Annotated in this window: 27 protein-coding genes and 1 pseudogene; 10 read left to right on the forward strand and 18 right to left on the reverse strand. The window is 72.8% G+C overall.

The genetic code is table 11. The annotated features are described in order from the left end of the window. Window positions 1-171: 171 nt before the first annotated feature. Entirely contained in the window at window positions 172-1,707 is a 1,536-nt protein-coding gene (locus tag ACZ6KY_RS35485) for an ISL3 family transposase (protein WP_469314370.1), read from the reverse strand. A gap of 613 nt (window positions 1,708-2,320) precedes the next feature. Next, window positions 2,321-2,926: a DUF5994 family protein gene (locus ACZ6KY_RS35490; protein ID WP_469314371.1), complete on the reverse strand. Its 606-nt coding sequence runs from the start codon at window positions 2,924-2,926 to the stop codon at window positions 2,321-2,323. A gap of 288 nt (window positions 2,927-3,214) precedes the next feature. On the opposite strand from ACZ6KY_RS35490, the gene ACZ6KY_RS35495 reads away from it, so the two are divergent. From ACZ6KY_RS35495 to ACZ6KY_RS35510, 4 genes are all read left to right on the forward strand, one after another. Continuing rightward, entirely contained in the window at window positions 3,215-4,216 is a 1,002-nt protein-coding gene (locus ACZ6KY_RS35495) for an acyl-CoA desaturase (protein ID WP_469314372.1), read from the forward strand. A gap of 33 nt (window positions 4,217-4,249) precedes the next feature. Then, complete coding sequence (locus tag ACZ6KY_RS35500; protein WP_469314373.1) at window positions 4,250-4,702, forward strand: DUF5994 family protein; 453 nt, start codon at window positions 4,250-4,252, stop codon at window positions 4,700-4,702. A gap of 464 nt (window positions 4,703-5,166) precedes the next feature. Continuing rightward, window positions 5,167-5,361 carry a hypothetical protein gene (locus ACZ6KY_RS35505; protein ID WP_469314374.1) on the forward strand — a complete coding sequence of 65 codons (195 nt, stop codon included), beginning with the start codon at window positions 5,167-5,169 and terminating at the stop codon, window positions 5,359-5,361. A 536-nt stretch (window positions 5,362-5,897) separates the two neighbouring features. Continuing rightward, complete coding sequence (locus ACZ6KY_RS35510) at window positions 5,898-6,977, forward strand: slipin family protein (protein ID WP_469314375.1); 1,080 nt, start codon at window positions 5,898-5,900, stop codon at window positions 6,975-6,977. Window positions 6,978-7,052: 75 nt separating this feature from the next. Here the strand turns inward: ACZ6KY_RS35510 and mgtA are convergent, their stop codons facing one another. From mgtA to ACZ6KY_RS35565, 11 genes and pseudogenes are all read right to left on the reverse strand, one after another. Next, on the reverse strand, window positions 7,053-9,680 hold the full coding sequence (mgtA, locus tag ACZ6KY_RS35515; RefSeq protein WP_469314376.1) for a magnesium-translocating P-type ATPase: 2,628 nt from the start codon (window positions 9,678-9,680) through the stop codon (window positions 7,053-7,055). Beyond that, entirely contained in the window at window positions 9,662-12,073 is a 2,412-nt protein-coding gene (locus ACZ6KY_RS35520) for a phosphoketolase family protein (protein ID WP_469314377.1), read from the reverse strand. Before ACZ6KY_RS35520 ends, mgtA begins: the two co-directional genes overlap by 19 nt. A 457-nt stretch (window positions 12,074-12,530) precedes the next feature. Next, window positions 12,531-12,803, reverse strand: a complete 273-nt coding sequence (locus ACZ6KY_RS35525) for an isochorismatase family protein (protein WP_469314419.1) — start codon at window positions 12,801-12,803, stop codon at window positions 12,531-12,533. A 60-nt stretch (window positions 12,804-12,863) separates the two neighbouring features. Beyond that, window positions 12,864-13,145 carry a hypothetical protein gene (locus ACZ6KY_RS35530; RefSeq protein ID WP_469314378.1) on the reverse strand — a complete coding sequence of 94 codons (282 nt, stop codon included), beginning with the start codon at window positions 13,143-13,145 and terminating at the stop codon, window positions 12,864-12,866. A gap of 442 nt (window positions 13,146-13,587) precedes the next feature. Then, the gene (locus tag ACZ6KY_RS35535; protein WP_469314379.1) at window positions 13,588-14,337 is read right to left on the reverse strand and encodes an SDR family NAD(P)-dependent oxidoreductase; all 750 of its coding nucleotides are present in this window, start codon (window positions 14,335-14,337) and stop codon (window positions 13,588-13,590) included. A gap of 133 nt (window positions 14,338-14,470) precedes the next feature. Continuing rightward, complete coding sequence (locus ACZ6KY_RS35540) at window positions 14,471-16,195, reverse strand: GAF domain-containing protein (RefSeq protein ID WP_469314380.1); 1,725 nt, start codon at window positions 16,193-16,195, stop codon at window positions 14,471-14,473. Window positions 16,196-16,225: 30 nt separating this feature from the next. Beyond that, window positions 16,226-17,263, reverse strand: coding sequence for a rod shape-determining protein (locus ACZ6KY_RS35545; RefSeq protein WP_469314381.1), 1,038 nt, complete (start codon window positions 17,261-17,263; stop codon window positions 16,226-16,228). 199 nt (window positions 17,264-17,462) lie between these two features. Continuing rightward, window positions 17,463-21,644 carry an SAV_2336 N-terminal domain-related protein gene (locus tag ACZ6KY_RS35550; protein ID WP_469314382.1) on the reverse strand — a complete coding sequence of 1,394 codons (4,182 nt, stop codon included), beginning with the start codon at window positions 21,642-21,644 and terminating at the stop codon, window positions 17,463-17,465. Then, entirely contained in the window at window positions 21,634-22,647 is a 1,014-nt protein-coding gene (locus tag ACZ6KY_RS35555; RefSeq protein ID WP_469314383.1) for an AAA family ATPase, read from the reverse strand. Before ACZ6KY_RS35555 ends, ACZ6KY_RS35550 begins: the two co-directional genes overlap by 11 nt. A gap of 61 nt (window positions 22,648-22,708) precedes the next feature. Then, window positions 22,709-24,469, reverse strand: a complete 1,761-nt coding sequence (locus ACZ6KY_RS35560) for a VMAP-C domain-containing protein (protein ID WP_469314384.1) — start codon at window positions 24,467-24,469, stop codon at window positions 22,709-22,711. 302 nt (window positions 24,470-24,771) lie between these two features. After that, window positions 24,772-25,113, reverse strand: a pseudogene (locus tag ACZ6KY_RS35565) (CU044_2847 family protein); the annotation flags it as partial. Window positions 25,114-25,343: 230 nt separating this feature from the next. Here ACZ6KY_RS35565 and ACZ6KY_RS35570 point away from each other — a divergent pair. Continuing rightward, window positions 25,344-28,985: a S8 family serine peptidase gene (locus tag ACZ6KY_RS35570; protein WP_469314385.1), complete on the forward strand. Its 3,642-nt coding sequence runs from the start codon at window positions 25,344-25,346 to the stop codon at window positions 28,983-28,985. Window positions 28,986-29,076: 91 nt separating this feature from the next. Here the strand turns inward: ACZ6KY_RS35570 and ACZ6KY_RS35575 are convergent, their stop codons facing one another. Both ACZ6KY_RS35575 and ACZ6KY_RS35580 read right to left on the reverse strand, forming a co-directional pair. After that, window positions 29,077-30,603, reverse strand: coding sequence for a carboxyl transferase domain-containing protein (locus ACZ6KY_RS35575; protein WP_469314386.1), 1,527 nt, complete (start codon window positions 30,601-30,603; stop codon window positions 29,077-29,079). Next, on the reverse strand, window positions 30,596-32,134 hold the full coding sequence (locus ACZ6KY_RS35580; protein ID WP_469314387.1) for an acyl-CoA synthetase: 1,539 nt from the start codon (window positions 32,132-32,134) through the stop codon (window positions 30,596-30,598). Before ACZ6KY_RS35580 ends, ACZ6KY_RS35575 begins: the two co-directional genes overlap by 8 nt. Before the next feature lie 340 nt (window positions 32,135-32,474). Here ACZ6KY_RS35580 and ACZ6KY_RS35585 point away from each other — a divergent pair, with 340 nt between their 5' ends. Further along, window positions 32,475-33,113 (forward strand): toxin-antitoxin system, toxin component, encoded by a 639-nt coding sequence (locus ACZ6KY_RS35585; protein WP_469314388.1) that lies wholly within the window; start codon window positions 32,475-32,477, stop codon window positions 33,111-33,113. On the opposite strand, the gene ACZ6KY_RS35590 is transcribed toward ACZ6KY_RS35585, so the two are convergent. After that, window positions 33,110-34,213 carry a MerR family transcriptional regulator gene (locus tag ACZ6KY_RS35590; RefSeq protein WP_469314389.1) on the reverse strand — a complete coding sequence of 368 codons (1,104 nt, stop codon included), beginning with the start codon at window positions 34,211-34,213 and terminating at the stop codon, window positions 33,110-33,112. The two genes, ACZ6KY_RS35585 and ACZ6KY_RS35590, sit on opposite strands and share 4 nt — an antisense overlap. Window positions 34,214-34,466: 253 nt before the next feature. Between ACZ6KY_RS35590 and ACZ6KY_RS35595 the strand changes: the two genes are divergently transcribed. Beyond that, window positions 34,467-35,354: an ATP-grasp domain-containing protein gene (locus tag ACZ6KY_RS35595; RefSeq protein WP_469314390.1), complete on the forward strand. Its 888-nt coding sequence runs from the start codon at window positions 34,467-34,469 to the stop codon at window positions 35,352-35,354. A gap of 52 nt (window positions 35,355-35,406) precedes the next feature. On the opposite strand, the gene ACZ6KY_RS35600 is transcribed toward ACZ6KY_RS35595, so the two are convergent. Then, complete coding sequence (locus tag ACZ6KY_RS35600; RefSeq protein WP_469314420.1) at window positions 35,407-36,024, reverse strand: hypothetical protein; 618 nt, start codon at window positions 36,022-36,024, stop codon at window positions 35,407-35,409. Window positions 36,025-36,289: 265 nt separating this feature from the next. Here ACZ6KY_RS35600 and ACZ6KY_RS35605 point away from each other — a divergent pair, with 265 nt between their 5' ends. The 3 genes from ACZ6KY_RS35605 to arfA all read left to right on the forward strand — a co-directional run bounded on the left by ACZ6KY_RS35605 (window position 36,290) and on the right by arfA (window position 39,821). After that, window positions 36,290-37,063, forward strand: coding sequence for an IclR family transcriptional regulator (locus ACZ6KY_RS35605; protein WP_469314391.1), 774 nt, complete (start codon window positions 36,290-36,292; stop codon window positions 37,061-37,063). Next, the gene (locus ACZ6KY_RS35610) at window positions 37,060-38,016 is read left to right on the forward strand and encodes an SMP-30/gluconolactonase/LRE family protein (RefSeq protein WP_469314392.1); all 957 of its coding nucleotides are present in this window, start codon (window positions 37,060-37,062) and stop codon (window positions 38,014-38,016) included. Before ACZ6KY_RS35605 ends, ACZ6KY_RS35610 begins: the two co-directional genes overlap by 4 nt. A 302-nt stretch (window positions 38,017-38,318) precedes the next feature. Further along, window positions 38,319-39,821, forward strand: coding sequence for an arabinosylfuranosidase ArfA (arfA, locus tag ACZ6KY_RS35615; protein ID WP_469314393.1), 1,503 nt, complete (start codon window positions 38,319-38,321; stop codon window positions 39,819-39,821). Here arfA and ACZ6KY_RS35620 read toward each other — a convergent pair. Continuing rightward, window positions 39,818-42,811, reverse strand: coding sequence for a beta-galactosidase (locus ACZ6KY_RS35620; protein WP_469314394.1), 2,994 nt, complete (start codon window positions 42,809-42,811; stop codon window positions 39,818-39,820). The two genes, arfA and ACZ6KY_RS35620, sit on opposite strands and share 4 nt — an antisense overlap. Window positions 42,812-43,105: the final 294 nt, after the last annotated feature.

The following is a 43,105-nucleotide window of genomic DNA, read 5'->3' on the forward strand; positions in this document are numbered from 1 at the left end:
CTGCACCACCTGCCACCAACCCCTGCCCAGCGGGTCACGCTCAAGGCCAAGACCGAGCCAGACCTAACGGAGTCCTACTAAGGGCTGTCCCGTAAATGATCTCCGCGCGGTCGGGCGGGTCTGTCAAACGAGTGGCTCTGTTCCGTAGTCGGTGGTGACGATGCGTTCTCCTTATTGCAGGAGGATGCGGTGACGGAGGAGGTCGAATCCTGCTCGGCCGTGCATCTGCCGCATGATCTTCTTGGTTCGGGTGTTGACGCCCTCTGTCCGACCGTTGTGGTGGGGCAGGGTGAGGCCGGCTTTCACGGCTGCGCGGTCGAGTTCGAGGCCGTTGCAGAAGCTGTGCAGGTGGGGCAGGCCGACGGTGCGGACTGTGGCGATCCACTGGGTGAGCTTGTCGTCGTTGGCCTGGGCCGGGGTCAGGAGCGTGGCGAACTCGCCGGTGAGTCGGGCGACTGCGGTCATCTCCGGGCAGGCCGCGGTGAGGAGGCCGAGCAGGTCGGTGTCCTTGGTCCACAGGTGCTCGGGGTGGGTGAGCAGGAGCCGGGCGACGCGGCGGGGGGTTGTCACGGGGCGGTCGCCTTCGGCGCGGCCTTGATTGAGGTAGCGGACCAGCAGGTTGGCACTGCCGGTATAGCCCAGTTCCCTGATCTCGTGCAGGAGGTGCGTGACGGGAACGGCCGGGTTGTCGGACCGGCGTTGGCGCAGATGGTCGCGGTAGGGGTCGACCAGGGTGGGCCGGTAGCGAGGGGTGATGCGATCTGCGGGCGGTTCGGGGATGCGGGCGTAGCGCTTGACGGTGTTCAGGGCGAGGTTCAGTCTGCGGGAGCAGTCGAGCAGGCCGACGCCGGAGTCGAGGAGGGCGTGGATTTTGTGCCAGCGCTCGCGGGTGGTCTGCTCGCGCACCCCGCCGGGCCGGGGCGGGTTGACGCTGGCCCAGCAGGGGGCGTGGGCGCGGACCTCGGCCAGGACTTTGTCGCACAGGTTCCGCCACAGATGCCAGCGGTCACTGACCTGCACCGCGTCGGGCAGGGCCCGGCGGATCGCCTCGGCGTAGGTGGCCGAGCCGTCCCGGCACACGACTTCGATCCCTTTCTTCCCGCGTAGCCATGTCTCCAATGTGGCGGCTTCGCGGTCGGGCAGGACATCGACGCGTTCCCCGGTCTCGGCGTCGATGATGATCGTGGCGTAGCGGTGACGGCGGCGCAGGGCGAAGTCGTCGACCCCGATCACCCTCGGGATCCGCACCGCTGGCGGGGGGATTCCCCGCAGCACCCGCAGGGCGGTGGCGAACGATACGGGCACGGCCAGTAACCGGGTGAGCCGGGCGGCCGCCCGGCCGCATAACTCCTTGACCACCCCTGAGACCTGGCCGGTCAGACGCGTGGTGCGGCGCTGAAGGCGCTCGATCAGCCCAGGGACTTGCTCGCGGAAGGTCTGCCTCCGGCAGCCCAGGACCGGGCAGACCAGACGTCGTGCCCGGACGCTGACCACGACCCGGCGGCCATCGACCGGCACATCCTCAACTGTCCGGACGTGGTATCCGTGCACTTTCCCCGTCGGGACCCCGCACATCGGACAGGGAAAGGGAACATCCCGGGTCCGGGCCAAGACCCGGATCACCTCGGCGTCGTCCGCCACATCCTCGATGACCAGCGCCGAGAGCCCTGAAAACACCGTAGCTACAAGGGAGTTGACATCTCGCATACAACGTCAACGACGCCCGTCACCTGCCGTCACCACCGACTACGGAACAGAGCCGTGAAATGCGTGCGACGCGGCGGGCGGCAGTTGGGCGGTGCCCGCCTGGGGCGCATCGAGGCCGCCGCCAGGATCGCCTGGCGACGGCGAGTGCGGGAGCGGCCCGTTGACGGCGGGGCAGGTTCCGGCACCGATGCGCAAGGCGCGCCCCCGGAGGAGCGCGAGAGGTGATCGACACTGCCGGGGGCCTGGGCCGTACGGTGCACGCTAGCCCTCGCCGCACTCCCTGAACAGACGTCAAGTGGCCATCCGGCCGTGGTGACGGTTCCGGTCCGGGGGAGTACCGGGGCTACGAGAACCGGGGATCGTCCGGACCGGCTGGGCCGTCGCTACAGCCGTCATCGCCACAGCCGTCAGTGACGTGGCCGCGGCCCCGGTCGCCACGACGCGGGGCTAGCCGCTCCCCGAGCAGTTACAGGGAGAGCCGCTCGGGGCGTTGCCGCGCCCGCGCGCGACGGAGCGGCGGTGACGGCTCGCGTGTTCTGACGTCTGCGTACGACGGAACGCCGGTGACGGGCTCGCGTGTTCACGGGAGCGGCCCCTGGCGCCGCCGCGTACCTCACATACCGATGATCAGTCGGCTGGCCTGGTTCGGGACAGCGGCAGTGAGCTGCGAGGCGCCGCCCTCGGACTCCCCTGCCGTCTCCGCGTCCCGCACCTGGTTGGGCACGGATACGTCGTGCAGGGCCCGGTCGGCGGTGATGAGCGCGCTCGCGGTCAGCGGCGGGCCGCCGTATTCGGATGCCGACGCCATCAGACGTGCCGCTGCCTCCGGGCCGGTCTCGGGCGGGATCACCAGCAGGTCCCAGCGGCCGGTGCCGTAGGACAGCAGAAGAAGCTTGTGCGGGTCGAGTTCCGGGGTGAACCAGCCGACCTTCACGACATGGCCGCTGACGGGCACCTCGTGCGGGATGACCGGCCAGTGCTCCGGGTTGACGGCGACACGGGTGATGCGCCCCCACAGGGGGTCCAACACATCGGTCAGCGCGGGCAGTTCGCGCAGCAGATCGTGGGAGCGCGGCCACCAGGCGCCGTCCAGGAGTCCACGGGAGGGGCCGTCGGCCTTCAGTGCGAGACGAGCGGGAGGGGCTGCCGGTACGAGACGGGCTGGAGGCGCCGCGACGGGTGCGAGCCGCGGCAGGGTTGCTTCGAAGGTCGCGGTCATGATGAGGACCCGTCTCCGGGCCGCCCCTGGAGTCGCGGCCCGGGTCTCACTTTCGCCGGGAACGACCCGGCGTGGAAGCCGGTGTGCGAAATGCCCTCGGTACGTCCAACGTACTCCTTCTCGTACTCCTGCCGCTGCCGCCGTACCGGCAGGAGTACGGTGAGGACGTCGAGGACACGTCGTACGCCGGTGATCGCACCGGCCTCGTCCTCGTCGCAAGGCCCGCCGTCGAAGAGACGCAGCCCAAGACCCCGGCCGCACTGTCGTCACCGAGGTCAAGGACCGCCCATGTCTTCACCGTCTCCCCCTCCCCTGTCCGCCGCTCAGCCGGAAACCGCCCAACCGCTCCTGGAGTACGACGGGAGGGCAGCCTTCCCGCGCGGCGCGACGACTCGCGAGCGCACCGGCAACGACCGGCTGTCCCTGACGATCACGGCGTTGATCGTCCTCCTGCCGTTCCTGGCACTCGGCCTGGCCGGCTGGTTGCTGTGGGGGCGCCTGATCCATCCTGCCGATGTCCTGCTCGCCGCGGTGCTCTACACCGTCACGGGCCTCGGCGTCACCGTCGGCTTCCACCGGGGCCTGACCCACGGCGGCTACCGGGCCGTACGGCCACTGCGCATCGCGCTCGCGACGGCCGGGTCGATGAGCTTCCAGGGCGACGTGATCGGCTGGGTCGCCATCCACCGCCGCCATCACGCCTTCACCGACCGGCCGGGCGATCCGCACTCTCCGTACCGCTACGGCACGTCCGCGCGCGGCCAGTTGCGGGGTCTGGCGGACGCCCATGTCGGCTGGCTGTTCCGCAACGACCCCACGTCCGCGGCGCGTTACGCTCCCGATCTCGTCGCCGACCGCGACATCCGGGCCGTGTCCCGGGCCTTCCCGGCCCTGTGTGTGCTCACCCTCGCCCTCCCCTTCGCCGCCGGTCTGCTGATCGGCGGCACCTGGGTGTCCGCTCTGACCGCCCTGCTGTGGGCGGGACTTGTGCGCATCGCCCTGCTCCACCACGTCACCTGGAGCGTGAACTCCCTCTGCCATGTGATCGGCGAGCGTCCGTTCCGCACCCGACTCCACGACCGCGCGACCAACTTGTGGCCTCTGGCCCTGCTCTCCTTCGGGGAGAGCTGGCACAACCTCCACCACGCCGACCCCACCAGCGCCCGGCACGGTGTCGACCGCGGCCAGCTCGATCCCTCCGCCGCCGTCATCCGCCTTTTCGAACGCCTCGGTTGGGTCAGCGACGTGCGCTGGCCCACCCCGGACCGTATCGCCGCCCGCCGCGTGTGAACCCGATCGACCGCGCCCCCTTCAGGAGTTCTCGTGACAATCGCGCCCCCGCCCCCGCTCTCCCCGTCCCCGCTCTCCTCGTCGTCCGCCGTCCGTCTGCGCCTGTCGGCCCAACCGGTACTGGGCCACATGCCCCGGCGTATCGACGGTGCCTGGTGGCCCCGTTCGACCGATCTGACGTCCGAACTGCCCCAGCTTCTGGGCGGGTTGCCGCCCTCCTGGGGGCATGTCAGCAGCGTCCTGGTGGACGAGGCCGTATGGGCACCGTTCCCCGGACGGCTGCTCGTCGCCGACCAGGTGGTACGCCTGCGCCGGACGACCGGCGAGCACGCCCCGTCCACCGTCTGCCTACTGGCGCCCGGCCGCGGCCGGTGGGACCTGCTGGTCGTACCGCCCGCGGCCACGGAGGCGGAGGCCGGGCGGCTCATGGACAGCGTGGAGCCCGTCGTGAAGGACAGCCTGGGGTGGGGAACCGCTGTCCGTTGAGGCCGAGGCCGATGCCCATGACGATGACGGTGTCTGTCGGACCGGTAGGGCGTGGCGGGGTTCTCGTTCCCGGTCCTGCGGCAGCCGTGGTGTCCGCAGGCGGAGTCCGTCCGGACCGTCTGCGGAGTACGCTCGGTGCTACCGAGGGTATTTCGCGCACCGGCTCCCATGTCCGTGTCGCTTTCGGCGATTTGATCACCTCGGGCCGGTCGCGGTCGGTCCGGAGCCGGGTTCGTGTCATGAATGCGACCGCTACCCCCACGCCGATCCCCGAAAGCACGCCCTCCTCTCCGTCCTGCCGAAGGCCCTTCGCTTCCGTCGGCTCCTCGCCGACGGCCGCGCTCGATCCGCCGTGGGGCCGGGCCACCGGCGGCCTCTCGGACCACCCGTACCGGCCGGCTGTCCCTGGCGCGGTGCCCGTCGGTGGGCAGGTACAGCCGACTCCCGCCTCGGCTCTTTGGCTGATGGCCGCCGGGAGAGACTGCCTGCGCACCTCGCACGCGGACCGGCTGATGGCGGAGGCGGCGAGCCTGCGCACGGTCTCGGAGACCGACCCGGCCGTTCAGGCGGCCTGGGACTCCGAAGGGGACGATGCGGCGGGCGAGCCGGCGGCACGCCCGCAGATCCCGGTCGTTTCCGCTCCGCCGACGACGAGATGAGGGCCGTGGAGGCGCTGTGACGACCACGGCCGCAGCCCGACGCGCCCTGCCGATCCTCACCCGCGGGTGAGGACCGGCAGGGCGGGCGCACCCGCGGGTGAGGGACGAGAGCCGCCGTGAGTGCCGTCGGGGTCCTGGCGGACGGCGTCCGCCAGGACCCCGGTCCTTCCCTGCACCGCGGTCCTGCCGATGGAGCCGACAGACGGGCGCGCGGGACCTTGGACCGCGCGTGGTGACCGCTGGAACGACCGCGCGTGGTGACCGCCGGCACGCGAGCTCAAGACTCGGCGACCCGTGACCTCAAGAGCCGGTCGGCACGCGGTCAAGAGTCGGCGGCACGCGGCCTCAGGTATCAGCGGTACGCCACCCGGAGCCGGTGGTGGCCGCGGACACGCGGCGTCAAGAGCCGGCAACGACTCGGCAGCAGCCCGGGACCCCGGCCGCACCACGTACGACAGGCCGGGATCCTCCCGTGCCGTGTGCTTCCCCGACCGTTCGGGTCCGGGGCCGTTATCGACGTAAGGAATGTGGGAACCATGGGTGTTCTGATCACCGTGCTGGCGGTGTTGGCCGTGGCCGGGCTCGTTCTGCTCGCCCTCAGCGTGCGCAACGTCCAGCAGTACGAGAAGGGCGTGGTGTTCCGCTTCGGGCGGCTGCTGCCGGACATCCGCGGGCCGGGCCTGCGGATCATCCGGCCGATCGGGGACCGGATGCGGAAGGTGTCCGTACAGACCGAGGTCCTCGGTATTCCGCCGCAGGGGTCCATCACAGCCGACAACGTGACACTCACCGTGGACGCGGTCGTCTACTTCAAGGTCATCGACCCCGTCAAAGCCCTGGTGAACGTGCGCAATTACCCCGCCGCCGTCTCCCAGATCGCCCAGACATCGCTCCGCTCGGTCATCGGCAGGGCCGACCTGGACACGCTGCTCTCGGACCGCGACCACATCAACGCGGAACTCAAGAAGGTGATGGACGCCCCCACCGAGGAGCCCTGGGGGCTGCGTATCGAACGCGTGGAGATCAAGGACATCGCCCTTCCGGAGTCGATGATGCGCTCGATGTCCAAGCAGGCCGAGGCGGAGCGGGAACGCCGTGCCCGGGTCATCGCCGCCGACGGCGAGTTCGAGGCCTCGCAGCGGCTGACCGACGCCGCCGCGACCATGGCCGACACTCCCGGAGCCCTCCAACTGCGCCTGCTTCAGACCGTGGTGGACGTCTCCGCCGAGAAGAACAGCACCCTCGTGATGCCGTTCCCCGTGGAGATGCTCCGCTTCTTCGAGCACCAGAGCAGGGACACCGGCGGCACGTCCGAGGGACGGGTCACGCACCGGATCAGCCGGAGCACTCGGCGCACCCCGAGCCCCGCGGTGCCCGAGGGCGTCGTGATCCCCGAACCCGCCATCCCGTCATCCGCCATTCCGGCACCTGCCATCCCGGCACCGGCCACCCCGGCACCTGCCACCCCGTCACCCGCCATCGCGCCCACCTTCTCGCTGAGCGGGGAACGGGTCGGATCCGGCGGCAAGCGGATCGGCAGCCGTGCGGAGGTGGCCCGGGAGCGACGGGACAACTGGCCGACACGGAAGGACGCCGAGGAGTCGCTGAGCGGCTGACCGGTCCGCCGCCGGGTGACGCGGACCGGCCGGCTGATGCCGCGCGGTGCCTCTGATGACCCCGGTGACAGCGCGTCACCGGGGTCGCAGCGGTCCGGGGTGGCTGAAGCGGCCGGCCCGGCGCTGGATGCGGTGCCGACGCGTTCGGTGGCGTACCGGTGGTTGCGCCGCTCGCGCGTCGGCACGGGCGTAGAAGACGTGCTTGGCGCCCTCGATCAGCACCAGGTAGAGCACGACCATCAGGGCCAGGGCGAGGAGGAGTCCGGGCGGCAGGGCCTGGAAACCGAGCGGCCCCGCGAGCGGTGACATCGGCAGCGCGACACCGACGGCGACCACGGCGACGGCGCTGACCATCAGGGGGCGGCTGGGCCGGCTGCGGTAGAACGGCACCCGGCGGGTGCGGATCGCGAAGACGACCAGCGCCTGCGTGGCGAGGGACTCCACGAACCAGCCGGAGCGGAACAGTTCGGCTCCCGTATGGAAGATCTCGATCATGACCGCGAAGGTGAGGAAGTCGAAGACGGAGCTGACGGGCCCGAAGAAGAGCATGAAACGGCGGATGAAGGCGATGTCCCAGTGCGAGGGCGCCCGCAGTTGCTCCGGGTCGACGTTGTCGGTGGGGATGGTCAACTGCCCGGCGTCGTAGAGGAGGTTGTTGAGCAGGATCTGCGAGGGCAGCATCGGCAGGAAGGACAGCACCAGGGAGGCTCCGGCCGCGCTGAACATGTTGCCGAAGTTGCTGGAGGTGCCCATCAGCACGTACTTGATGGTGTTGGCGAAGATCCGGCGGCCCTCGGAGACCCCGTCGGCGAGGACGCCGAGGTCCTTCTCCAGGAGCAGGACGTCGGCCGCGTCCTTGGCCACGTCGGTCGCGGTGTCCACGGACAGCCCCACGTCGGCTGCGTGCAGGGCCAGCGCGTCGTTCACCCCGTCGCCCAGGAACCCGATGGCCCGGCCCCGGCGCCGCAGCGCCCGTACGACCCGGGCCTTGTCCTGGGGCGAGACGCGGGCGAAGACGGTGGTGGTCCCGGCCGCCCTGGTGAGCTGGTCGTCGTCCAGTTCCCCGATGTCCCGGCCGGTCAGGGCCCGGCCGGGCGCAAGGCCGAGGTCGGCGCAGACCTTCTGCGCCACGAGCGCGTTGTCGCCCGTACAGATCTTGACGGTGATGCCGAGGTCGGCCAGGCGTTTCAGGGAGGCGGCGGCACCGGTCTTGGGCGGGTCGAGGAAGACCAGGAAGCCGGCCAGGCGCAGCCGGCACTCGTCGGCGGTGGTGAGGGACGTCTGCCCGTCGGCGTCCCTGGTGGCCACGGCGACGACCCGGCTGCCCGCCGCGAAGTGTTCCTGGAGCACCGCCGCGGCCTGGTCCGGTACGTCACCGCAGCGGGCCAGGACCGCCTCGGGCGCCCCCTTGGCGACGAGCAGGCGGCTGCCGTCCGCGCGCTCGACGAGCGCGGAGCCGAGCTGCCGGTCGTGGTCGAAGGGCAGCAGCGCGAGCCGGTGGTGACCGGCCGGGGGTGTGTCCGTGGCCTGCCACAGCGCGCTGTCCAGCGCGTTCCCGCCCACGTGGTCGAGATCGCCCTCGGTGGCCAGCAGGCCCAGCGTCAACACCGCGTCGGAGGGTGCGCCGGCCGGGTCGAGGGCCGCCTCGAAACGTATCCGGCCCTCGGTGAGCGTGCCGGTCTTGTCGGTGACCAGGACGTCCATGTCGCCCAGATCCTCGATGCACACCAGCCGTTTGACGAGGACCTTGCGGCGCGCCAGCTGCCGTGAGCCGGTGGCCAGGCTCGTGCTCACCACGGCCGGCAGCAGCTGCGGGGTGATCCCCACCGCGATGGCCAGCGAGAAGAGCAGCGCGTCGAGCAGCGGCCGGTGGAGCAGGAGGTTGACGACGAAGATCCCCGTGGTGAGGGCGGCGGCGACCTTGAGGAGCAGCATGGAGAAGCGGCGCAGCCCCGCCTGGAAGTCGGTCTCCGGCTGCCGTTCTCCCAGGCCCAGGGCGATCCGTCCGAACTCGGCACGGCCCCCGGTGGCGACGACCACTCCGGTCGCGCCGCCCCCGTGCACCACCGTCCCCATCAGCGCGCAGGAGGTCAGCTCGGCCAGCGCGGCCCCCGCGGCGACCGGCTCCGGGGTCTTGTCGACAGGGGCGGACTCCCCGGTGAGGACGCTCTCGTCGCAGGCGAACGCGGTGCACTCCAGCAGGCGCAGGTCCGCGGGCACCACCTGCCCCAGCGTCAGACGTACGACATCGCCCGGCACCAGCTCGGTCACATCGACCTCGGCGGCCGCACCGTCCCTGACCACGACGGCCGTGTGGCGCACGCGCGAGTGCAGGGCCTGTGCCGCCTTCTCCGCCCGGTACTCGTTGACGAATCCCAGCGCCACGCTCAGCACCAGGATCCCCGCGATGACGATCGCGCCGGTGCGCTCGCCGAAGACGTACGAGACCCCGGCCGTCACCGCCAGCAGGATCAGCAGGGCGCTGCGCAGTTGCCGTCCGAGGAGCGCCAGGACCCGGACGTGGTGCGTGCGTACGGCGTTCGGCCCGACGGCCGCGAGCCGCTCGGCCGCCTCACCCGCCTCGCCCCCCGACAGTCCCTCGGGACTGCTCGCGAGCGCGGCCAGCACGGCTTTCGCGTCCTCGGCCGCGGCGTCCCCCACCCGCATCTCCGTCACCCGGGTGGTCACTGACTCCAGGTCCATCCGGCGACCTCGGGCAGGTCCGCCCCATGGGCGCGGATCCAGTCGTGATGGCGGTAGCGGACGTCGGCCATGTGCTGCCGCAGCTCCGCCGCGCGGACCGCGAGACCGGGCACCCGGTCGATGACGTCCATGACGAGCCGGTACCGGTCGAGGTCGTTGCGTACGACCATGTCGAACGGGGTCGTGGTGGTGCCCTCCTCCTTGTAGCCGCGCACGTGCAGGTGCGGGTGGTTGGCGCGGCGGTAGGCGAGCCGGTGGATCAGCCAGGGATAGCCGTGGTACGCGAAGACGACGGGCTTGTCGGGGGTGAACAGCGCGTCGTACTCGCTCTCGGACATGCCGTGCGGGTGTTCCTCCGCGGGCAGCAGCCGGGCGATGTCGACGACGTTGACCACCCGTACCGCCAGTTCGGGCAGATGGAGACGGAGCAGCGAGGCGGCGGCCAGCACTTCGAGGGTCGGTACGTCGCCCGCGCAGGCGAGCACCACGTCCGGCTCGCCGCGCTCGGGCCCGGTGCCGGCCCAGGACCAGATCCCGGCGCCGCGGGCGCAGTGCGCGCGGGCGGTGTCGAGGTCGAGCCAGTCGAAGCAGGGCTGCTTGCCCGCGACGACGACATTGACGTAGTCGCGGCTGCGCAGCACGTGATCCGCCACGGACAGCAGGGTGTTGGTGTCCGGCGGGTAGTAGACCCGCACGACCTCAGGGGACTTGTTGAGTACGTGGTCGACGAAACCGGGGTCCTGGTGCGAGAAGCCGTTGTTGTCCTGGCGCCACACGTGCGAGGTGAGCAGGTAGTTGAGGGAGGCGACCGGGCGGCGCCAGGGGAGCCTGCGGGCGACGCGCAGCCACTTGATGTGCTGGTTCGCCATGGAGCCGACGATGTGGACGAAGGCCTCGTAGCAGGAGAACAGGCCATGCCGTCCGGTGAGGAGATAGCCCTCCAGCCAGCCCTGGCAGGTGTGTTCGGACAGGATCTCCATGACCCGGCCGCCGCGTTCCAGGTGCTCGTCCGTCGGCAGTACCTGGGCCTCCCACGCCTTGCCGCTCGCCTCGTAGACGGCCTGGAGGCGGTTGGAGGCCGTCTCGTCCGGGCCGACCAGCCGGAAGTCCCGCCGCTCGCCCGTGTCGGCCATCACCCGCGCCAGCAGGTCGCCGAGGACACGGGTCGGCTCATGCGCCGTCGCGCCGGGCTTGTCGACCGGGACGGCGAACTCCTCCAGGGGCGGCAGGGGCAGGTCGCGCAGCAGCAGGCCGCCGTTGGTGTGGGGGTTGGAGCCAAGGCGGTGCGCGCCGTCCGGGACACAGGCCAGGACCTGCGCCCGGGGGCGTCCGTGCTCGTCGAAGAGTTCCTCCGGCCGGTAGGAGCGCAGCCACTGCTCCAACTGCCGCAGATGGTCCGGGTTTTCGCGTACGGCCGGCAGCGGGACCTGGTGCGCCCGCCAGGTGCCCTCCACCGGGAGACCGTCGACCTCGGCCGGTCCGGTCCAGCCCTTGGGGGTGCGCAGCACGATCATCGGCCACCGTGGGCGTTCGGTGACGGCGGAACCGGTGCCTTCGGCGCGGGCGGCGTGCTGGAGGGCGGCGATGCGGTCCAGGGCCTCGTCCATGGCGCGGGCCATCGCCTGGTGGACGGCGTGGGGGTCGTCCCCGGTGACGTGGAGGGGCTCGTGGCCGTATCCCCTGAGCAGGGAGTCGAGTTCGGGCTGGGGTATCCGCGCCAGGACCGTCGGGTTGGCGATCTTGTAGCCGTTGAGGTGCAGGATCGGCAGGACGGCGCCGTCGTGCACCGGGTCGAGGAACTTGTCGGAGTGCCAGGAGGCGGCCAGCGGGCCCGTCTCGGCCTCGCCGTCGCCGATCACGCACGCCACCAGGAGCCCCGGGTTGTCGAACGCGGCCCCGTAGGCGTGCGAGAGGGAGTAGCCCAGCTCGCCGCCCTCGTGGATCGAGCCGGGCGTCTCCGGCGCGACATGGCTGGGGATGCCGCCCGGGAAGGAGAACTGCCGGAAGAGGCGGGCCATGCCGGCCGCGTCCCGCGTGATGTCCGGGTACGTCTCGGTGTAGCTGCCCTCCAGCCAGGAGTTCGCGACCACGGCGGGCCCGCCGTGACCCGGCCCCCAGACACAGATCGCGTCCAAGTCCCTTGCTTTCACGACCCTGTTGAGGTGCGTGTGGACCAGATTCAGTCCCGGTGAGGTGCCCCAGTGCCCCAGCAGTCGCGGCTTGACGTGATCGAGAGCCAGGGGCTCGGTCAGCAGCGGGTTGGACATGAGGTAGATCTGCCCGACGGCCAGGTAGTTCGCCGCCCGCCAGTGGGCGTCCAGGGCGTTCAGTTCCTCGTCGTCGAGGCGGTCGAGGCGGTCGAAGTCGGCGGGGTCGTCAGGGGTGTTGAGCATGTCGAGTGTGTCGGGGGAGGTCCCGGGAGGGGGGCCGAGTGGCATGACGAACCCTTCTTGAAGAGGGCTGCTCAGGAACTTCGAGCCTGTCCGCGACTGCTCGTTGAGGAGCGTGCCGCGCTCGGTGGCGCGTCGTTGCGGCAGGCTGCGGGGCGCCGGGCGCGGTGCGTCGGGCTTCGTACCCTGCGGGGTGCGACCCAGGCAGGGCGTACGGGGAGGAGACAGGTCAGTGGGTCACCAGGTCGGCACTCCGAGCTCTCTTGGCTCGGTGCCTGACCGGATCTCCTCGAAGGATGCGATGGGGACGGACATCAAGTCCGCTCCCGCCGCACCGTGTTCAGCAGGCCGTGCGTCCACCGGGGTCCTGGGCGTCCGATCGTCAGCATAGTCCCCCGGTCCTTCGCCGCGGTCGGTCCGCGCAGGCCGGTACTCGGCTACGTGGTCAAGCCCGCGGCGGTCAGCGGCCATTGAACCGGGGAGACTTGAGGCCGCCCAACGGTGACTTGCCGGGCCGCGAGGTCGGTTCCCGCCGGCCTTCGCGGCCACGAGGTCCGAGACCGGACCGGTTACGCGCGCCGAGCGCGGTGAGCCGGTCCAGCGCCTGGCGGTGCTGCGCCTCGTCCACGCCGGCGGTGGCGTCGGCGACGACCACTTCGTATCCCAGGCGGAGCGCCGTCGCGGCGGTGGCCGCGACGCTGTGCGCGGTGGATCCCCGGACGCGAACGGCGATGTGCGGCTGCCGCCGCGCACCGGACCGCGTCGCCGGTCACCGCCGGCGGCCTGCACCGCATCAGCTCGGGGCCCCGCGTCGCAGCAGCCATCCCGTCAGGCCGGCTTGACCGAGCACCACGACGTCGCCCAGCCCCCAGACCAGCATGAGCAGCCGGGCGGCCGTGGCCGAGGAGTACCCCAGGCCGTCGTGGAGGAAGGACGGGAGCCAGACCAGGCAGAAGGCGATCCCCCTGTAGGTGCCGAAGTAGGCGGCCGTGGCACCGATCCAGGTCCGGGTCGCGAGGATCCGGCGGTACGGGGTCCCGCGCGGGGCGCCGTTCGTCCCGGCTCCGTACTCCACCGCCTCGGCTCCCTCGCCCGTACGGCCGGTACCGGTGCCGGCGCCGGTAGACGGCGGGCTTGCTCACCCCGGCCCGCCCAGGGACGAGGGCTCGCGCGGAACATCCTGCTCGGAGGGTAGGAGGGGTGCCTCCGTGGGCACCATGCGTCTATGCGCGTCAACGGGGACGCGGGTCTCATCAGTCATGAGGAGGGGTCATGAACCGTCAGATCCGGATTCGCGTCAACCGTCGGCCCGCCGCTCCGCGCGAGATGCCGATCGACCGCAGGACACCGTCGGGACGTCTGCTGCCGTACTGACCAACGCGTACCGACCCACTCGTACCGCGTCACTCCTGCGGGACCGAGTGCAGGCCGGCTCGTGGCGCACCGACCGACGGCGCGGTCGTCGCGGACGGGTGGACGGCACTGCGGGACCGACCCGGTCGCGTGGCCGTGCTGGGCTAACGCCCCAGGGCCGCACCGCCGTTGATGTGCAGGAGCTGGCCCGTCATGTACGCCGCCTCCGGTGACGCGACGTACCGGATGGCCGCCGCGATCTCGGCGGGGTGGCCGGGCTGTCCGGTGAGGGACTGGGCCACGCGGGAGGCGACGAACTCCGGGGTGGCGCGGTCCCCGAAGAACTCGGTGTCGCCGACGAAGCCGGGAGCGACCGCGTTCACGGTGATGCCCTCGGCGCCGACGCGCCGCGCGAGATCGTAGGTGTAGGTGTTGATCCAGCCCTTGGAGCCGCCGTACGAGCCGGGGCCGCGCAGCGAGGCGATCGAGGAGAGCTGCACGATGCGGCCGCCGGGGCGGCGCAGGTGGGGGAGCAGCGCCTCGGTGAGCAGGACGGCGGTCAGGACGTTGGCGTCGAAGTTGCGCCGGTAGCTGTCCGCGACGGACGCCAGGCTGCCGTCGTGCGGCACCGAGGCGTTCCCGCCCGCGTTGGCGACCAGGACGTCCACCGGGGTGTCGTCCGCGACGATGAACTCCCGGACCGCGCCGACCTGTTCGGGGTCGGACAGATCCGCCGCCCGCCAGGACGCGGTGCCCTGCCCGAATCGCTCGTTCAGTCCGTCGGCGGCCTTGCGCAGGACGTCCTCCCGGCGGCCGAGGAGCACCACCCGGTCCCCGTCCGCGGCGAACACCTCCGCCGTCGCCAAGCCGATTCCCGTACCGCCGCCGGACACCACCACACGCCGTCCGCCCATGTCCGTCCCACCCGTTCTCGGAATTCCTGGATATGAATCTCAGTCATGTACAGATATCGATGGGGAGGCTACGGAGCGCCTGAGGCAGCGTCAAGTGTGTCTGCCGTTCAGCCTGTTGACCGCCCAGGCGTTACTACAGCGGTGACTGCCAGGTGACGCTCGTACCGCCGCCGCCCGAGTCGCCGCCGCCCGAGTCGCCGCCGCCCGAGTCGCCGTCGCCCGAGTCGCCGTCGCCCGCGCCGGTGCGGCCGGTGTCCGCGGCCCCTGAGGTGCCGTTCGGGTCACCGTCGTCGTGGACGGTCAGCCGGACCCCGGGGCGGCCGTCCGGCAGGGGCACCGTCACATCGACGGCGACCTCGATCCGCGACACCCCGGGGCGTCGGGAGGCGGCGGCCAGCGCGCGCCGCAGCACGGCGAGGAGCTGACCGGCCACCGGCTCGCCGAGTCTGTTCTCCACCGGCCCCGCGAATCGGGTGGACGGCTGGATGCCGAGGACGGCCGCCGCGCCGGCCGTCTCGCGCAGCACCTTGCCGCGGAACGTGGTGGGGGCGTCGGCGGGCGGCTGTTGCAGCGCGAAGATCGCCGTGCGCACCTCCTGGACCGTGGCCTCCAGTTCGTCGACCGCCCGTCCGAGAGCCGCGGACACCTCTTCGGCCCCGCTGTCACCGGATCCGCTGTCGCCCGCCTCACCGTCGCCGGCCCCGCTGTGGCCGCCCTCGCGTCCGCCGCCCCCGCGTCCGTCGTTCCTGCGCTGGGTGGACTCCAGCATCATGCCGGTCGCGAACAGGCGCTGTACGACCAGATCGTGCAGGTCGCGGGCGATGCGGTCGCGGTCCTCGTACACCGCGAGGAGTTCACGGCTGTGCCGGGCGTCGGCGAGGACCAGGGCGAGCGCCGCCTGCGAGGCGAACTGGGTGGCCAGCAGGCGTTCGACCTCCGTGTACGGGCGGTCGCCGCGCCCGCGCGGCAGGGCCAGCGTGCCGATGAGGCGGCCCTCGGTCTGTAGGGGCAGCATCATGTTCGGTCCGTACCGGGACCGTACAGGGGTCGTCATCCGCGGGTCGGTCGCCGAGTCGTCGATGAACACCGGCTCCCCGCCCAGGAGTTGTTCGAGGACGGGATTGCCGGGCGCGATGGTGGCGCCCACGATGCCGGCGGGGTCCTCGTGGGTGGAGACGACCACGATCTCCATGCCGCCCTCGTCCGTGGGCTTGAGGATGATGCCCGCCGAGGCGCCCGCGAGAATCCTGGCGCGTTCGGCGACCGTCAGCAGCGCGTCGGCGTCGGTCCCCCCGCTGAGCAGCGCGGTGGTGACGGCCGCGGCGCCCTCGATCCAGCGCTCCCGCTGCCGGGCCGTCTCGTACAGCCGGGCGTTGGCGATCGCGATACCGGCCTGCGTGGCGAGCAGGCGCACCAGTTGTTCGTCCTCACGGGTGACGGGCCCGGTGGACTTGTCCGCGAGGTAGAGATTGCCGAACACCTCGTCGTCGACCCGGATGGGGACGTCCAGGCAGATGTCGGCCTCGGGGGGTTCGGGGGCTTCAGTGGATTCGGGGGCCTCGGGCGCTTCAGGGGCCTCGGAGCGAGGGCCGGGCTGCGCCGTGTGCGCCTCCTCCGTGTGCGGCCTCTCCGTGTGGGGCGCCTCTGTGTGCGGCCCCTCCATGTGGGGCTCCGCCGTGCGGATCCGTAGCAGCCCGTCCCGTCCGGGGTCCGCCATCCGCAGGGCCGCGTACCGGGCCCCCGTCAGCTCGGCGGCGGCGTCCACGATCCGCTGGAGGGTGGCGCGCAGATCGAGTTCGGTGCCGACGCTGAGGACCGCTTCGAGGAGGGGCGGGAGTCCTGGCACGGGATCGGTCATACGAGGCCCTCGGACGCCTGGACCTGGACGTCAGTTCGCCAGCGGGTCCAGGATCATCGGCTCGATCTTGCCCTCCAGCATGTAACCGAGGCCCTGTACGGCACAGACGTCGGGCCGTTCGGCGATGTGGACGGGCATACCGGTCGCCTGCCGCAGCATCTGGTCGAGCCCGGGGAGCAGCGCGCTGCCGCCGACCATCATGATCCCGCGGTCGCCGAGGTCGGCCACCAGATCGGGCGGGCAGGACCGCAGTACCTTGCCGATGCCGTCCAGTACGGCGGTCAGCGGCGTCTCGATCGCCATGCGTACGGCGGCGGTGTCGACCTGCACGGAACGGGCCAGGCCGGTCGCCACGTCCCGCCCGTGGATCTCGGTCAGGGCCGGTCCGTGCGGGGTGAGCCCGTTGCCGGAGAGGGCGAGCTGCAGGGGCCGTACGGCCTGACTCGGCAGCATCAGCTCGTGCTGGTGGCGCAGGTGCTGCACGATCGCGTGGTCGACGGCCTCGCCGCCGACCGGGATGCGCTCGGCGGTGACGATCGAGCCCAGCGACAGCACGGCGAGCTGGGTCGCGGCGGCCCCGCACACCATGATCATGGTGGCCTCGGGCCGCTCGACGGGCAGCCCGCAGCCGACCGCGGCCGCGATCAGCGTGTCGACGAGTTCGACCCGCCGTGCCCCCAGCCCGACCAGTGTCTCGATCGTGGCACGCTGCGCCAGCGGGTCCGCGTCGTGCGGCGTGCAGGCCGCGGCGCGCAGCCGGGGCTTGCGGCGCAGGGTGCGGCGGACCTTGTCGCCGAGCAGATGGCGCAGCATCCGCTGCGCCATGTCGATGTCGACGACGGTTCCGCCGGACACCGGGCGCACCACCCGGATGTAGTCGGGCGTCCGGCCCGTCATCTTCTCCGCGAACTCCCCGACCGCGATCAGCGCGCCCGTCTTCGTGTTGATCGCGGCGACACTCGGCTGGTCGACGACCAGGCCCGCACCCCGCACCCACACACGGGTCCTCGCCGCGCCCAGGTCGACGGCGAAGTGACAGCGGCGCAGCTGCTCCAGACTGGCGGTCATGGCAGGTCCTCCCGAGAGCGCAGACCGTGGGGCTCCGCCGGGCGGCGGTCCTCTCTCGCATCCTGCGCGCGCCGGGCGCCGGGCGCCCCTTTTGGAGGGCCGGGCGGGGTGCCGCCGACCGGGTGTCGAGCGGCCGTGGACGCCATCGGTCACCCGATCGGCCCGTCCCCTGCCTCCGGACAGGACACGGGGTGCCGGCTCAAGGGTCACCCCGCTCCACGGAATTCCTGTCCGCGGAAAGCCCGTCCACGGAATCCCGCTCTCCGGATGTTCGCTGTACGGAGGTGTCCGCCGAGGTCGGCGGGCGTGTCCCGGAGGTCGGCGCGCCCTCGCGGAGCCGTACCGAGCAGGCCACCGACAGCCCCGGCACCGGCCAGCGACGGAGTCCCTCGTGCACCGCGCGCTGGGCCGCGCCCGCGCGGCGCAGCGGGTGACGGCGGGTGATGCGCCCCGCCTCCTTGACGAGATGGTCGAGGAGCAGCCTCGACACGTCGTGGGTCTCGTCGCGCACGAAGGCCACCGGGTCGTCCACGTGCCAGGACAACTCCACCGAGGCGGCGAACGAACTGCCCCCGGAACTCGGCAGACGCAGTTCGTGCGCGGCGCCATGGGTGGTGAGGTCGACCTCGTAGTACGTGATGAGGGAGCGCGGCGGGCGCTTGCCCCGCGGCCGGTCGAGGTCGAGGAGTGTCAGCGAGGTGTCGGGGTCCGTGTGCACCACGGCGGTGCGGCCCTGCTCCACGCCCCGGAGCCGGGTGAGGTCGCGGGTGGTGAACGGGCCCCGGACCAGGTCGCGTCGGACCGGTTCGAGTTCCGGGAGACGCTCGGGGAGGTCCAGGGTGCAGTACCAGGCGTCCGCCGGTCCGTCCGCCGTGACGCCCGCCCGGCCGTCCGCCGAAGGCTGCCGGTGCAGCGGGCGGAAGCGGTTCGGGGACAACGTGGGGCTGCCGCCGCTCATCAACTCCTTGTGCAGAACGGGCGAGAGCACGACCACGATGTCCGCCTCGGGGCGGTCCAGGTCGGGCCGGAGGACGGGCGGCACCGTCGGGCTGCCCGCGTCGGCGAACAGCGCGGTGTGCCAGAACGTCACCCGGATCTTCGGAGGCTCGTCCAATTCCAGCAGCGCGCCAGGCAGTTCACGCAGCACCGCGTTCAGTGCGGTCAGTACGGAGGCCTCGGGCACGGTGATCACGACATAGCCGTTGTCGCGGCCGAGGAGTTCGTACTCGTTCGGCGTCATGTCGCTCAGGGAGAGCAGCCAGGTCAGCGTCCGGCCGAGCACGCTGTGGGTGTGCGGATCCTCGACGGAGTCCGCGGTGTACTCGACGGCGATGATCGGGCTGCCGCGTTCCGGCGTGACCCGCAGTTCGCGGTACAGCTCCAGCAGGGCGGGGTCCGGCTCGCCGGGCGCCTGGAACTCCTCGTACGCCCGGTACGACTCGATGGCCTCGGCGACGCGGCCCTGGCCCTTGAGCGCGAGGAGGTGCAGCCGCCGGAAGTCCTCGCGCCGGGGGTGGGACCGCAGGAGTTCACCGAGGTCGGTCGCCGCACGCCGGAAGTCGCCTGTCTCCAGGTCGAGTTCGGCGCGGGTGGCGCAGAGCGTCAGGCGCAGGGCGCGGAGCCGGCCGCGGGTCGCCTCGGCGGCGGGGCCGGGGACGCCGTCGACCGGGTCGCCGGCCCACAGGTCGAGAGCCTGCCGGACGCATGCGCCGGCGGCCTGCGGGTCACCCGCGTCCCGGTGGGCCTTCGAGCGGGCGACGAGATCCTCGCACTGGGTGAGGTCGACGCAGTCGGGGTGGGCGTGCAGCGCGTAACCGTCCGCGGTGCTCGCCAGGACGCCGGGGCCGAGGGCCTCGCGGAGCGCCGCCGCGTCCGTGGCCAGCAGGCGCGCCGCACGCTGCGGGGGCCGCCCGTCCCACAGCCCCTCGGCCAGGCCGGAGTGCGTCACCGGCCGGCCGCGGCTCAGGAGCAGCATGCACAGCAGGGCCTGCTGCCGGGGTGACAGGGTACGGACGGCGCGGTCGCCCCGGGCGACCCGAACCGGTCCCAGGACCCGGTACCGGTGGCGTGCGGCCTCGGCGGCATCCAGGGCCTGGGCGAAGGACGGCGTGAAGAACAGATCCATGCCGCGTCGCTGGGCCTGCGGGTCCGAGGAGGTCAGCGGATTGAGGATGTCGGACAGCAGGGACCTGAACTCGCTTGGAACCGCGTTGAGTTCACCGGACCCGGCTCCGTTGGTCAGTTCCCGCAGCAGGCTGCCGAAGCCGTGCAGGTCCTTCGAGAGGTCACGCTCCCGTCCGGTCCCCAGCGCGAAGTGGGTGATCTTCAAACTGCCGTCCGGCCGGACGATCAGGCCGTTCGGCGTGAGGCTGCCGTGGGTGACGCCCCGCCGGTGCACGGCCCCGAGACCGCGGGCGAGCTGCTGGGCCAGCGGGGCGAGCAGGGAGAAGGGCAGGGCGAAGCCGCCCTCGGCGGTGAGTTCCGCCACCGTGAGTCCCTCGGTGAACTCCGTGACGAGGTAAGGGACGTTCCCCTCGATGCCGAAGTCGAGCACCGCGAGGACGTTGGGGTGCTCGACTCCGGCGAGAGCGCCGGCGTCCGTGAGGAACCGCTCGTGTGCGGTCGACGGGTAGGCGTGCACCACCACGGGCCGGCCGCTCCGGGTGTCCTCGGCCCGCATGCGCTGCATGCCTCGGCCGAGGCGCCGCACCAGCCGGTATCTGCCGAGCACCAGCCCCCCGGTCCGGGGCGGCGCCCCGCCCCCCAGCCGTCGGACGCTCTCCTCGCGCACCGAGGCGAACGCCTCGCCGTCGGCCGTCGCGTCTCCGGGGCCGGGGGCGACCACGGGGAACTCCCCGGCGGCCACCCCGGCCCTCCCGTCGATCAACGCGCCGACCCGGCCGAGGAGTTCACTGGTGCGGCTGTGCGCGGTGCGCGGCAGCGTGTGCAGCAGGAGTTCGCGCACGCCGGGCCGGAAGGCGTACGAGCCGGGCGGGCCCGACGCCCTGGCGCCGAGGAGACCGCTGAGGATCACCTCGGCGAGATGCTGCGGCCGAGGGCTCCGCTCGATCGTGGCGTGCACCAGCCGCATCACGGGCAACTCCGACCGCCCCACGGCGAGATGGCCGGCGAGCCGGAACGCCTCGGGGGAGGCCATGGAGCGGAACCGCAGGACGAGCTCCTCGGCGGAGAGCCGCTCGACGTCGCCGCGGCCGTGCTCGTCGAGCGGCGCGGGCGCCGGAGCCGTGTCCAGCATCGCCACCGAGCCCGGGAGACGGCCGCCGCCGGCCACCAGCGACGACCAGTTCGCCAGCCAGCGGGCGGACGGCTCCAGGACGGGCAGCGCGAGCACGGGACCGGGGCCGGGCAGGTCGTCCGAGGCGTAGGAGTCCACGGTGTAGGCGGAGTTGGGGGCGGCGGGCCACGGAGCGGTGAGGCGCGCGGTCGTCGCGGGCAGGGCCGTGGTGCGCCACAGCCGCTCGGGCAGCGGCTGGAGCACGGCCACGGGCATCCGGGCCGCCCAGCGGCGCAGCGTGCGGTACCAGCGGGTGCCCGCCGGGCCGCCCCGCCACTGCGCGCCCATGCAGTCGCTGACCAGCAGGGTGACCGTACGGCCGTCCGCGTACGACTCCTGCGAGCCGGGCCGCCGTACGGTCCCCCCGACGGTGAGCTGGTGCAGCTCCACCGTGCGGAAGACGCCCGACTGGGCGAGCGCGGTGTGCAGTTCGCGGACGAGCGGGCGCCAGACGGGCATGGTGGGCCCGGTGTCGTGCACGAGATGCAGGGTCAGCCAGCGCTCGGTGGCAGGCCGCAGCACCGGCAGCCACCACTGGGGCGCCGCGCCGAGCCGCGCGATCCGGTGGGCGGTCGCCTCCTCGTCCAGGGTGTGGCCGACGGGCGCGGGCACCCGGCGCTTGAGCGGACGCAGGGTGCGCTGCAGCGCGAGCGGGTGGGGCAGCATCGGCGGAGCGGGGGCGAGGAGCGTGGTGTGCGGGGTGTTCGCCGGGCCGCCGTCCGCCGCGTCCCGGCCGGCGCCGCTCGCGTCCCGGCCGGAGGAGCCTGAATCGGAGTCGGAGCCGGGCAGGCGCAAGGGGACGCGGCCGTCGCCCGCGCGGTCCGGACCGGCAAGCGGGTCCCCGGGGGCCGGGTCCGGCGGTACGTTCGTCCGCGCGGATGTCTCCGGCGGCGTACGAGGGGAGCCCTCGCCGGTCCGGGGCGGGACCGGCGCCACGACGGCCGGCCCTTCGATGTGCCCCGCGAGCCACAGCAGCTCGGCCAGCTCCAGGGAGGTCGGTGCCTCCCCGCCGACGACCCGCCCCAGCAACTCGGCGAGCAGGGCGGGCCCCGGGTCCGCGGGAGTGTCCGGGTCCTCAGAACTCATCGTCGTCCCGGGTGCTGCTGAGGTAAGGCATCAGCTGCTCCGCGAGATCGTCGCGCGACGCCGCGTCGATGCCCGCCGTGCCGGTCAGGTAGATCGCGTTCAGGAGCTGGTCTGTGGCGAGCTCGCCCCCGGTGCCCCGGGCGAGGAAGCGGGCGATCAGCTCGCGGGCGTTCGCGTCGGGCTCGCCGAGATGCGCGCGGACGATGCTCTCGAGGTGGGCGTCGCGCGGCTGGTGGAGTTCGAGCCGCACGCACCGGCGCAGGAAGGCCGGCGGGAACTCGCGCTCGCCGTTGCTGGTCAGGACGACGAACGGGAAGGCGCGGCAGCGCACCCGGCCCCGGGACACGGTGACCCGCTCGTCCGTGCCGGCCACCATCACCTCGGCGGCCGGGGTGTGGCGGCCCGACCGGACCAGCTCCGGGATCTCGTACTCGCCCTCCTCCAGGATGTTCAGCAGGTCGTTCGGCAGATCGAGGTCGCTCTTGTCGATCTCGTCGATGAGCAGGGCGCGCGGGCGCCGGTAGGGGAGCAGGGACGTGCCGAGGGGGCCGAGCCGCAGATGGTCCTGGAGCTCGCCGCCCGCGGGGATCTCGTGCGCGGCGGCACGGCCGGCGGCGTACAGCCGGGACAGCGGGTCGTACTGGTAGAGGCCGTCGTGCAGCGTGGTGCGGCTGGTGATGTTCCAGCGCAGCACCGGCCCGAGCCGCAACTCCCGTGCCACCGCGTACGCGAGGGAGGACTTGCCGCTTCCTGGCGGACCGGTCACCAGCAGCGGGCGGCGCAGGTACAGCGCCGCGTTCACGAGCTGGACGGCCCGGTCGGTCGCCCGGTAGGTGCGGGCGCGGTGCCTGCGGTCGGGGGAGGCGGTCGAGGTGTCGCCGTCCTCGGCGGGAGTCTCCAGCTCGGGACCGCCGTCGAAGTCGCGCCACGGCGGCGGCGCGGGCAGCTTGGCGATGCCGTCGTGGGGCTCGCTCCCACCCGTGTAGACGGGCCACAGGGACATGCGCTCTCCTCATTCGTTTCTCGCGTGCTCGCTCGCCGGTCTCCGCGCGAACCCCGGGCGCTCAGCCCACGGGCGAGTGCAGATAGCCGACCGGGTCGGGGAGGCATCTTGGGTCCTCCCAGAGCAGCGCCAGGTCGTTCGCCCAGTGCGGTTCGGGACCGTCGTCGGCGTACGCCGTCTCGCGCAACTCGTGTATGTGCGAGGGGAGTTCCGAGGGCGGGAGATCCGCGAGATGTACGGCGAGACGGTCCAGGAACGCCGCCCCCGTGCAGTCCTCGTGCGCCCCGCCCCGCTGCTCGCCGCGGCAGCCGCTGCGTGGCCAGAGCATCACCGGGACCGCCGCGTTCAGGCTCGCCTGGAACAGCCGGCGGGTGCCCGCGGCGCGCGGCGGGGAGGCGAAGCCCACCATGTCGGCACCGCGCCGCAGCCCGATGGTCAGCCGCACCGGATCCTGGCCGAGCGCCCCGCAGTCGATGCGGTGCAGCCGTGGCGCGGACAGCCCCTCGAGCCGCTGCCACTTCTGGAGCAGCTTGTGCTGGAGGCCGCCGCTGCGCCGCCGCTCCAGGTCCATCACCACGAGCGGGGCGAAGGAGCCGAGCGGGCTGTCGTCGTCGGCGCTGCGCTGCCAGTGCGCCACATCGGTGTTGAGCCAGCGACGCGGCAGTACGAAGGCGATCAACTCGCGCGCTCCCGGCTCCAGTTCGTGATACGCCTCGTCGATGCGCTCCAGCGCGTAGCCGCGCACCCGGTCGGCGGGCAGGGCGCGCGAGCCGACGACGCGGCGGTGCCGGCCGTTGTACGCGGAGACCTCGACGAGGAACTGGTGGTCGCCCGAACCGCTGGGCGCGATCTCCACGAGGATCGGCGACCAGGGCTGCGTCCCGGCGGCGGCCCGGCCCGCGGGGTTCACGGGCGGCCCGGGGCGCCGGTCGTACGCCCGGGACGGCCAGGCCCGTAACGCGCCCCGCGTCGGCGCGTCCTCGGTGAAGTCGGCGAGCCGCGCGGCGAACCGGGCGACGGCGCCGGTGTCGGGCACCTCGGAGAGCAGATACCAGGCCGCGTCCCACAGCGACCGGAACCGCCGGCCAGGCAGCGGCGGTCCGAACGGGCCCACGGCGTCGCTGTACAGCCGCTCCGGACTGCACTCGGGCCGCCCGTCGAACTCCGGCCCCCGCGCCAGCACCAGCTCGCGCAGCCGCTCCTTGTCCACCCGCCCGTACTCCGGTGTCGGAATCAGCTCGCCGAGCCGCGGCCAGTAGCGGGCCATGACGTGCGCGGGCAGCATCCGTCCGTTGCGGATCCCCGCGTCCCGCGCGGCGGCGGACACCATGCCCACCACCCGCCCGGTGTCCGCGAGGGTCACCGCTGCGCCGCTGAAACCGGGCGCGAGCGGCTGTCCGTGCGCCGCCCAGGCCTCCAGCTGGACCCACTCGTCCGCGATCAACTGGTCAGCGGTGGCCCGGTATTCGGCGAGGGTCCCTTCCTCGTAGCGCTTGGGGAAGCCGTACGCCACCAGCCTGCGCGGCGGATCGCCGTAGGCGTCCGACGGTGCCGCGAACTCCGCGGGCCTCAGCGGTACGGAACGGTCGAGTTCGAGGACGGCGACGTCACCGGGGTCGGTGTCGTGCCCGTCCCAGCCGCCGTGCGCCACCACCTTCGCGGGCAGCGGCTCCTCCTCCCGGGCGAAGGAGACGCTCACCTGCGCGGTCCCGCTGCGCGCCACCACGTGGGCGCAGGTCAGCACATGCCGCTCGGTGACGAGGAAGCCCGCGCCGGTCTCCCGCCCACAGGTGATCCTGGCCTGCCAGGAGGCGCTGTTCATGACCGCGCGACGGTCCCAGGCACACCGGCCTCCGGCCCGGAGACAGGGGGAGTCCCGGGCCCGGTCCAGGTCTCCGGCGGGACGCCCATTCCGGGCGTGCCGTCGGTTCCGGGCAAGGCCCCGGTCCCGGCCTCCGGCCCGGACGCAGGGGGTACAGGCGGTATCCCGGGCCCGTTCCCGGGTCTGACCCCGGTCCCGGCTGCCGGCCCGATCCCGGGCGTGCCGGCCGGCCCGACGGGCGTGGCCCCTGGCCCGACGGGCGTGCCGCCCGTCCCGGGCCCGCCCCCGGAGGCCGCCTCAGGGGCGGGCCGGGTGCCGTCCCGTTCGGATTCTCCCGGGGTCCACGAGAGCTTGACGACCAGGTGGCCCTCGACCGCGCTCTTCGCGATCAACGCGCCCGCCTCCGCGGTGAGTTTGACCCCGAACTCGATCTCGACGGAGTCGGGCGCGAGGCTCCCGTCGCGGAACACCCGCAGCGCCGACTGGGCGGCGGCCCGCACGCCCTCCAGGGCGCCCTCGAAGGTGCGCGTGGCCTGCACCGTGCCGTCGTCGCGGGCCACGAGCCGGGAACCGGTCCCGTCGTCCACCGCCTCCACGACGACCAGCGCCCCGTCATCGGTCTTGAACTCCACCAAACCGTCCATGGCGCACCCCCGTTGTCCGCGACGTCCGAGCACCGACATTGTCCCGGAAGGCACTTGGGACTGTCCCGGTTTCTGCGGCTCGTACCCACCTGTCCTGGCGGGAAGCCGCCAGGGCGCCTTTCCGCCAGGTTCCGTCAACACCCCCGCAACACAAGCCCCCCGACACTCTTCGCAAGCGCCGGGCGCCACCCCTGCCCGGCGCGGGCACGGCCGATGAAGAGAGGGCACGAATGACCAGAGGACCACTGAGGCGTCCGGCGGCGCTGCTGTCGGCCGGGCTCGTGTTCGCCCTGCTGCCCATGGGGCGGGCGGGCGCGCTCGCCACCCAAGGCGCCGCGGACACCGGAAACACCGGCACCCCGGCGTCGACGAGAGCCGCCCTTGCCTCCCACACCGTCACCCTCGTGACCGGCGACAAGGTCACCGTCACCGATGTCGGCGGCGGAAAGAAGACCGTCTCCGTCGTACGCCCCCGCGGGGCCACCGGAGCCGTACGCACCCAGGTCGCCGACGGCGCCGTCACCGTCGTACCGGACGAGGCACTGCCGTATCTGCGGGCCGGCACCCTCGACCGGCGGCTGTTCGACGTGAGCGAGCTGATACGGCAGGGGCTCACCGACCAGCGGACGGGCGAGCTGCCGCTCATCGTGACGTACGACCCGAAGGCGCGCGCGACGACCCCGGTCGGGGCCGAACGGACGCGCTCGCTGCCGAGCATCCGCGGCGCGGCCGTCGACGCGGACAAGGGCCGGACCTTCTGGAAGGCGATGACCCGTCAGGCGGGGATCGGCAAGGTCTGGCTCGACGGGCGTGTCAAGGCCGACATGGCCGCGAGCAACGCGCAGATCGGCACACCGAAGGCCTGGGAGGCCGGGCTCACCGGCAAGGGCGTGACCGTCGCCGTCCTCGACACCGGCGTCGACACGGGTCACCCCGATCTGGCCGGCCGGGTGACACAGACCAAGAGCTTCATCGACGGGCAGGAGGTCGCCGACCGCAACGGGCACGGCACGCACGTCACCTCCACCGTGGGCGGCAGCGGCGCCGCCTCCGACGGCAAGGAGAAGGGGGTCGCGCCCGAGGCCACCCTCGCCGTCGGCAAGGTGCTCAGTGACCAGGGTTCGGGCAGCGAGTCGCAGATCATCGCCGGCATGGAGTGGGCCGCGCGCGATGTGCACGCCAAGGTGATCTCGATGAGCCTCGGTTCGTCCGAGCCCAGCGACGGCACCGACCCCATGGCCGCGGCCGTCGACACCCTCTCCAAGGAGACCGGCGCCCTCTTCGTCATCGCCGCGGGCAACACCGGCGCCCCCTCCTCCATCGGCTCGCCCGGCGCCGCCGACTCCGCCCTGACCGTCGGCGCGGTGGACTCCACCGACACGGCCGCCTACTTCACCAGCGCCGGACCCCGCTACGGCGACAACGCGCTCAAGCCCGATCTCTCCGCACCCGGCGTCGGCATCCTCGCCGCCCGTTCCCAGCTCGTGAGCGGCAGCGGCTACTACACCTCCATGAGCGGTACGTCGATGGCGACACCGCACGTCGCGGGCGTGGCCGCGCTGCTCGCCCAGGAACACCCCGACTGGACCGGCGCCCAGCTCAAGGACGCGCTCATGTCGACGTCCAAGCGACTCGACGCCTCCGTATACGAGTTGGGCGCGGGCCGGGTGAGCGTCCCGGACGCGATCGACGCGAAGATCACCGCCACCGGCAGCGCCGACCTCGGCTTCCACGGCTGGCCCTACGAGGACGACAAGCCCGTCACCCGGACGCTCACCTACACCAACTCCTCCGACGCGGCGGTGGACTTGACGCTCGCCGCGGAGGGGGCCGGCGAGGGTGTCGCCACCCTCGCCGACACCACGCTCACGGTGCCCGCGCACGGCACCGCGTCCACGACGGTCACCGGCGACGGCTCGAAGGCGCCGGTGGGCGACACCTCGGGGCAGATCGTGGCGTCGGTGGCCGGCACGCCCGTCGCGCACACCGCGTTCGGGCTGGTCAAGGAGGAGGAGCGGTACACGCTCACGGTCCACGTGAAGGACCGGGACGGCGCCCCGACCGCGGCCGGCCTCGCCGTGCAGCAGCTCGCGCAGGACGCCGACGCCTACCCGGCGGCCGTCGGCGACTCCGGCACCCTCAAGCTGCGGCTGAAGCCCGGCACGTACAGCCTCACGTCGTTCCTCGACGTGCGCGGCAGCCACGGCGCCGACTCGCTCGGCATCGGCTTCCTCGCCGCACCCCAGATCACGCTCGACCAGGACCGCGAAGTCACCCTGGACGGGCGGACGTTGCGGGAGATCAGCGCGAAGGTCGACCGGCGCACCGAGACCCGGCAGCTCCTCATGGAGTACGACCGCGACGGCGGCGGCTCCGACCTGTTCGGCGCGGTCCAGGTGCCCGTCAAGTACGACAGCGTCTTCGCCGCGCCGACCCCGAAGGTCACCGAGGGCACCTTCGACTACCGGACCGCGTGGCGGCTCGGGAAGCCGCTCATCGAGGTCGCCGGTGTCAGGGCGGCGCTCGCCCAGCCCGGCGGCACCCTGATCGAGGGCCGCAGCAGGCTGCCGCTGGTCGACGTCGGGGACGGGCCGTTCACCGGGGTGAGCGGCAAGGCCGTCCTCGCCCGGCTCGACGACGGCGTCGACCCGGCCGCGCTCGCCCAGGCCGCCCAGGACGCCGGCGCCAAGGCGCTGTTCGTCACCGACGACACACCGGGACGCCTCAACGCCTGGTTCGGTACGGACGACAACGCGGACCGGCCGCTGCAGATCGCCACCGTCGACGCGGCGGACGCGGCACGGCTGCGCGCGACCCGGACCGTCGACATGACCGGCACGCTCAACACGCCCTACGTGTACGACCTTTCGCACGGCTACAAGAACGCCGTCCCGGACCGGAGCCTCACCTACGCGCCCCACCGCGGTGAACTGGCCGTGCTGGACGCCAGGTTCCACGCCGTGAAGCCCGTCTCGGGCAGCGAGTTCCGCTACTCGATCGCCGACCCCTTCCCCATAGGTCTCGGCTTCCAGGAGCGGATCGACTACCCGGCCGAGCGGACCGACTACGTCTCCACCGGCCCCGGGCAGACCTGGGCGGAGTCCTCGTACGTCGGGGACGGCACGCTGGAGGAGCGCAGCGGCCTGGTCGCCTATCGAGGCGGCGGCCACGAGATCCTGAACTGGTTCAAGCCCGTCTGGCACCCCTGGCTCGGCACCGGACTCGGCTGGGGCCAGCAACGCGCGGGCAACCAGATCGAGTTCAACACTCCCGGCTGGGGCGACTCGGGGCCCGACCACACCGGCTTCGGCGACGTGTGGAGCGACGGCACGGGGATGACGCAGTTCACCCAGGTCTATCAGGACGGTGTCCTGGTCGACCATCGGCAGAGCTCCGCCGGATACGTCTGGGACGCGCCCGCCGACGAGCACACCTACAAGGTCGTCACGGACACGACCCTCGACCCGGAGCGCTGGAAGCTCTCCACGAAGGGCCACACCGAGTGGACCGTCCGGTCGGCGGCCACCCCCGAGGACCACTTCACCTTCCTCCCGCTCATCAACCTCGGCTACGACGTCGACACCGACCTCGCGGGCGATGTGCGCGGCGGCCGGGTCCCGGTGAGCGTCTACGCCGAGTACGTGAAGGGCGCCCCGGACACCGGCACCATCGGCGGCGGAAAGCTGGAGGTGTCCTACGACGACGGGACGACCTGGAAGGCCGTCCCGCTCACCGGCGGCGGCCGAGCCCGCTGGAAGGGCTCGCTGAACGTGCCGCGCGACGCCGGGTTCGTGTCGCTCCGGGCCTCCGCCCGGGACGACCAGGGCGGCACGGTCAGCCAGGAGACCGTCCGGGCGGTGGGCGTCCGGTAACCGGCCGCCGGGCGGCCACCGTAGTGGCGGCCCGTGGAGCGGGCGGTCGTCGGTTCCTCTTGGGAGGGAGGAACCGACGGCCGCCGTCCGTTCATCCTCCGGGGCGGCGGTGCGTGATGCCCCGGATCACTCCCAGGTCCAGCAGGTCCTGCGGCCGGAGCCGGAGCTGGGCGGCGGTCGCCCGGACCTCGTCGGCGGGCCGCTTGAGGATCGCGGCCGCCGACTCCGGCGCGATGACGGAGAAGTAACTGTCCGGCGTGGCCCAGGTGTTGCCGGGAGCGGCCAGCGCCAGCGCCCCGCCCGAGCCGCCCTCGCCGATCACCAGCGTGGTGACCGGCGTACGGGCGGTGGCGAGCGCCGCGAACAGGTCCGCGATCGCCGCACCGGCCCCCTGCCGCTCGGCTTCCGCGTCGTTCGCGGCGCCCGGGGTGTCCACCAGCGTCAGAACCGGGATGCCGAGCCGTCCCGCCAGCCGGACCAGCCGGGCGGCGGTGCGGTATCCGGCGGGGCGGGTCGGGGTCCCGCGCTGGGCGGCGTACGCGATGGCCCGCCCGTCGCGCGCGCGGCCGAAGCCGCACAGCATACCCTCGTCGGTACCCCCGCAACGGTCGCCGCCGATCGACACCCGGCGGCTGAAGTAGGCGTCCAAGTAGGCTTCCGCGCGCGGACGTTCGGGAGAGCGAGCGCGCCGCACCGCGTCCCAGCCGGTCGCGGGCAGGTCGCTCGCGCCGCCCAGTGTGGGCGGAACGGTCGTACCGCCCAGTGCGGGCGGGATGCTCGTGCCGCCCAGCGCGGGCAGGTCGCTCGCGCCGTCCGGCGCGGATGGGGCGGGCGCCGGGCCCAGCGCGGGCGGGACGGACGCGGGGCTTGGTGCGGGCGGGGCGGACGCGGTCCCGGCGGCGGGCTGGGTGAGCAGGTCCAGCCACAGGGCGAGCGTCTCCCGCAGCCTGTCCTGCGGTACGAGGGCGTCGACGGACCCCGCCGCCACCTGCGCCTCGGCCGTGTACGCGGCCGGGTCCGCGTCGGGCGGGCGGACCCGGGAGCCCGCGAAGGCGACCTGGGCGCCCGGCAGCGCCAGGGTCACATCGGCGCCCGCGCCGAGCGTGGCCCAGCCACCGCCCGTCGTCGGGTCCCGCAGGACGGCGATCTGGGCGAGCCCCGCCTTCCGGGTGAGCGCCGACTGCCGCGCCACCCGCTGGAGTTGGGTCAGCGCGAGCATGCCCTCCTGCATCCGGCTGCCGCCCGTGGCGACGAGCGAGACGACGGGCAGCCGGTGGGTGCGGGCGTAGTCGTAGGCCGCCTCCAGCCGGTCACCGGTGCGTTCGCCGAGGGAACCGCCGAGGAAGCCGAACTCGAAGGCGACGAGGACGGCGGTGACCGGACCGAGCGGAGCCCTGCCGTCGATCGTCGTGCCGAAGCTCGCCGTCCCGAAGGTCGCGGTGCCGCAGACGACGGACTCCTCCTCGCCGGTACGGGCCGCGGCGCGCGCCCGCGCGTCGTCGTACCCCTCCCAGGCGAGCGGACCATCGGGCCGGAACTCACCCCCGGGGGACGGGAGTTCGGCGAAGCTGTCGGTGACCAGCGCGATGGCCTCGCGGGCCGAGATCCGTTCAGTCACGCGGCAGCGCCCGCTTCAGGATCTTGCCCATGTCGTTGCGGGGCAGCTCGTCCAGGAAGCGCACCCTGCGGGGCCGCTTGTGCGGGGCGAGACGGCGGGCCACATGGTCGGCCAACTCGTCGGCGGACGGGGGCGCCTGGGGATCGAGGGGGACGATCCAGGCCACCACCCGCTCGCCGAGGTCGGCGTCGGGCTCCCCGGCGACGGCGGCCTCGCGCACCCCGGGGTGTTCGAGGAGCGCGTTCTCGATCTCGCCCGCGCCGATCTTGTAACCGCCGCTCTTGATCAGGTCGGTGGCCTTGCGGCCGACGATCCGGACCGAACCGTCGGGGTCCAGGACCGCCATGTCACCGGTACGGAACCAGCCGTCCGCGGTGTACGCGGCGGCGGTGGCGTCGGGCCGGTTCAGGTACTCGGTGAAGAGGTTCGGCCCGCGCACCTGGATCTCGCCGACGCTCTCACCGTCGTGCGCGCCGGTCGGGGTGCCGTCGGCCTCGTACCCGGCGATCGTCGTCCCGTCCTCCTCGACGAGCCGCAGGCCGACACCGGGCAGCGGCACGCCCACCGTGCCGGGCCGGACCTCCCCGTCCGCCCGCACGCTCGTGTTCATCAGGGTCTCCGTCATGCCGTACCGCTCGACGACCCCGCGTCCCGTCGCGGCCGTGATCCGCTCGTGGTCGTGCAGGGGCAGCGCGGCGGAGCCCGACACGAGCAGCCGCGCCCGGCCCAGCGCCTTGGCGAGCCCGGGGTCCTCGGCGAGCGCCTCGGCGAGCCGGTGGTACATCGTCGGCACCCCGAACAGCATCGTCGCCCCGGCGTTCAGCTCCCGCGCCACGCCCTCCGCGCTGAACCGCCCCAGATGCCGGACGGACCCGCCGCGCCGCAGCGGGCCCAGGATGCCGATGATCAGCCCGTGCACATGGAACAGGGGCAGCCCGTGCACCAGCACGTCGTCACCGGTCCACTGCCAGGCGTCGGCCAGCGCGTCCAGGGTCGAGGCGATGGCCAGGCGCGGGATGACCGCGCCCTTGGGCGGACCGGTGGTGCCTGAGGTGTAGACGACCAGGGCGGGGGCGGCGGGGTCGCGGACCACCGCCTTGACGGTCACCACCACCTCGGTCCCCGCCTCCGTCTCCTCCCCTGCCTTCGCTCCTGCCTCTGCTGCTGTTCCTGTCGTCGCCTCGACGTCGATACGTTCCAGCGCCCCGAGCGCAGCCGGCAGCAGGTCTCCCGGGGCCGCGAGCACCAGGGACGGCGCGCTGTCGCCGAGGATGTGGCCGAGTTCGGCCTCCCCCGACTTCGGGTTCAGCGGCACGGCCGGCACCCCGGCGAGCAGCGCGGCGACGACACCCACGGCCGTCTCCAGGGTCGGCGTCGCCCAGACGGCGACCCTCCCGGCACCGTCGAGCCGTGCGGCCAGCGCTCCCGCCGAGGCGGCCAGTTCCGCGTACGTCAGGGACCGATCGCCGAAGCGCAGCGCGGACCGGTCCGCGACCGAACCGCCCACCAGGGCCGGGAAGAGGGAGAACACGGGGACTCCTTGCCGAGAGGACTTCACCGGGAGGGACAGCCTCTTCCTACACGATCAGGCTCCCGAACCGGGCGGTCGGCCACCCGTTCGCGCCGAGGACGTGGAGGGGGAGAGCAGGCGCCGTAAGGATCGTTCCCAAACCGGGAACGATCGTTCGTGAACCGTGGCGTGGACGGACCCGGACACGTAGTGTCGGCCTCGCGTCACAACTTGATGAGTCAACTGCCGGGAGACCTTTGGTGAGTGAGTCCCCGCCGCTCCTTCCCGAGACACCCGAACGCCTCGGCGCGCGGATCGTCGAGTTCCAGCACGTCCTGCTGGACGGCGAGGAGGCGGAGCGATGACGGCGAAGCCGGCCGGTTCCGTCGGAAGGTTCCTGACGGCGCTGCGTCCGCGCGGCGCCCGCTCCGAGATGCGGGCGCTGGCGGTGGAGCTCGGCCGGGTGCTCCGGAGAAGGATCCATACGCCCGTCGACATGCGGGAGTTGGCGCAGGCCCTCTGTGAGGAGATGAGCCGGCGGCGGGGCGGCCGGCCCGTCCAGCTCCGTTTCGAGCGCTTCCCCGACGAGATCGAAGTCACCGGCCTGTGGATGGAGTTCAACGACTTCGACCTCGTCGTCGTGGAGGAGCGTGCCGAGACGGTGCAGCAACTCGTCATTCTCGGACACGAGTTGTGGCACATGAGGGAAGGGCACCGCGACCATCACGTGGACGGCGCCACGGCCGTCGCACGGGCGTCCCTCTCGGACCGTTCCGACTGGCGTGACTCCGGCGTACGAGCGCCGTTCCGGCAGGAGGTCGCCCGTACCGTCGCCGCCCGCGACGGATCACGGCAGGCGGACGAGGCACAGGCCGAGGCCTTCGGCCTGCAGCTCGCGAGCGTCTTCCGCTCCTGGGTGACCGGCCCCGGCGGCAACGCCCCCGTCGACCCGGTCAGCCGCGCCATCGAAACCTCCCTCGGCTACCGCAGCCCCCCCTAACTGACCCGGATTCCGGCCGGCCGGGCCGTCTCGACCACATCCGCGACCACACAGCTGACGTTGTCCGGACCGCCGGCGTCGTTCGCCGCGCCGATCAGGACCCGGACGGCGGCGTCGGGATCGGTAGCGGAGGCGAGGAGCCGCGCGATCTCCTCGTCCGGCACCACGGTGGACAGGCCGTCCGAGCACAGCAGGTAACGGTCGCCCGGCCGTACGTCCCGCAGCCTCAGATCGGGTACGGGTGCCTCGGTGCCCAGTGCCTTGAGCAGCAGGGCGCGCTGAGGATGCGCGGTCGCCTCCTCGGGGGTGAGCCGGCCTTCGTCGACCATCGACTGGACCACCGTGTGGTCGTGGGTGATCCGGAACAGCCCGCCGTCGCGGAGCACATAGGCACGCGAGTCCCCGATGTGGACGAGCGCGAGCTGGGAGCCGGTCCACACCAGGGCCGTGAGCGTGCTGCCGGTGCCGTCCCCGTCCGGAGCCTGTGCCGTGGCGCGTCGCGGCACCAGGTCCGCCACGGCCCGGGCGGCGCCCTCCACGGCGTCCTCCAGCAGGTTGAGCACGCCACCGGCCGACAGCGGCTCGTCGTCCAGGAACGTGAGGGCCCGCACCGCCGCCGTGCTGGCGGGGGCGCCGTACGGCCCGCAGCCGTCGGCGACCGCGAGGACGCGGGCGCCCGCGTGGACGCTGTCCTGGTTGGAGTCACGGACCAGACCGGTGTCGGAGAGAGCGGCGTAACGGAGTTCCAGCATGCTGGTGTCCTTTCCTGGGGACGGTGACAGATGGTCCACGAGGAACGCCGCCAGATCGCGGCGGGCGGCCGTCTCGGCCTCGGCCCGGGCCCAGTACGCGCGGATCTCCCGCGCGGCCGGCCCCGGTTCCAGGGCGCACACCCGCCGGATCCGGGCGAGCGGCATACCGAGCCGCCGCAGCCACGCCACCAGCCGGGCCTGTTCGAGCTGTGCCACCGCGTAGTAGCGGTACCCGGTCTCGGGGTCCACCCGGGCGGGGCGCAGCAGCTCCAGCTCGTCGTAGAGCCGCAGCGCCTTCGGCGACAGCCGGGAGGCCTTCGCGAAGGCCCCGATCGTCAGCATGTCCATGCGTCCACCCCGTAGCTCCGGTCCGGGCCGTTCCCCGTGTCCCGTTCCTCGTTCTGTCACCGATGCTGGGCCCTGCCCCTTGGTGAAGGTCAATATTGGCTTGGCCCGGGGGCGCGCGTGGTTGTTAGCCTGCGGCGGGGCTGTCACCGAATGGCGTGCCGGTGGGGTGCGTCCGAGGTCGTACGCAGGTGTCGTACGCCGGTGTCGTACGCCGCAGCAGTACGTCGATGTCGTACGCGGGTGCCGTACGAGGATGGAGTCCGTCGTGGCCCGTATCGCGCTCGTCACGTACGACCCGGGTGAGGAGCCCGGCGCGGACCGGGATCTGCCCGTGCTGAGGGCGGCCCTGGAGGACGCCGGGGCGGTGGCGGACATCGTGCACTGGGACGATCCCGGGGCCGACTGGGCGGGGTACGACCTGGCGCTGATCCGCTCGACCTGGGACTACAGCCGGCGGGTGGCGGAGTTCGTGGCGTGGGCCGAGCGGTGCGCGGGGCTCACGCGGCTCCTGAACCCGGCGCCGGTCGTGCGCTGGAACACGGACAAGCGGTACCTCGGGGACCTGGCGGACGCGGGGGTGCCGGTCATCGCGACCCGGTATCTCGCGCCCGGGGACCCGGTCGAGCTGCCCGGCGATCACGAGTTCGTCGTGAAACCCACGGCGGGGGCGGGCGCGCGCTATGCCGCCCGGTACACGCCGAAGGAGCGGGAGACCGCCCTCGGGCAGCTCGCCCGGATGCACGCCGAGGGGCTGACCGCGATGGTCCAGCCGTACGTGACGAACATCGACACCGGGGGCGAGCGGGCGCTCCAGTTCTTCGGCGGACGGCTGCTGCACGCCAGTCGCAAGGGAGCCGTACTGGAGCCCGGGACGCCCTACGACGGGCAGAAGACGCCCCACCCGCGGCTGGAGGTCTGGGAGCCGACCGCCGCCGAACGGGCCGTCGCCGAAAGGGCGTTGGCCGCCGTACCGGGAGGTGCGGACAGCGTGCTCTACGCCCGTGTCGACCTCGTCGACGGCGACGACGGCGAGCCCCGGGTGATGGAGCTGGAACTCGTCGAGCCGAACCTCTTCCTGTGGCTCCACCCGGATTCGCTGCCCGTCGTCGTGGACCGGATCCTCAAGGCCGCCGCCTCGTGAGCGTCCCGTCGGCGGTCCCGTCGGCGGTCCGGTCCGCGGACTCCTGAGCGGGTTACTCGGGGGGTGCCGGTACGGGTCCCTTGACGCCCACGCGTTGCAGCAGCCCCCAGGTGAACTCCGCCGCGCACGCGTGCGGCACGCCCGCCGCGTCGGGGGCCGTGAACATCAGGCCCCAGCGGGTCGGGGCCGTGCCCTCCAGGGGCCGGGCGGGGGCGAAGGCGCGGGCCACCTCGTCGACCGTGCAGGACCAGGGGGCCAGGTCCTCCAGGGTCTCCAGCGCCGGAGCGGGGGCGCCCGGGGCCCGTACCAGCCATTCGTTCCAGGCGACGCCGTTCGGGGCGAGCAGGACCTCGAAGCGCAGACCGGGCCACAGGGGCACCGGCCAGCGCAGGGCCTCGCAGGTCAGATCACCGATCCGGCGCTCCCGCGCGGACTCGGGGGCACCGAGGACCGAGCGGTAGCGGGAGGCGGCGGACCGGGAGCGCGGGACGTGCAGCATCGCCTGCCAGCGCCGGTTGGCCTCGCGCATGTCGGCGATGGACACGCCCAGTTCGTGCCGGGCGTCCTCGACCAGACCAGGGTTGTGGTCGGCCATGCGGCGCAGCAGGACGAGCTGGAAGTCGAGCGGGGTGAAGGGGGTGGCGGGGCGTTTGGCCGGCATGGGGTCCATGGTCGCGTACCCGGTCCTCGCCCGGTCCTCGCCCGGACGGCGCCCGTCCGGCCGCCGGGCGGGCGCGAGGATCCGCAGTGGGGTGGCCGACCGCTCCGTCTGTCGCGGGGTCGCCACGGCGTTCGCCGTGGGGTCCGTCACGGGCACCTCCGAGCAGGGGTAGCCCCCAAACCATTGCCCGCCCGAGGGCACTATGACTAGCCTGACCTCTGTTCGTCATCCCGATCGTCTGTTGAAATTTCGAACAAAAGAGAGGGGGCCGGTTGTGGGACGCCTCGTACCTGCCGTGACCCGGGCTCTGGACATACTGGAGCTCTTTCTCGACGGGGACGGGACCCTCTCCGCCCCCGACATCGTGCGCAGACTCCAGCTGCCCCGCACGACCGTGCACGAGCTGGTGACCACGCTCGCCGCCCGCTCGTACATCGTGCAGGTGCCCGGTCAGCCGGGACGCTACCGGCTCGGCGTGCGCCCGTACCAGCTCGGCAGCCGCTACGCCGAGCAGCTCGACCTCGCGGCCGAGGGCCAGCAGGTCGCCCGCTCCGTCGCCGAGACCTGCGACGAGACCGTGCACGTGGCGATCCTCGAAGGCACCGACGTCATCTACATCGCGAAGGTCGACTCCACGCACGCCGTCCGCATGGTCTCGGCGGCCGGCCGCCGCCTTCCCGCGCACTGCACCTCCGTCGGCAAGATGCTGCTCGCCTCCCTCTCCGAGCCTGAGCTGACCTCACGCGTCCCCGACGACGCCGACCTCGTCGCGATGACGCCCAACAGCATCACCGAGCCGGGCGCGCTGCGCGAGGCCCTTGCCGAGATCCGCAGTCGCGGGATCGCCGTCGAGAGCCGTGAGTCCAACCCGGACGTCAGCTGTGTGGCGGCCCCGGTGCGCGACCGCGCGGGACAGGTCGTCGCCGCGCTCTCGATCTCCGTGCCGATGATCCGGTGGAGCGACGACCGCCGCGTCGAGCTGGAGCAGCTCGCGGCGAAGGGCGCCGCGGAACTGTCCGAGCGGCTCGGCCACCGGAACGTGCGGTGACCGCCGTCGAGGTCGCGGTCCCCGCGCACGCGGCGCTCGGCGAGGGCCCGACGTGGGACACCCGGGCGCGCCGGCTCATCTGGGTCGACATCCTCGGCTCCCGGGTCCACACCTACGACCCCGCCTCCGGCCGCCGCACGGTGATGACCACCGAGCAGCACGTCGGCGCGGCCAAGCCCCGCGCGGGCGGCGGCCTGGTCGTCAACCTCCGCGACGGAGTGGGCCTGTACGAGCCGACGGGGTCCGGCGGGTCCACCAACGCCGGTGCCGCGGGAACCCATGGTGCCGCGGGAGCCGTCGGAGCCCACGGATCCACCGGCGCCGAGGCTTCCACCGGTGCCGAGGGGGCCGGGGGCGCGTTCCGCTGGCTGCACCGGGAGCCCGTGCCCGGCCGGCGCGCCAATGACGCGGCCGTCGCCCCCGACGGCTCGCTGTGGGTCGGCACCATGCGCTACGACGAGGCGCCGGGCGGGGGCACGCTGTCGCGGATCGCCCCCGACGGCACGGTCCGCCCGGTCCTCGACGACGTGAGCGTCAGCAACGGCACGGGCTGGAGCCCGGACGGCCGCCGTGTCTACTACGTCGACTCGCCGACCCGCCGCATCGACGTCTTCGACATCGGCGACGACCAACTCCCGTTCAACAGGCGCCCGTTCGCGACCGTGGAGGACGGCTTCCCCGACGGTCTGACGGTGGACGCGGACGGCAGCGTCTGGGTGGCCCTCTGGGACGGCGGAGCGATCCGCCGCTACACGCCGGACGGCACGCTGGACCGGGTCCTCGACCTGCCGGTCCGCCGCCCCACCGCCTGCGCGTTCGGCGGCGCCGACCTCACCGACCTCTACATCACCACCGCTCGTACGGGCCTCACCGCACCGCACCCGATGTCCGGCTCCCTGCTCGTCGTCCCCGGCGCGGGCAAGGGCCTGCCGCAGCCGGCGTTCGCCGGATAGCCGACGCACGCCGCCGGTCCCCGCCCCGGGTCCCCCTCGCGAGTCCCCGCCCAGTTGTAGGTCACCGGGCGGGGGCTTCCGTCTTTTCGCAAACGGTTTTTGCGCAGACCATTGACGAGCAAGCGCTTCCTGTCCACGGTCCCGGCCGCGTCAAGACGCGGCTCCGCCGCGCGGACGCGACCGCCCGCGACGGACCCGCACCCGCCCGCGAAACCCAAGCCACCCCCGTCACCCAAGCCACCCCCGTCACCCAAGCCACCCTCCACCCGTACCCCCACCCAAGGCGCCCCCGAAAGGACCCCATGCGCACCGCCCGCTTCGCCCTCGACCCCGCCTTCACCATCGGTGAGGTCAACCCCCGTCTCTTCGGATCCTTCGTCGAGCACCTCGGCCGCTGCGTCTACACCGGCATCTTCGAACCCGGCCATCCCGCCGCCGATCCCGAAGGCCTGCGCACGGACGTGCTGGAGCTGGTCCGCGAGCTCGGTGTCACGGTCGTCCGCTACCCCGGCGGCAACTTCGTCTCCGGCTACAACTGGGAGGACTCGGTGGGCCCCGCCGAGGAGCGGCCCCGCCGCCTCGACCTCGCCTGGCGCTCCACCGAGTCCAACCGCTTCGGGCTCGGCGAGTACATCGGCTTCCTGAGGAAGATCGGCCCGGGGGCCGAGCCGATGATGGCCGTCAACCTCGGCACCCGGGGTGTCGCCGAGGCCCTGGCGCTCCAGGAGTACGCCAACCACCCCTCCGGGACGGCCCGTTCCGACCTGCGGATCGCGCACGGCGACAAGGACCCGTTCGGCGTCGGGCTCTGGTGTCTCGGCAACGAGATGGACGGCCCCTGGCAGACCGGCCACAAGACCGCCGAGGAGTACGGCCGGCTCGCCGCCGAGACCGCCCGCGCGATGCGGCAGATCGAGCCGGACCTCGAACTCGTCGCGTGCGGCTCCTCCGGACAGTCGATGCCGACGTTCGCCGAGTGGGAGGCGACCGTCCTCACCGAGACGTACGACCTCGTCGACCACATCTCCCTGCACGCCTACTACGAGGAGACCGACGGCGACCGGGACTCCTTCCTCGCCTCCGCCGTCGACACCGAGTCGTTCATCGAGAACGTGGTGGCCACCTGCGACCACGTCGGCGCCCGCCTGAAGTCGGCGAAGCGGATCAACCTCTCCTTCGACGAGTGGAACGTCTGGTACCAGAGCCGGCCCGACCCGCACCCGGTCGAGGACTGGCAGGAGGCCCCGCGCCTGCTGGAGGACGCCTACACCGTCACGGACGCGGTCGTGTTCGGCTCGCTGCTCATCGCGCTGCTGCGGCACGCGGACCGGGTGACCGTCGCCTGCCTCGCCCAGCTCGTCAACGTCATCGCGCCGATCATGACCGAACCGGGCGGTCCGGCCTGGCGGCAGACGACGTTCCACCCCTTCGCGCAGGCCTCGGCACACGGGCGCGGGCAGGTCCTCGACGTCCGGGTGGACTCGCCGACGTACCCGACCCGCAAGTACGGCGAGGCGGACCTGCTGCACGCCACCGCGGTGCGCGCAAAGGACGGCTCGGTCACCGTCTTCGCCGTCAACCGCAGCCAGACCGAGCCACTGCCGCTCGAAGTCGCCCTGAACCGGATGGGGTTGACGACGGTCGTCGAACACAGCGCGCTCGCCGACGCCGACCCGGACGCCACCAACACCCTGCGCGACCAGGAGCGGGTCACCCCGCACCCGGTCGAGGGGACCACGCTCCGGGACGGCACCCTGAGCACCGTCCTGGAGCCGTTGTCCTGGAACATGATCCGGCTGGCCTAGGACCTGTCCTGGACGGTGCCGGGGCCGGGGGAGTCCACCGGGGTCACCGGTACTCCTCCGGCCGCGCTGCCCAGCAGCGTCAGTTCCACCCGGCCGGGCCCGGCGGCCGTGGTCCCGTCGGACAGCACCGCGAGGGCCAGTGTGTTGGACCCCCGTGTGCGCAGCACCCCGTTGGGGAGGACGAACGTGTGCTGGGGCCCTACGTCGTTGATGTACTGGCCCATGTTCCAGCCGTTCAGGAAGATCTGGACGCGGTAGGCGCGGGCCGGATCGTCGGTGAGGGTGAGCCCGATCGACGCGTCCACCCCGGTGTCCACGGCGAGCCGGAACCCGGTGCGGTACCAGGTGACGCCCTGCCGCCGCTCGGCGCGCGGGAAGCCGACGGCCTTCCAGCCGCCGTCCGCGAACCCGGGCAGATGCCAGCCGTGCCGTTCCCCGTGCAGGCCGCCGGTGTTGAGCGGTCCGCGCACCGGGTCGGGGGCAGCCTCGCCCTGGACGCGCCAGCGGACCGCGGGAGCGGCCCCGGCGAAGGCGACGGCCGTCAGACCCCGGGCCGCCTTGTGCGTGTCGTTCGCCTTGCCGTCCTCGTCGTGCTGCATCCGCCGGACCAGGACGGACAGCACATGGGGACGCCCGCCCCGCGGCCGGACGGGAAAGGTGGCGGTGGCCGTCCAGGTCCCCTGCCGCACGGTCCTCTTGTCCGGCACCGGCATCCGGTGCGTGCCCAGCGGCTCACCGTCCAGCCAGGCCATCAACAGCCCCTGGACGCCCGCGACATAGGAGAGGGAAACGGACTCGGCGTTGCCCGCGTCCGCGAAGTGCCCCCGGTACCAGACGTCGCCGTAGTGGAAGCCGTAGTCGTCGGCGAACAGCACGGGCTGCCCGGCGGGGACGGGAGTGATGCTGTACGAGGAGACCTTGTCGGCGACTCGCCACGCCGAGTCGTCGTGGGCGGCGGCCGACTCGGGATTCCCCTCGGCCCGGCGCCAGCCGGTCAGGGCGGGCAGCCGCACCCGGTCCACACCGGCCAGCCGCCGTTCGGTCCGCAGACTCCCGGAGGCGGTGGTACGGGACTTCAACGGGCCGTGGTTCCAGACGAGTTCACTCATCCCGCGCGGCCCCCACACCTCCAGGTCCGCCGCTCCCACCGTGTCGCCGGTGAGCTGGACCGTCGTGCCGCGCAGGGCGGCCGTGCGCAGCAGCGCCGGGCCGCGCACCAGCACCGGACCCGACGGGGTGTCGTACCGCCAGAGCAGGCGGGAGCTCTCGTCGTCGGCGAACAGCAGCAGGAGGGGGGCGGCGTCGCCGCCGCCCTCCACCCGGACCCGGGTGATGCCGTCCAGCGCGGCGTCGATCCGCAGGACTCCGTCCCGGTAGCTGTGCCCGGCGTCCCCGTCCAGCACGGTGACCGTCGGTTCGCTCGCGGACTCCAGACAGGTACGGGTCGACTCACCCGTCCGGCCCGTGAACACCGCGATGTCCTGCCGCCCGGCGGTCAGCCACAGCATCGGCTGGGCGGTGGAGTAGCTCAACTTCCGGCGTCCCAGGGTGATACCGGCGGCGAGCAGCCGGGCGTCGAGGCCGGGCACCGGCACCGTGACGGGCGTCCCGGCGAGCGTGACGGAGGCGACGGCCTCGGCGGAGGCGTCGTTGCGCAGGACGTGGAAGTGCGCCTTCGTGTCCGGATTGACCAGGTGGTACGCCTTGATGCCGAGGCCGGCCCCCACGTCGTCGCCGGGGATCGCCTCGGCGGGGTCCAGCTTCGCCAAGTCGGGCACGGAGTGCAGCAGTTGGCCGATCTGGTGCATCGGGACGAGCTTCTCGGTGGGCTGCCGTGCCTCGTCGAGGGCGGCTCCGTAGTCGTACGACGTGTAGACGATCGGCGCGGGCAGCCAGCCCCAGGACGTGCCGCCGAAGGTCATGTAGACGTTGTGGACCGTGATGCCGTTGGCGAGGTTGGTGAGGTAGAAGCGCCGTTCGTAGGCCGCGTCCCGGGTGCGGCGCGCCTGTGCGTATCCCAGGCCGTCGAACTCCGCCCCGCCCCACGGATCGAACCAGCCGCCCCCGAACTCCGGGACGAATCCCGGGGTGTCGGGACTGGCGGTCGAGCCGCCCTTCACGCCGCCGGGGCCGAAGTGCCCCCAGTCCGGTGGTGTCCTGAAGGGGGAGGGGTAGCCGTCGAAGCCGTAGAGGTAACGCCCCCGCTCGCCGCCCGTGTCGAAGGTGCCGGGGGCCCAATGGCCGTTCCTGCCCTTGTCGTTGTGGAAGAGCGGCACGTCGATGCCGTCGGCCCGCACCTTGGCGTAGAGGTGAGCCATGTAGTCGCGGCCGGCCGGCTCGGTCACGTGGTCGTCGTACTCGTTCTCGAGCTGGTAGAGGACGATCGTGCCGCCGCCGTCGGTGTAGAGATGGCGGGACGCGATGCGGTCGACGGCGGTCAGCCACTCGTCGACGTACTTCAGATAGACCGGGTCAAAGGTGCGGGCCACTCCCGGGGTGGCGGTCAGCCAGCCGGGGAAGCCGCCCGCGTCGACCTCGGCGTTGATGTACGGGCCGGGGCGCAGGATGACGTACAGCCCGGTCTCGGCGGCGGTCCGCAGGAACAGGTCGAGGTCGCGGACCCCGGTGAAGTCGTACTGCCCTGGTGCGGGGGAGTGGTAGTTCCACGCGACGTAGACGCTGATCGCGTTGTAGCCGTGGGCGCGCAGTTTCTGTAGGACGTCCCGCCACAGGGACGGGCTCGGCAGCCGGAACGGGTGGACCTCCCCGGACCAGATCACCAGGCGTCTGCCGTCGATCAGCATCGAGTAGCGGTCGAAGCCGACCGTGTGGGTCCTGCCGTCGGCGGTGGGCGGCGCGGGCGCGGGTCCGGTGGGTGCGAGGGGCGTCCTTCCGGCCGCGCACGCCTCGTCGCTCCCGCTGCCGCTCAGCGAGAGGCCGAGGGCGGCGGTGCCGGCGAGTGCGCTGAAGGTACGTCTGCTCAACACCATGCGGGTTCTCCCGGGGACGGCGACGGGGGTTCCCCCGCTCGGTCCGAGCCCGAGAAACCGGGGGAGGGTGCGGCCATTGTCCACAGGAGCGGGTGGTCCGATCGTCATATGACGATCCCGGCGCGGGCGGATTACGCGGTATGGGCGCCCGCCGAGGAGTGCGGTACGCCGGAACGACGGTCCTCCGGCTCCGGCGGCCCGTCCGGCGCGGGCGGGGGGGGGGGGGGGGGGGGGGGGGGGGGCGCCCCCCCCCCGGGGGGGGGGGGGGGGGGGAGTAGTCCCCCACCCCAGAAT

The organism is Streptomyces sp. NPDC042002 (genome assembly GCF_055588305.1).

Excerpts from the sequence above, each read along its gene's own strand:
- ACZ6KY_RS35535 (WP_469314379.1), bottom strand. The coding sequence starts at position 14,337 with ATGGGCGGACGGCGTGTGGTGGTGTCCGGCGGCGGTACGGGAATCGGC.
- ACZ6KY_RS35540 (WP_469314380.1), bottom strand. The coding sequence starts at position 16,195 with ATGACCGATCCCGTGCCAGGACTCCCGCCCCTCCTCGAAGCGGTCCTC.
- ACZ6KY_RS35600 (WP_469314420.1), bottom strand. The coding sequence starts at position 36,024 with ATGGACCCCATGCCGGCCAAACGCCCCGCCACCCCCTTCACCCCGCTC.
- ACZ6KY_RS35585 (WP_469314388.1), top strand. The coding sequence starts at position 32,475 with ATGACGGCGAAGCCGGCCGGTTCCGTCGGAAGGTTCCTGACGGCGCTG.
- ACZ6KY_RS35595 (WP_469314390.1), top strand. The coding sequence starts at position 34,467 with ATGGAGTCCGTCGTGGCCCGTATCGCGCTCGTCACGTACGACCCGGGT.
- ACZ6KY_RS35560 (WP_469314384.1), bottom strand. The coding sequence starts at position 24,469 with ATGAACAGCGCCTCCTGGCAGGCCAGGATCACCTGTGGGCGGGAGACC.
- ACZ6KY_RS35520 (WP_469314377.1), bottom strand. The coding sequence starts at position 12,073 with ATGCTCAACACCCCTGACGACCCCGCCGACTTCGACCGCCTCGACCGC.
- ACZ6KY_RS35590 (WP_469314389.1), bottom strand. The coding sequence starts at position 34,213 with ATGGACATGCTGACGATCGGGGCCTTCGCGAAGGCCTCCCGGCTGTCG.
- ACZ6KY_RS35555 (WP_469314383.1), bottom strand. The coding sequence starts at position 22,647 with ATGTCCCTGTGGCCCGTCTACACGGGTGGGAGCGAGCCCCACGACGGC.
- ACZ6KY_RS35550 (WP_469314382.1), bottom strand. The coding sequence starts at position 21,644 with ATGAGTTCTGAGGACCCGGACACTCCCGCGGACCCGGGGCCCGCCCTG.
- ACZ6KY_RS35505 (WP_469314374.1), top strand. The coding sequence starts at position 5,167 with ATGGCCGCCGGGAGAGACTGCCTGCGCACCTCGCACGCGGACCGGCTG.
- ACZ6KY_RS35485 (WP_469314370.1), bottom strand. The coding sequence starts at position 1,707 with ATGCGAGATGTCAACTCCCTTGTAGCTACGGTGTTTTCAGGGCTCTCG.
- ACZ6KY_RS35495 (WP_469314372.1), top strand. The coding sequence starts at position 3,215 with ATGTCTTCACCGTCTCCCCCTCCCCTGTCCGCCGCTCAGCCGGAAACC.
- mgtA (WP_469314376.1), bottom strand. The coding sequence starts at position 9,680 with ATGGACCTGGAGTCAGTGACCACCCGGGTGACGGAGATGCGGGTGGGG.
- ACZ6KY_RS35570 (WP_469314385.1), top strand. The coding sequence starts at position 25,344 with ATGACCAGAGGACCACTGAGGCGTCCGGCGGCGCTGCTGTCGGCCGGG.
- ACZ6KY_RS35490 (WP_469314371.1), bottom strand. The coding sequence starts at position 2,926 with ATGACCGCGACCTTCGAAGCAACCCTGCCGCGGCTCGCACCCGTCGCG.
- ACZ6KY_RS35545 (WP_469314381.1), bottom strand. The coding sequence starts at position 17,263 with ATGACCGCCAGTCTGGAGCAGCTGCGCCGCTGTCACTTCGCCGTCGAC.
- ACZ6KY_RS35620 (WP_469314394.1), bottom strand. The coding sequence starts at position 42,811 with ATGGTGTTGAGCAGACGTACCTTCAGCGCACTCGCCGGCACCGCCGCC.
- ACZ6KY_RS35510 (WP_469314375.1), top strand. The coding sequence starts at position 5,898 with ATGGGTGTTCTGATCACCGTGCTGGCGGTGTTGGCCGTGGCCGGGCTC.
- arfA (WP_469314393.1), top strand. The coding sequence starts at position 38,319 with ATGCGCACCGCCCGCTTCGCCCTCGACCCCGCCTTCACCATCGGTGAG.